At 63.4% G+C, this 56,587-nt stretch carries 52 protein-coding genes (2 of these 52 only partly in view); 32 read left to right on the top strand and 20 right to left on the bottom strand.

The window, feature by feature from the left end; genetic code table 11:
* The 5 genes from ACIROW_RS16940 to ACIROW_RS16920 all read left to right on the top strand — a co-directional run.
* Window positions 1-1,306: the 3' portion of a PDZ domain-containing protein gene (locus tag ACIROW_RS16940; RefSeq protein WP_402277588.1), read on the top strand. Its footprint begins 173 nt before the window's first position; only the last 1,306 of its 1,479 coding nucleotides appear in the window; the start codon falls outside the window, past its left edge; the stop codon is at window positions 1,304-1,306.
* Window positions 1,307-1,349: 43 nt separating this feature from the next.
* Window positions 1,350-2,363: a S1C family serine protease gene (locus ACIROW_RS16935; protein WP_402277586.1), complete on the top strand. Its 1,014-nt coding sequence runs from the start codon at window positions 1,350-1,352 to the stop codon at window positions 2,361-2,363.
* Between the two features lie 273 nt (window positions 2,364-2,636).
* Window positions 2,637-3,101 (top strand): (2Fe-2S)-binding protein, encoded by a 465-nt coding sequence (locus ACIROW_RS16930; protein ID WP_053200521.1) that lies wholly within the window; start codon window positions 2,637-2,639, stop codon window positions 3,099-3,101.
* Between the two features lie 10 nt (window positions 3,102-3,111).
* Window positions 3,112-5,232: a molybdopterin cofactor-binding domain-containing protein gene (locus tag ACIROW_RS16925; RefSeq protein ID WP_402277584.1), complete on the top strand. Its 2,121-nt coding sequence runs from the start codon at window positions 3,112-3,114 to the stop codon at window positions 5,230-5,232.
* A gap of 142 nt (window positions 5,233-5,374) precedes the next feature.
* Window positions 5,375-5,977 (top strand): hypothetical protein, encoded by a 603-nt coding sequence (locus tag ACIROW_RS16920; protein ID WP_402277583.1) that lies wholly within the window; start codon window positions 5,375-5,377, stop codon window positions 5,975-5,977.
* A gap of 52 nt (window positions 5,978-6,029) precedes the next feature.
* Here the strand turns inward: ACIROW_RS16920 and ACIROW_RS16915 are convergent, their stop codons facing one another.
* Together ACIROW_RS16915 and ACIROW_RS16910 are read right to left on the bottom strand one after the other, a co-directional pair.
* Window positions 6,030-6,761 (bottom strand): 2OG-Fe(II) oxygenase, encoded by a 732-nt coding sequence (locus ACIROW_RS16915; protein WP_402277581.1) that lies wholly within the window; start codon window positions 6,759-6,761, stop codon window positions 6,030-6,032.
* 89 nt (window positions 6,762-6,850) lie between these two features.
* Window positions 6,851-7,693 carry an aldo/keto reductase gene (locus ACIROW_RS16910; RefSeq protein WP_402277579.1) on the bottom strand — a complete coding sequence of 281 codons (843 nt, stop codon included), beginning with the start codon at window positions 7,691-7,693 and terminating at the stop codon, window positions 6,851-6,853.
* A gap of 160 nt (window positions 7,694-7,853) precedes the next feature.
* Between ACIROW_RS16910 and ACIROW_RS16905 the strand changes: the two genes are divergently transcribed.
* A complete protein-coding gene (locus tag ACIROW_RS16905; RefSeq protein WP_402277577.1) occupies window positions 7,854-8,603 on the top strand; it encodes a CDP-diacylglycerol diphosphatase in 750 nt (249 codons plus the stop codon).
* A 10-nt stretch (window positions 8,604-8,613) separates the two neighbouring features.
* Here ACIROW_RS16905 and ACIROW_RS16900 read toward each other — a convergent pair whose 3' ends face one another.
* Window positions 8,614-9,678, bottom strand: coding sequence for an AraC family transcriptional regulator (locus tag ACIROW_RS16900; RefSeq protein ID WP_402277575.1), 1,065 nt, complete (start codon window positions 9,676-9,678; stop codon window positions 8,614-8,616).
* 343 nt (window positions 9,679-10,021) lie between these two features.
* On the opposite strand from ACIROW_RS16900, the gene ACIROW_RS16895 reads away from it, so the two are divergent.
* A complete protein-coding gene (locus tag ACIROW_RS16895) occupies window positions 10,022-11,467 on the top strand; it encodes a PLP-dependent aminotransferase family protein (protein WP_402277573.1) in 1,446 nt (481 codons plus the stop codon).
* Window positions 11,468-11,646: 179 nt separating this feature from the next.
* On the opposite strand, the gene ACIROW_RS16890 is transcribed toward ACIROW_RS16895, so the two are convergent.
* From ACIROW_RS16890 to ACIROW_RS16880, 3 genes are all read right to left on the bottom strand, one after another.
* Complete coding sequence (locus tag ACIROW_RS16890; RefSeq protein WP_402277571.1) at window positions 11,647-12,144, bottom strand: spore coat U domain-containing protein; 498 nt, start codon at window positions 12,142-12,144, stop codon at window positions 11,647-11,649.
* A 224-nt stretch (window positions 12,145-12,368) separates the two neighbouring features.
* A complete protein-coding gene (locus ACIROW_RS16885; protein ID WP_402277570.1) occupies window positions 12,369-14,078 on the bottom strand; it encodes a thiamine pyrophosphate-binding protein in 1,710 nt (569 codons plus the stop codon).
* Window positions 14,079-14,256: 178 nt separating this feature from the next.
* A complete protein-coding gene (locus tag ACIROW_RS16880; protein WP_116434580.1) occupies window positions 14,257-15,150 on the bottom strand; it encodes a helix-turn-helix domain-containing protein in 894 nt (297 codons plus the stop codon).
* Window positions 15,151-15,622: 472 nt separating this feature from the next.
* Between ACIROW_RS16880 and ACIROW_RS16875 the strand changes: the two genes are divergently transcribed.
* From ACIROW_RS16875 to ACIROW_RS16865, 3 genes are all read left to right on the top strand, one after another.
* The gene (locus ACIROW_RS16875; RefSeq protein ID WP_402277568.1) at window positions 15,623-15,961 is read left to right on the top strand and encodes an NIPSNAP family protein; all 339 of its coding nucleotides are present in this window, start codon (window positions 15,623-15,625) and stop codon (window positions 15,959-15,961) included.
* A gap of 107 nt (window positions 15,962-16,068) precedes the next feature.
* Window positions 16,069-17,694 (top strand): L-lactate permease, encoded by a 1,626-nt coding sequence (locus ACIROW_RS16870; protein ID WP_402277566.1) that lies wholly within the window; start codon window positions 16,069-16,071, stop codon window positions 17,692-17,694.
* A gap of 86 nt (window positions 17,695-17,780) precedes the next feature.
* Window positions 17,781-18,596 carry an SDR family NAD(P)-dependent oxidoreductase gene (locus ACIROW_RS16865; RefSeq protein ID WP_402277564.1) on the top strand — a complete coding sequence of 272 codons (816 nt, stop codon included), beginning with the start codon at window positions 17,781-17,783 and terminating at the stop codon, window positions 18,594-18,596.
* 62 nt (window positions 18,597-18,658) lie between these two features.
* On the opposite strand, the gene ACIROW_RS16860 is transcribed toward ACIROW_RS16865, so the two are convergent.
* On the bottom strand, window positions 18,659-19,558 hold the full coding sequence (locus ACIROW_RS16860; RefSeq protein WP_402277563.1) for a serine hydrolase domain-containing protein: 900 nt from the start codon (window positions 19,556-19,558) through the stop codon (window positions 18,659-18,661).
* A 9-nt stretch (window positions 19,559-19,567) separates the two neighbouring features.
* Window positions 19,568-20,293, bottom strand: a complete 726-nt coding sequence (locus ACIROW_RS16855) for a GntR family transcriptional regulator (protein ID WP_402277561.1) — start codon at window positions 20,291-20,293, stop codon at window positions 19,568-19,570.
* A 250-nt stretch (window positions 20,294-20,543) separates the two neighbouring features.
* On the opposite strand from ACIROW_RS16855, the gene ACIROW_RS16850 reads away from it, so the two are divergent.
* The 6 genes from ACIROW_RS16850 (at window position 20,544) to ACIROW_RS16825 (ending at window position 26,530) form a co-directional block, all read left to right on the top strand.
* Entirely contained in the window at window positions 20,544-21,842 is a 1,299-nt protein-coding gene (locus ACIROW_RS16850) for an ABC transporter substrate-binding protein (RefSeq protein ID WP_402277559.1), read from the top strand.
* A gap of 78 nt (window positions 21,843-21,920) precedes the next feature.
* Window positions 21,921-22,772, top strand: a complete 852-nt coding sequence (locus ACIROW_RS16845) for a carbohydrate ABC transporter permease (protein ID WP_402277557.1) — start codon at window positions 21,921-21,923, stop codon at window positions 22,770-22,772.
* Between the two features lie 2 nt (window positions 22,773-22,774).
* Window positions 22,775-23,614 (top strand): carbohydrate ABC transporter permease, encoded by an 840-nt coding sequence (locus ACIROW_RS16840; RefSeq protein WP_402277555.1) that lies wholly within the window; start codon window positions 22,775-22,777, stop codon window positions 23,612-23,614.
* A 3-nt stretch (window positions 23,615-23,617) separates the two neighbouring features.
* Window positions 23,618-24,598, top strand: coding sequence for a hypothetical protein (locus ACIROW_RS16835; RefSeq protein WP_402277553.1), 981 nt, complete (start codon window positions 23,618-23,620; stop codon window positions 24,596-24,598).
* A 17-nt stretch (window positions 24,599-24,615) separates the two neighbouring features.
* Window positions 24,616-25,371, top strand: a complete 756-nt coding sequence (locus ACIROW_RS16830) for a ribonuclease activity regulator RraA (RefSeq protein WP_402277551.1) — start codon at window positions 24,616-24,618, stop codon at window positions 25,369-25,371.
* A gap of 58 nt (window positions 25,372-25,429) precedes the next feature.
* A complete protein-coding gene (locus tag ACIROW_RS16825) occupies window positions 25,430-26,530 on the top strand; it encodes an ABC transporter ATP-binding protein (RefSeq protein WP_402277550.1) in 1,101 nt (366 codons plus the stop codon).
* Window positions 26,531-26,552: 22 nt separating this feature from the next.
* On the opposite strand, the gene ACIROW_RS16820 is transcribed toward ACIROW_RS16825, so the two are convergent.
* Window positions 26,553-27,470 carry a LysR family transcriptional regulator gene (locus ACIROW_RS16820; protein ID WP_402277548.1) on the bottom strand — a complete coding sequence of 306 codons (918 nt, stop codon included), beginning with the start codon at window positions 27,468-27,470 and terminating at the stop codon, window positions 26,553-26,555.
* Window positions 27,471-27,727: 257 nt separating this feature from the next.
* Here ACIROW_RS16820 and ACIROW_RS16815 point away from each other — a divergent pair, with 257 nt between their 5' ends.
* From ACIROW_RS16815 to ACIROW_RS16785, 7 genes are all read left to right on the top strand, one after another.
* On the top strand, window positions 27,728-28,831 hold the full coding sequence (locus tag ACIROW_RS16815) for a porin (protein ID WP_402277708.1): 1,104 nt from the start codon (window positions 27,728-27,730) through the stop codon (window positions 28,829-28,831).
* Between the two features lie 91 nt (window positions 28,832-28,922).
* Complete coding sequence (locus tag ACIROW_RS16810; RefSeq protein ID WP_402277706.1) at window positions 28,923-29,960, top strand: ABC transporter substrate-binding protein; 1,038 nt, start codon at window positions 28,923-28,925, stop codon at window positions 29,958-29,960.
* A gap of 191 nt (window positions 29,961-30,151) precedes the next feature.
* Entirely contained in the window at window positions 30,152-30,961 is an 810-nt protein-coding gene (locus ACIROW_RS16805; RefSeq protein WP_402277546.1) for an ABC transporter permease, read from the top strand.
* The gene (locus ACIROW_RS16800; RefSeq protein WP_116434571.1) at window positions 30,958-31,737 is read left to right on the top strand and encodes an ABC transporter permease; all 780 of its coding nucleotides are present in this window, start codon (window positions 30,958-30,960) and stop codon (window positions 31,735-31,737) included. Before ACIROW_RS16805 ends, ACIROW_RS16800 begins: the two co-directional genes overlap by 4 nt.
* Before the next feature lie 6 nt (window positions 31,738-31,743).
* Window positions 31,744-32,760 (top strand): ABC transporter ATP-binding protein, encoded by a 1,017-nt coding sequence (locus ACIROW_RS16795; RefSeq protein WP_402277544.1) that lies wholly within the window; start codon window positions 31,744-31,746, stop codon window positions 32,758-32,760.
* A gap of 38 nt (window positions 32,761-32,798) precedes the next feature.
* Window positions 32,799-33,764, top strand: a complete 966-nt coding sequence (locus tag ACIROW_RS16790; protein ID WP_402277542.1) for a nucleoside hydrolase — start codon at window positions 32,799-32,801, stop codon at window positions 33,762-33,764.
* Window positions 33,765-33,904: 140 nt separating this feature from the next.
* The gene (locus tag ACIROW_RS16785; protein ID WP_402277540.1) at window positions 33,905-34,978 is read left to right on the top strand and encodes an adenosine deaminase; all 1,074 of its coding nucleotides are present in this window, start codon (window positions 33,905-33,907) and stop codon (window positions 34,976-34,978) included.
* A 142-nt stretch (window positions 34,979-35,120) separates the two neighbouring features.
* Here the strand turns inward: ACIROW_RS16785 and ACIROW_RS16780 are convergent, their stop codons facing one another.
* Window positions 35,121-36,155, bottom strand: coding sequence for a hypothetical protein (locus tag ACIROW_RS16780; protein ID WP_402277538.1), 1,035 nt, complete (start codon window positions 36,153-36,155; stop codon window positions 35,121-35,123).
* 203 nt (window positions 36,156-36,358) lie between these two features.
* On the opposite strand from ACIROW_RS16780, the gene ACIROW_RS16775 reads away from it, so the two are divergent.
* From ACIROW_RS16775 to pdeM, 4 genes are read left to right on the top strand one after another with little or no spacing between them, the layout of a single operon-like run.
* The gene (locus tag ACIROW_RS16775; protein ID WP_402277536.1) at window positions 36,359-37,411 is read left to right on the top strand and encodes a ligase-associated DNA damage response exonuclease; all 1,053 of its coding nucleotides are present in this window, start codon (window positions 36,359-36,361) and stop codon (window positions 37,409-37,411) included.
* Window positions 37,404-39,074: an ATP-dependent DNA ligase gene (locus ACIROW_RS16770; RefSeq protein ID WP_402277534.1), complete on the top strand. Its 1,671-nt coding sequence runs from the start codon at window positions 37,404-37,406 to the stop codon at window positions 39,072-39,074. The genes ACIROW_RS16775 and ACIROW_RS16770 overlap by 8 nt, the downstream gene beginning before the upstream one ends.
* The gene (locus ACIROW_RS16765; protein WP_402277532.1) at window positions 39,055-41,625 is read left to right on the top strand and encodes a ligase-associated DNA damage response DEXH box helicase; all 2,571 of its coding nucleotides are present in this window, start codon (window positions 39,055-39,057) and stop codon (window positions 41,623-41,625) included. The genes ACIROW_RS16770 and ACIROW_RS16765 overlap by 20 nt, the downstream gene beginning before the upstream one ends.
* Entirely contained in the window at window positions 41,622-42,305 is a 684-nt protein-coding gene (gene pdeM / locus ACIROW_RS16760; protein WP_402277530.1) for a ligase-associated DNA damage response endonuclease PdeM, read from the top strand. The genes ACIROW_RS16765 and pdeM overlap by 4 nt, the downstream gene beginning before the upstream one ends.
* Before the next feature lie 3 nt (window positions 42,306-42,308).
* On the opposite strand, the gene ACIROW_RS16755 is transcribed toward pdeM, so the two are convergent.
* Window positions 42,309-43,679 (bottom strand): iron-containing redox enzyme family protein, encoded by a 1,371-nt coding sequence (locus ACIROW_RS16755; protein ID WP_402277528.1) that lies wholly within the window; start codon window positions 43,677-43,679, stop codon window positions 42,309-42,311.
* A gap of 488 nt (window positions 43,680-44,167) precedes the next feature.
* Window positions 44,168-44,563: a hypothetical protein gene (locus tag ACIROW_RS16750; RefSeq protein ID WP_402277527.1), complete on the bottom strand. Its 396-nt coding sequence runs from the start codon at window positions 44,561-44,563 to the stop codon at window positions 44,168-44,170.
* A gap of 323 nt (window positions 44,564-44,886) precedes the next feature.
* Here ACIROW_RS16750 and ACIROW_RS16745 point away from each other — a divergent pair, with 323 nt between their 5' ends.
* A complete protein-coding gene (locus ACIROW_RS16745; RefSeq protein WP_402277526.1) occupies window positions 44,887-45,450 on the top strand; it encodes a hypothetical protein in 564 nt (187 codons plus the stop codon).
* Between the two features lie 10 nt (window positions 45,451-45,460).
* Here ACIROW_RS16745 and ACIROW_RS16740 read toward each other — a convergent pair whose 3' ends face one another.
* From ACIROW_RS16740 to ACIROW_RS16725, 4 genes are all read right to left on the bottom strand, one after another.
* Window positions 45,461-47,386, bottom strand: a complete 1,926-nt coding sequence (locus tag ACIROW_RS16740; protein WP_402277525.1) for a PAS domain S-box protein — start codon at window positions 47,384-47,386, stop codon at window positions 45,461-45,463.
* 180 nt (window positions 47,387-47,566) lie between these two features.
* Window positions 47,567-47,887: a DMT family transporter gene (locus ACIROW_RS16735; RefSeq protein WP_402277523.1), complete on the bottom strand. Its 321-nt coding sequence runs from the start codon at window positions 47,885-47,887 to the stop codon at window positions 47,567-47,569.
* A gap of 59 nt (window positions 47,888-47,946) precedes the next feature.
* A complete protein-coding gene (locus ACIROW_RS16730) occupies window positions 47,947-48,402 on the bottom strand; it encodes a carboxymuconolactone decarboxylase family protein (protein ID WP_402277521.1) in 456 nt (151 codons plus the stop codon).
* A 124-nt stretch (window positions 48,403-48,526) separates the two neighbouring features.
* On the bottom strand, window positions 48,527-49,960 hold the full coding sequence (locus ACIROW_RS16725; protein ID WP_402277519.1) for a PLP-dependent aminotransferase family protein: 1,434 nt from the start codon (window positions 49,958-49,960) through the stop codon (window positions 48,527-48,529).
* Between the two features lie 218 nt (window positions 49,961-50,178).
* Here ACIROW_RS16725 and ACIROW_RS16720 point away from each other — a divergent pair, with 218 nt between their 5' ends.
* Entirely contained in the window at window positions 50,179-50,787 is a 609-nt protein-coding gene (locus tag ACIROW_RS16720) for an FMN-dependent NADH-azoreductase (protein ID WP_402277517.1), read from the top strand.
* 155 nt (window positions 50,788-50,942) lie between these two features.
* Entirely contained in the window at window positions 50,943-52,214 is a 1,272-nt protein-coding gene (locus ACIROW_RS16715; protein ID WP_402277515.1) for an HD-GYP domain-containing protein, read from the top strand.
* Between the two features lie 16 nt (window positions 52,215-52,230).
* On the opposite strand, the gene ACIROW_RS16710 is transcribed toward ACIROW_RS16715, so the two are convergent.
* The 3 genes from ACIROW_RS16710 to ACIROW_RS16700 form a co-directional block, all read right to left on the bottom strand.
* Window positions 52,231-52,494 (bottom strand): DUF2024 family protein, encoded by a 264-nt coding sequence (locus ACIROW_RS16710; RefSeq protein WP_402277513.1) that lies wholly within the window; start codon window positions 52,492-52,494, stop codon window positions 52,231-52,233.
* Between the two features lie 92 nt (window positions 52,495-52,586).
* Window positions 52,587-53,132 (bottom strand): carboxymuconolactone decarboxylase family protein, encoded by a 546-nt coding sequence (locus tag ACIROW_RS16705; RefSeq protein ID WP_402277511.1) that lies wholly within the window; start codon window positions 53,130-53,132, stop codon window positions 52,587-52,589.
* A gap of 75 nt (window positions 53,133-53,207) precedes the next feature.
* Complete coding sequence (locus ACIROW_RS16700) at window positions 53,208-53,960, bottom strand: hypothetical protein (RefSeq protein WP_402277509.1); 753 nt, start codon at window positions 53,958-53,960, stop codon at window positions 53,208-53,210.
* A gap of 138 nt (window positions 53,961-54,098) precedes the next feature.
* On the opposite strand from ACIROW_RS16700, the gene ACIROW_RS16695 reads away from it, so the two are divergent.
* Window positions 54,099-54,974 (top strand): AraC family transcriptional regulator, encoded by an 876-nt coding sequence (locus ACIROW_RS16695; protein WP_402277507.1) that lies wholly within the window; start codon window positions 54,099-54,101, stop codon window positions 54,972-54,974.
* Window positions 54,975-54,991: 17 nt separating this feature from the next.
* On the opposite strand, the gene ACIROW_RS16690 is transcribed toward ACIROW_RS16695, so the two are convergent.
* Window positions 54,992-55,894, bottom strand: coding sequence for a LysR family transcriptional regulator (locus ACIROW_RS16690; RefSeq protein ID WP_402277505.1), 903 nt, complete (start codon window positions 55,892-55,894; stop codon window positions 54,992-54,994).
* Window positions 55,895-56,016: 122 nt separating this feature from the next.
* On the opposite strand from ACIROW_RS16690, the gene ACIROW_RS16685 reads away from it, so the two are divergent.
* On the top strand, window positions 56,017-56,587 hold the 5' portion of the coding sequence (locus tag ACIROW_RS16685) for a type 1 glutamine amidotransferase domain-containing protein (RefSeq protein WP_402277503.1). 110 nt of this gene lie beyond the right edge of the window; 571 of the gene's 681 nt are visible here — the first part of the coding sequence; the start codon lies at window positions 56,017-56,019; the stop codon falls past the right edge of the window.

Here is a 56,587-nt window from a genome sequence, read left to right as displayed (position 1 = left end):
GACGTCCTTGCGCACCGCCGACTGTTCAGTGCTGGAAGGCATGATCCCGATCTACCAGGAAGACCTGCGCAAGGGCCAGGCCAAGGCGGATCGCGTCGACATCGCCGTCGCCGAAATGAACCTCTCCGTCGTCAGGCAGATCCAGGGCGAAAAATCCTGCCCTGCCGCCAAGCCGCCGACGGTGGCGAAGAATCCGGCATCCACATCGACCGGCCCCGCCGCGGCAGCCGCTTCCACTGCGGCGGCCAACACCAATCAGGGCACGCTGAACATCAGCGTCGACAACGTCTCGCCGGCCATCGCTAAATCGCAGGGCATGGCCGATCAGAAGGGCGCGCTCGTGATCGAGACAAAGAAGGGCAGCGCCGCCGACAAGGCCGGCATCAAGCCGCTCGACGTGATTGTCGAAGTCAACGGCCAGCCGGTGTCGACGCCGGCCGAGTTCGACCAGATCGTCAGCCGCATGCGCCCCGGTTACAAAGCACCGCTGCGCATTGCACGCGCCGGCAAGACGCGCAACGTCACCGTGGTGGTGAGCAAGGACGAGCACGCTGCATCGCCTGCTTCTGCATCAGTTGCATCTGCCGCACCAGTTACATCAATCGCGATCACCGATCCCGATACCGCGCCGTCCATGAGTACGCCGTTGCTGGCCGGGCATGGATGGATGGGCATGCAGTACGGCATGAGCGCTGTCGGCGTGCTGGAAAACATGCCGCCTGCCATTGCAGCTGCGCTCGGCCTGCCGCGACCGCAGGGCGTCCTGATCGGCGGCGCGCTGCCGGGAGCCGCAGCGGACCGGGCCGGTCTCAGAACGCTGGATGTCGTCGTCTCGCTCAATGGCCGGCAAATCGAAAACAAGGAGCAACTCTCCCAACTGTTGGGACGCCTGCCCGCGGCCTCCACCATCAAGCTGGGCATCTGGCGCAACCGCAAACTGGAATATGCGCAGGTCACGCTCGATCCGCAAGTCTCGCAACTGTTGTTGCCGAGCGCCGCACCGGGCTATTGCTTCGCCTGGATCAATGCCAATGCCGCCGCCAAAACCGGCGCCGTCAGTTATGAATTCGTGGTGTCGGCAGTCGACGCTGCGGAGGACATCAATCCGGTCATCGGCGCGCAGTTCCGTGCCTATCTGACCGAGCGCGGCATTGGCGCCGAGTTCGGCAACGCACCCGGTTATGCGGTGTGCCGCAAGTCGCGCGAGGCCATCATCAATGCACGCAATGAAGCGACGGCCGCGACCAAGCAGACGCTGGCGACGACCGGCAAGGACACGCTGGCGGTTTATTGGATACCGCGCTGAGATGCACTGAGCCGCTGCCGATCATCTATTTGAGGGACATCTCATGAATACCTTCCCGAGGGCGCTCGCCTGGTCCACCACCGCCTGCGTCGCGATCGCGCTGTCGGGCTGCATGGCCGTACATTCGGTGGTCTCGCCGATGATGCAGTCGGCGATGCAAAGCACCGTCGAAAACAATGCCACGCCCGAAAGCATGGGCATCGGCACCTCCGCTTATCGCGGCCATGACTGCGCCTACCTGGCGAGCATGGCGCAGACCTTCACCAAATCGCAAAACGATCCCGCCACGGAAGCCTTCACCCGGAAGACCTTCGGCTGGCACGTCGACGCCATCAATCAGGTGCGCGCCGAACAGGGTTGCGTCGCCGGCATCCCTGCCAGGGTGCCCGCTTCAGGTGAAGTGCCGATGTACGGTTTTTGCTGGTACGCGGAGCCGGGCGGCGTCGGCGCCATTTACTTTTCGACCGTGTTCGCCTATGTGGACTGGTATGCCGATCAGGGGCAGCATGAGCAAAAGGAATTCGACGCCTATCTGAAAGGCCGTTACGCGCCCAAGCCGGCGAGCGCGCTGTGCCAGGGCGAAGACTCGCGCGCCAAGGCCGACGCCGCCCGTGAAAAACTGTGGGGCCAGATGTTCGGCAACCTCAGTTCCAGCCGTGTCTCGGTGCAGTGGACGCCGGCCTCCAAACCGCCGCCGCGCCGCACTGTTGCAAAGGCTGCCGCTGTCAGCGCACCAGCAGGCGCATCAGCCCCGGCTGCCGGTGCAGGCAAAACGATCGGCCTGCAATTGAGCGACCTTGACGACGCAACCGCGAAAAAACTCGCACTCAATCCCGCGCAAGGTGCGCTGGTCGGCGAGGTCGCCAGGAGCGGCACTGCAGCGAAGGCAGGCTTGCGCGCGCAAGATGTGATCGTCGAAATCGGCGGCCAGGAAGTGCGCTCACGTGCAGAAGCGCAGACCACCCTCGATGCCATGCGTATCGGCTTCAATGTGCCGCTGCGCGTCTGGCGTGCGCGCAAGATGCATGAGCTGACGCTGGAGGTGGCGCCGCGCTGAGCTGTCGATCATGGCGCCGGCCGCAATCCCGCTGCCAGCGCAGTATACAAGCGGGAATAGCGAAAAATTCCTCCTGCAAGTTTCTGCGGATAAGCCTATGATCTGCAAACGCAATCGAGACGGAATCGTCCGCCGCGCTATCCGGCGGGCCTGCTCCGACATTGTCTCCGCTCCATTCTCCCCGGCATTCCCGGTTGCGCCAGGCACGGACATCCGGATGGAGTGACGTCTTCCCCGATGTTCTACCCAACAGGACGTCGGAGGAGTTAAAAGATGACAACCAGCTTCAACCTCAACGGTAAGCAAGTCACAGTCAAAGCGGAACCGGATACCCCGCTGTTGTGGGTGATCCGCGATGAAATCGGCCTGACCGGCACCAAGTTCGGCTGCGGCATGGCGCTCTGCGGCGCCTGTACCGTGCAGCTCGACGGCGCGCCCATCCGTTCTTGCCAGACCCCGGTCTCGGCAGCGGCCGGCAAGAAGGTCGCCACAATCGAATCCCTGTCCAAAGACAATTCCCACCCGCTGCAAAAAGCCTGGATCGCGCACGACGTGCCGCAGTGCGGCTATTGCCAGTCGGGCCAGCTCATGAGCGCCGCAGCGCTGCTGCGCACCAACAAGAATCCCAGCGACGCCGACATCGAAAACGCCATGAGCGGCAACATCTGCCGCTGCGGCACCTATAACCGCATCCGCGCCGCCATCAAGAGCGCCGCGGCTGAAATGCGCAAGGCCTGAGGAGATCGCCATGACAACCACACGACGCGATTTCCTCAAGGTAACGGCGCTGGTCGGCGGCGGCCTCACGCTCGGCGTCAGCCTGCCGGGCGCGGTCAGCGTAGCGCAGGCGGCCGGCACGCTGCACACGCCCAACGCCTGGGTCCACATTGCCGACGACAACACCATCACGCTGATTTCCGCGCGCTCCGAAATGGGCCAGGGCGTCTACACCTCGATGCCGATGCTGATCGCCGAAGAACTCGGCGTCGACATCCGCAAGATCAAGGTCGAGATCGCCCCGGTCGGCGAGGTCTACACCAACGCCTTGCTCGGCGGCCAGCTCACCGGCGGCTCGACCTCGGTGCGCGACGGCTGGGAAAAGCTGCGCGTGGCCGGCGCCCAGGTGCGCACCATGCTGGTCACGGCGGCGGCGCAGAAATGGAACGTCGACGCCGCCACGCTCAAGGCCGCTGACGGCAAGGTCACCGGCCCGGGCGGGCGCAAGGCGACCTACGGCGAACTGGCCGACGCCGCATCCAAGCTGCCTGTGCCCAAGGACGTGGTGCTGAAGGATCCGAAAGATTTCAAGATCATCGGCAAGCCGACCAAGCGCCTCGATACGCCGCGCAAGGTCAACGGCACCGCCGTGTTCGGCATCGACGTCAAGCTTCCGGGCATGGTCTACGCCTCGCTGGAGCAGTGCCCGGTGATCGGCGGCAAGGTCGTCAGTTTTGACGCGAGCAAAGCCAAGGCCATGCCGGGCGTGATCGACGTAGTGCAGATCCGCGACGGCGTGGCGGTGGTGGCCGACAGCTACTGGCGCGCCAAGAAGGCGCGCGAAGCCCTGACCGTCACCTGGGACGAAGGCGCGGGCGCCGCCATCGACAATGCTTCGATGATGGACGGCATCCGCAACGCCAAGGATGCGCCGACGCCGATCAAGAAAACCGGCGACGCCGACGCCGCCATGAAGAGCGCCGCCAAGACCATGCAGGCCGAATATTGGTCGCCGCTGCTGGCGCATGCAACGATGGAACCGCAGAATTTCACCGCTGACTACAAGGACGGAAAATGCCTGGTGATCGGCCCGGCGCAATTCCAGCAAGGTACGCAGGGCAACGTCGCGGCGGCGGTCGGTCTCAAGCCGGAAGACGTCACGGTGCAGACCACCTTCCTCGGCGGCGGTTTCGGCCGGCGTCTGGAATACGACTTCGCGGTGCAGGCGGCGCAGATTTCCAAGGCGGTCGGCAAGCCGGTCAAGCTGCTGTGGAGCCGCGAGGACGACACCACCCATGACTTCTATCGCCCGATGGCTTTCCATCGCATGGCGGCCGGACTCGACGCCGCCGGCAAGCCGGTGGCGTTGACCTTCCAGCTGACCTCGCAGTCAGTGACGCAGCGCGCCTTCGGCCTGCCCAAGGGCACGCTCGATCCGTTCATGGCGGAAGCGGCGGTGGTCGGCTACGACATCCCCAACATGACGCAGGAACTGATCGAACACGACAGCGGCCTGCGCGTCGGCTACTGGCGCTCGGTCAGCCACGCGCTCAACGCCTTCGCCAACGAAAGCTTCATCGACGAGCTGGCCGCAGCCGCCGGCAAGGATCCCTATCAATACCGGCTGGCGCTGCTGGACAAGCAGCCGCGCTTCGCCAACGTGCTGAAGATCGCCGCGAGCAAGGCCGGCTGGGGCAAGCCGCTGGCGAAAGGACGCAGCCGCGGCATCGCCCTGATGGAAGGCTATGACACCTACATGGCGCAGGTGGCGGAGATTTCGGTGAAGGACAACGAGATCACCGTGCACAAGATGTGGGTGGCCGCCGACCTCGGCCGCATGGTCAACCCCGACACGGTGGAAGCGCAGATCGAATCGAGCATCGCCTTTGGCCTGTCGTCGGTGCTGGGTTCGGAAATCACGCTCGACAAGGGCCGTGTGCAGCAGACCAACTTCCACGACTATCCGGTGATCCGCATGTCGCAGATGCCGCGCATCGACGTCACGCTGGTCAAGAGCACCGAGAAGCCGGGCGGCATCGGCGAACCGGCCACGGCGCTGGTTGGACCGGCGGTGGCGAACGCGTTGTTTGCAGCCACCGGAAAACGCGTGCGCAAGCTCCCGCTGTCGCCTGACAATATCAAATCGGCTTGACCCAGGATCGATGTGACGGCGCACCTGCTTCGGCAGGTGCGCCGTTGTTTTTAGCGCGCTTGTATGAAGTAAAATTATTGCCGGTCATGAAAATCCGTTCAGGCGCGAAGTCTGAATACAATTCCAAAAATAAAAAGAAACAATGAAAAAAGTAAAATTGGCTGCTGTACTGTTTCCGATGATCTTCTTTCTGGCAAGTTGCGCATCGCTCGGACAGCTTGACGCTAACGTCGGTGCTCCGACGGAAAAAGAATCGGTCTTTGTAATGGGGGTCGCTCCGGAAAATTATCGTATCTCGATATTTCCCGGCAGCGTGGAAGATGGCCGGTTTTATCAGAATCCATTAAGACCAGCTGCTATCTATGCAGCCGCCAACAATGGATATATCGTGGGAAAAGCGGCGGCAGGCGAGGTTCTGGGTCTGTCGAACGTGAGAATTGTCAAAAGCAGCGAGTCCCTGTTGGGGTTGGACTACAAAGCATGTGGGGAGAACCGGACCATCACTTTTACCGTCCCCAAAGGTAAAGTTATCTACCTTGGCAGCATCTATTATCTCTATAAAAAGGAAACGCTGGATGTGAGCTATCTCGACGAGTTCGAGGATGCGAAGACATATATCGACAAAAATTTTCCGGCCCTCAGAGCAAAACTGGAACCGTTTCCAGTCGAATGGGCAACGCAGTTGAAAACTTGCGGTCAAGGCGGGGGAAAGATCATCATTTACATGCGCACCAAGACGCGATGAAACGGAGACCGATTTTCCGGCAGGCGTCCCGCTGTTTGTCCTGAAGACGCATTCAAACCGCATCATGAAAAATCACACCCATCGTGTAGCGATTTCCTGAGCGCAGGCGGCTCACGCCGTGGCGCATCTTGACGCGGTAGTAACCGCGCGTGCCTGATACCGGCCGCTCGTTGACAGCGAACAGCAGCGCGTCGCCCTGACGCAGCGGCACCACCTCGGCGCGCGACTGCATGCGCGGGCGCTGTTCGGTGATGACGAATTCGCCGCCGCTGAAATCGCGCCCCGGCGCCGACAGCAGGATCGCCATTTGGATAGGGAACACGTGTTCGCCGTACAAATCCTGGTGCAGGCAGTTGTAGTCGCCGGTTTCATACTTGAGGATCAGCGGCGTCGGCCGCAGCTGTCCGGCGGCGTGGCAGCGCGCGATGAAGTTCTCGTGCGCGGCGGGATAACGCACGTCGATGCCCATCGCTTCGTTCCAGCGGTTGGCCTGGGGCGCCAGGCGGGCATAGAAGGCGGCGCGCAATGCGCCGATGGTATCGGGCAGCGGGTAACTGTAGTACTTGTATTCGCCGCGCCCGAAACCATGGCGCGCCATCACCACGCGGCTGCGATAGAGTTCATCGCGCGCATAGCCGGCGATCAGCGCTTCGCACTCGTCCGCCTGCAGCAGGCCAGGCAGCAGGGCGCAGCCATGTTCATTGAGTTCGGTGGCGATGTCCTGCCAATCCAGCGCATCGGCGCGCCGGACGATGGAGTTGCTGTGGTCGGCCGCGGTATGCATTGTTTCATCCTCTCGTCTGCAAATCGTTATGGACTCAGTGTAAGAGGGCGAGGCGGCGCCGGCACTCCGGCGCTTGCTTTCGAATTCGGCTACAGCATTTCCAGGGGGCGGCGTTTCTTCGGCGGCGCGAAGGCACGGTCGAGTTCGGCAAGATCGGTCGCATCGAGGATCAGGTCCAGGCAGGCGCGATTGTCCTGCACGTGCTGCACCGTCGACGCCTTGGGAATCGAGATCACGCCGGGGCGGCGCAGGGTCCAGGCCAGCGCCACCTGCGCCGGCGTGGCGCCATGGCGTTTGGCGACGGCTGCGAGCGCAGGTTCCTTGAGGATGCGGCCCTGTTCGATCGGCGAATAGGCCATGAGGACGATGTTCTGCTCGGCGCCGAAGGGCAGCAGGTCGAACTCGACACCGCGCCGCGACAGGTTGTACAAGACCTGGTTGACCTGCACATGATGGCCGTTGTCCTGCTCGAGCAGCTCCTGCATGTCGTCGAGGTCGAGGTTGCTGACGCCCCAGGCGCCGATCTTGCCCTGGTCGATCAGCGTTTCCATGGCGTCGATGGTGGCGGCAAACGGATGCGTGCCGCGCCAGTGCAGCAGGTAGAGGTCGATGCGCTCGACCTGCAGGCGTTTGAGGCTGGCTTCGCAAGCCTTGACCGTACCTGTGCGCGAGGCGTTGAAGGGCAGCACCTTGCTGACCAGGTAGACGGCGTCGCGGCGGCCGGCGATGGCCTTGCCGACCACCTTCTCGGCACCGCCGTCGCCATACATTTCGGCGGTGTCGATCAGCGTCATGCCGAGGTCGATGCCGTGTTGCAGCGCCCGCACTTCATCGGCGGCGCGCGCGGCCGACTCGCCCATGTTCCAGGTGCCCTGGCCGAGCGCGGGAACGCGGTCGCCGTTCTTGAGGGTGATGGTCGGGATGGGTTTCATGGCGGCTCCGTGGTGCGAGTGGCGAAGGCTCCAATGTAGCGCAGCCGGCGGGGTCTTGCAGCAGCGGTTAAGATCTTGCATCGTCGGACATCGCCTTGCTGTAACGGCATCGACATATTCACCACTTAAGCTTAGCCGTCCGGACCAACTAACATCGATCATGCGCATCCTCTCCCCGCTGCTTGTTCTGACACTTGCTCTGCTGTTCACCGCGGCGGCTCCGGCTCACGCCGCCAATCCCGACGCACTATGGCAGATCGCGAACGGAAAATGCCTGCCCAACAGCCTTGCGTCCGGCGATCCCGCGCCATGCTCCATGGTCGATCGCGAACGCGGCTTCGTGATCCTCAAGGACCTGGTCGGCGCGGGCCAGTATCTGCTGATCCCGACCGTGCGCCTGACCGGCATCGAAAGCCGTGAACTGCTGCAGCCGCAATGGCCCAATTACTGGCGCTATGCCTGGGAACAGCGCGGTCGCGTCGGCGCGGCGCTGGGACGGCCGCTGGAACCGGCCCAGCTCGGCCTGGAAATCAACTCTGCCGCGGCGCGCAGCCAGCTACAGTTGCACATCCATATCGATTGCATGCGCCGCGACGTGCCGGGTTTGCTGCGCGCGCACCGGCACGATCCCTTGGGGAAATGGATGCCTTTCATGCTCGAGGGACATCGCTATTGGGTCATGCGGCTGGCCGCGGATGCCTTGCAGACGCAGGATCCGTTCAAGCTGGCTGCTGCGCGCAGCGAGCATGCCGCCAATGCGATGGGCGCGCAGTCGCTGTTGCTGACGGGGGCGCGCTTCGATGACGGCGCCGAGGGTTTCTACCTGATCAACATGCCGGTCAATTTCGACCGTGAGGAATTCGGCAGCGCCGAAGTCCTGCTCGACCACGACTGCGCCATCGCGCGCTGAGTCATCCGCCTCAGGACTGGCGCAAGTCCAGCCCGAGCGCGCGGAAATCCTGCGGCGCCATGCCGTATGCGCGGCGGAACGCGCGCGTGAAGTCGGAGGCGCTGCTGAAGCCCAGGCCGTAGGCGATTTCCATGACCGCCGTGCGGCGCAGGCTGACCAGTTCTTCGGCGGCTTCGCGCAGGCGGCAATTGCGGATGTAGGTGCCGAGGCCGCCCTCGCTTTCAAACATGCGATACAGAGTAGGCCGCGACAGGTCGAAGGCGCGCAGCACGCTCTCCGGCGTCAGATCCTTGTGATACAGGTGACTCTGGACGTGGCGCTGGATCTGGCCGCGCAGTACCGACTGGGCGGCGGAGCGGGCGCTGCCGGTGAGGCGCTGCTGTTTGCCGAATGCAGCCAGCAGCAGGTCGACGCAGACGCGGATGGCTTCTTCCGCCGCCGCGGGCGGCATGCTGCGCAGATCCTGGCTGAGCGCCACCAGATGCGCCAGCAGCAGGCGCGTCAGCGGTGACGTGTAGGCCAGCACCTGGCCGTGCAACGCATCGGCGTCGGCGATTTCCGCTTCGACCGTGGCGCGCGGCAGGAAGAAGGCCAGCACATGCGCATAGGTCGGACGCAGCATGCGCATCGGCTGGCCCATGTCCAGCGCCAGAATGCCGGGCACGAATTGGGTCGACTTGCGTTCGCGGCGGGTGTCGGTGAGGGTTTCCATGATGCCCTCCACGGCGACGTGGAAGACGAAGTCGCGCACGTTGTCGCACGAGATTTTAGCCAGCGTGCGCGCCTGCGCCAGCGGGTCGGTGCGGCAGTCGAGATAGATCATGTCCTTGAAGACATACGAATCCATCTCGCCGGTGAAACTTTGCTGGCGCTGCGTGCGTGACATGGGTGTGTCGAGCAGGCCGCTGACGCGTTCGCTCCAGGCCTGCGCCTGCAGCGCGATAGGTTGCTGCGCGACGCTGAAATGATGATGGGTGAAGCGCGATTCGCCGGCAGTTTCAGCCTGCTGGTGCAATGGCCTCTTGCCGCGCGCCGCAATGACGCGGCTCGCCAGGCCCTGATGTTCGCGCGTCATGGACGTCGTCCGTCGCCGGCGCATGCGGGCGCCGTGGAAGAGAGTAGGCCGCTGCAAGCGGCTGCTGGGGATGCAGGAATCATTGCCGGGCGATAAAAAGAGGTGTTCTGAGATGTAGCGGGACGGCGATTTTTGTGCAATGCAGTTACTCTAAACAATCCTGTTCTTGCTGCAAAGAAAAATGATTGCCACATCGTATTTTGTTGAGTGAAGCCAACATCCCGGCATTGGATTCTCGTCGGGAAATATTTCGCCAGAGCGCCATGCCCATGGCCTCCCGGCTCGCAGTGTGCGACTATCTTGTCATCCCGCATCTCTTCAAAAACGTACCAACGACTGGTCCATGAAAACCGCCCCCGCTTCCCTGGAACTCAGCGTCGACCGCACGCTGCAGCTGCCGATCTACCTGCAGATTTGCAGACGCTTCAAGACCGCCATCGCTCAAGGCCATCTGCGCGCCGGTCAGCGCGTGCCCGCAGTGCGTGCGCTGGCGACGGAGCTCAACCTGGCGCGCGGCACCATCGAGACCGCGTACCGCATCCTGACTGACGAAGGTTACCTGCAGATGCGCGGCGCCGCCGGCACGGTGGTGTCGCCGGCCTTGCCGGCCCCGGCGGTCGTCACCGACCTGCCGGGCCGTTTTGCAGTGGCCGCCGCCGGCGCGCTGGCGCCCACGCCGGGCGAGCATCACGGGCGCGAGCCGGAGCCGCTCAAGCTCGGCCTGCCCGCGCTCGACGCCTTCCCGCGCAAGGTCTGGAACCGCATCGCCGGCCATCGCCTGCGCACCGGCGAGCCGCTCACCATGGCCTATCCCGATCCGGCCGGCTACGGCCCCCTGCGCGAACGCATCGCCACCTATCTCGGGTTGTCGCGCGGCGTGACCTGCCTGCCGGAACAGGTGTTCGTCACCGCCGGCTATCGCGCCACGCTGGAGCTGGTGCTGCGCAGCCTGGCCACGCCCGACGACGTGTTCTGGTTCGAGGATCCCGGCTATCTGCAGGCGCAACTGTTCCTGCGCAATGCCGGTGCGAAACTGGCGCCGGTGCCGGTGGACGGACACGGCCTGATGGTGGAGGAGGGCGTGCGGCGCGCGCCCGATGCGCGCTTTGCGCTGGTGACGCCGTCGCACCAGAGCCCGCTCGGCGTGACGCTGTCGCTGGAACGGCGCATGGCCTTGCTGGAATGGGCCGGCAAGGCCGGCAGCTGGATCATCGAAGACGACTACGACAGCGAATTCCGCTACCAGGGGCGGCCGCTACCGGCGCTCAAGAGCCTCGACCGCGCCGACCGCGTGATTTATTGCGGCACCTTCAGCAAGGTGATGTTCCCGGGTTTGCGGCTCTCTTATGTGGTGGTTCCGGTCGGTGCGGTGCAACGCTTCCAGACCGTGTGCGCCAGCCTCAACGCGGGATGTCCGTATCTGTTCCAGGCCGGCGTCGCCGACTTCATCGCCCAGGGACATTTCTCGCGCCACCTCAAGCGCATGCGCCTGCTGTACGCCGAGCGTCGCGCGCTCTTCGTGCGCGCGCTGGAGCAGGCCTTCGGCAGCCGCCTGCAGATCGAATTGCAGCCGGGCGGATTGCATATCGTCGCCAGGCTGGACACGCAGGAAGACGACGTGCTGCTGGTCGGGCGCGCCCATGCCGCCGGTTTCGGCATCAAGTCATTGTCCAGCTGGTATCTCGACGCCGAGCCGCAGCGCGGCCTGCTGCTCGGCTTTGCCAACGTGGTCGACGCCGCCATGGCGAAGCGGCTGGCGCAGCGCCTGAAGAAGGCGCTCGACGGCTGAGGCAAGGCCGGTTCAGGCCGGACGCGCAGGCGATTCAGGAAATCTGTTTGGGGTGCAGCAGATACGTGCCTGGCAGTCGACGCCCTGGCATGTCGCTGATCGCGCAGTGAGCGCGTGCCGGGCCGTCGAAGAAATGAAGCGAGTTGAGGAGCTGCGGTATTTCGGTATTGCCTGATTGCTTAGTAAGTCAGGGTAACCGTGACGGTGTCGGTATAGACGCCGGCCAATGGTGTCTGGGCGGAAGCGATGCGGCCGTAGACGGTCAGGTTTTGCAGCAGGCCTGTGCCGGTGCCGGCTTGGGTGTCGGTGCCGATGGTCGAGCCCCAGTTGTTGGTGCGGCCGGAATCGCGATACAGCGCGTAGTTCAGTGTGCCGCCCAGCGAGCCGGTCATCTTGCGTGCGCTGGTGGTGGCGCCGGTGCCGGCGCCTGCATCCAGGCCGATGGTGTAGGAAGTGCCGTTGGTGCACAGCACGGCGATGTTGCCGGTCTGGTCCACTTGTGTGCTGGTGTAGTTGCCGAAGGCGACGGTCGAACCGACCACGGTGCAGGACGCCAGCACGGTGGCGGTCACGACCAGCGAGCCGGTTGCCGTGGCGGCATACACCGGAGCGCCGGAAATCATGAGGGAAGCAGCGAGAGCAGCGGCGATGATGCGGTTTTTCTTGATGTTCAACATGGCATTTTCTCCTGATCCGGCTGTTTCATCCTCGTCCCATTACGAGGATTTCGAATTCGCCGGGCACAGGTGAACTTTATGTTTTCACCATCTTTGTCGGTATCGGGAGTTCCCTGAAAGTTGTCGCCATTGCTTCGGGAAATTCCTGAGTCGACGCAAACACTCCATTTCCATCGCGCGACCCTCGCTTGTTTCTGCGGGGAAATTAGTTCCGCAATCCCTTGTCAGGACTGGCTTTCCTTGCTGTCGGTGCGTTCCGCCAACGCAGTCTTGCGCAATCCCGACAGGGTCGCGCGCGGTGTCAGCATTTCCTTGTCCAGGCGGATTTCGATCAGGTAAGGCATCGAGGTCGAACTGGCGATGCCAAGGGCTTTCTCCAGCGCCGGCGCAAACTCCGCCGTCTTGTCGATGGCGCAGGCGTCGAGGCCGAACGACTTCGCATACGCCACGAAATCCGGATTGTTGAGATCGGTCGCCATCACGCGGCCGGGATAGTTCTTTTCCTGGTGCATGCGGATGGTGGCGTACATGCCGTTGTTGAACACCAGGAAGACGATGCCGAGGCGGTGCGCCACGGCCGTTGCCAGTTCCTGCGAGCTCATCAGGAAGCAACCGTCGCCGGCCAGGCAAATCACCTGGCGTGCGGGGAAGCACAGTTTGGCCGCGATCGCCGCCGGCACGCCGTAGCCCATCGCGCCGCTGGTCGGCGCCAGCTGGCATTTGGGTTGCGAGAACTGGTAGTAGCGATGCGCCCAGGCGGTGTAGTTGCCGGCGCCGTTGGTCAGGATGGCGTCCTGGTTCAGGATGTCCTGCATCTGGCGGAACGCCAGCGCCGGGTCGAAGTCGGTGACCCGCGGCGGCGGTTCGATATACGCCAGGTAAGCGTCGCGCGCCTGCTTTTGCCAGCCGCGCCATGCTTGCGCGTCGACCGCCGGCAATTGCGCCGCCATACGAGCAAAGGCGTTCAGCGTCGCCAGGATCTTGACGTCGGTCTGGTAGACGCGGCCGAGTTCCTCCGCCGCCGGCATCACATGCACCAGCTTTTGTTTGGGGCGCGGCACATCGAGCAGCGTGTAGCCGCTGGTCACCATTTCACCGAGGCGCGAGCCGACTGCGATGAGCAGGTCCGCTTCGCTGACCATTTTGGCCAGCGCCGGATTGACGCCGATGCCGACCTCGCCGATGTAGTTCGGATGGCGGTTGTCGAACAGGTCCTGGCGGCGGAACGACGCCGCCACCGGCAGATTGTGCTGGGCCGCGAAGCGCTCGATGTTGCGAACGCCGTCCTGGTCCCAGTTGGAGCCGCCGAGAATCAGCATCGGTCGCTTGGCCTGTTGCAGCAACTTTTGCATTTCCTGCAGCGCGTCGGGATCGGGATAGGCTTGCACCGGTTCGACCTTGCCGATGTCGCGCGGGAAGGTCGACTCGGTCAGCATGTCTTCCGGCAGCGCGATCACCACCGGACCGGGCCGTCCCGACATCGCCACGGCAAACGCGCGCGCCACGTATTCACCGACGCGCGAGACGTCGTCGAGCTGGGTCACCCATTTGGTGAAAGGGCCGAACATGCGGCGGTAGTCAATTTCCTGGAAGGCTTCGCGCTCGCACATGTCGAGTCCGACCTGGCCGACGAACAGGATCATCGGTGTCGAATCCTGGAACGCCGTGTGCACGCCGATGCTGGCGTTGGTGGCACCGGGTCCGCGCGTGACGAAGCAGATGCCGGGCTTGCCGGTCAGCTTGCCGTAGGCTTCGGCCATGAAGGCGGCCGGGCCTTCGTGGCGGCACGAGATCACGCGGATTTCCTGCTGGTGGTCGTACAGCGCATTGAGGACGTCCAGGTAGCTCTCGCCCGGAACGCAGAACGTGGTATCGACACCTTGCGCCAGCAGCGCATCGACCAGTAGCTGGCCGCCGGTTTTCAGTTTTGACATGCTCGTCTCTTGTATGCCGGCGCACCGGCTGTTGTTGGTTGACAGGGGAAGCAGACGGTCGCAAGGGACCGCCAATCACTGAGACGAGAATACAAGCTGGCGATTTGCCGGTGATAGGACTAATCCGCAGATTTGCTGTACTTCTCGGAGAAAGTGCCGGGCGCGAAGGGAGACGAAATCAGGACAGCGGCGCCGAAAATTTTTTCTTGAACTCGCCCGGCGTCATCTGCACGTTCTTCTTGAAGAAGCGGCAGAAGTAGGCGAAGTCGTCGAAGTTGAGGCGATACGAAATCTCGGCAATGCTGAGTTCGGATTGCGCCAGCAGTCGCTTGGCTTCCATCAGGATGCGATCGTGGATCAGCTGCGTGGCGGTACGGCCGGTGGTGGTCTTGACCGCCTCGTTGAGCTTGCGATCAGTGACGAACAGGCGCGCCGCGTAATCCTGCACCGAGCCGAATTCAAGGTAATGCTGTTCGATCAGCAGCTTGAAACGCTTGGTCAGACTGTAGCTGCGCGGTAGCACCGACTCGGCGTCATGCGGCTGGTGCAGGCGGCGCAATCTGGTGAGCAGGATCTGCAGGAACGAGCGCACGATGTCGTAACGCCAGCGCTGGTCTCCGGCGTTTTCCTTTTCGATTTCCTTGAGCAGCGGGAACAGCTCGTCATGCTGCTGCGGTGTCAGGTACAGCACCGGATCGGCATTGGCGATGTGGAAGAACGGGAACTCCGCCAGCTCTTCGATACGGGGGAAAACCTGCAGGAAAAATTCGGGGCTGAAATTGATCGCATAGCCGCTGGCGTCGATCTCCGAGGTCCAGCCGTGGATCTGTCCCGGTGAGATGAAAAACACCGAGTGCGGCACGATGCCGTAGTTGTCGAAGTCGAGCACGTGGTTGCCCTGCGCGTTGCTCATCCACAGGATGTGATAGTAGCTGTGGCGATGCAGGAAGGGGCGCGGGATCTCGTTGCGGCCCTCCAGCTTGACCAGGTCGAACACGAATTCCGCATGGCCGCCGCTGAAATCGGAGACCTCGAAATTGGGCGTGTCGTCGGGAAAGCGGATGTCTTTCATGGGGTCGCTTCAGTGTTCGTCCTGCGATGTCTCCGCCGTGTTGTTGTGATTGATTTCGGTCGGCTGCCTATGCATCGCTTGGTCGCGATTTCCTCTCGGGAAATTGTTTTCGCCGTCATCGATGCACCGGCACAGGATATACAAGCGCGCGTAAAAAGAAAAGCGGCGCAGCTGCCTGTGCATCGCGCGCAAGCCCGCATGTTGCGGCGCATTCCGGCTTTCGGTGGAAAAATCCAATAGAAAAGAAATTAAGTCCTACCGTGCGTCCAGAGGGCTTGGTTAGCATCTGAACCACGCTGATCAATGCCGATCAATCCGCGCATCGGAACTGTTTTTCCGGATGCGCTTCATTGACTCCGCCGGCGGTTCCATCTCCATACGAAGCTTTCCGACGCGACCTGAAAAACGGTCGCGGGGGTGCGTTCGTCCCTGAAATCTTTGCATCTTGTCCGCATCACTCGAAAGGAATTTTATGTTGCTCGACGTTCGCACCTACACCGCGCGTCCCGGGGCCCTGAAAAAGCATCTGGCGCTGTACGAAGAACACGGCTTCGACATCCAGCGCAAGCACCTGGGCGAACCGCTGGCCTATCTGGTCGCTGAATCCGGTCGTCTCAATTGCTACACGCACATCTGGGTATACCAGGACGCCGCCGACCGCAACGCGCGTCGCGACAGGCTGCAAGCAGACCCGGCCTGGACCGCGTATCTGCAGAAGAGCGCCGACGCAGCTTACCTGGTGTCGCAGGAAAACCAACTGATGACGCCGGCCAAATTCGCGCCGCTGCAATGGCCGCTTACACAGAAATAAATTCAGGCACCCATCCATTTTTCAATCAGGCGAGGACCAGCACAGCCAGCAATCCGCCAGCGCTCCGACGCTCATAAAAAAATAACCATCCATATTGGAGGAGAACCATGTTTCAACAAATTTACGATCCCGTAAGCGGGTCGCTGTTCGCGTCCGCCTTGTGCGCGATGCTGCCGTTGCTCTCGATGTTCGTGATGCTCGGCTGGCTGAAGATTTCGCCGCACGTATCGGCGGCGATTTCGCTGCTGATCTGCGCCGTGGTGGCGGGCTTCGTCTATGGCATGCCTTGGGCGACGGTCGCCAACGTCGGCGTCTACGGCGCGGTGTTCAGCGTGCTGACGGTGTTGTGGATCATCGTCAACGCGATCTGGCTGTACAACCTGACGGTGCGCTCGGGCCACTTCGCCGTGCTGCGCGACAGTTTCGCGCTGATCAGCGATGACCCGCGCATCCAGGCGATCCTGATCGCGTTCAGTTTCGGCGCATTGATCGAAGCGCTGGCCGGTGCCGGCACCCCGGTGGCGATCGCCGGCGCGATGCTGGTGGCGATCGGTCTGCATCCGCTGAAGGCGGCGGTGATCGCGCTGGTGGCCGATACTGCGCCGGTGGCCTTCGGCGCGCTGGCGGTGCCGATCACGACGCTGGCGCAAGTGACCGGCCTGTCGTTTGAAGAACTGGGTTATCACGTCGGACGCCAGACTCCGGTGGTTGCCGCCTTCGTGCCGCTGGCGCTGGTGTGGATCATGGACGGCAAGCGCGGCCTGCGCCAGACCTGGCCGGCTGCGGTGGTGGCAGGTTTTGCCTTCGGCGCGGCGCAATGGATCAGCGCCAGCCATTTTTCGGTGGTGCTGGCCGACGTGGTGGGCGCGTTGGCATCGGCCGCTGCCGTGGTGGTGCTGCTGAAATTCTGGAAGCCGGCCAAGTTGCCGGCCGACGCCTTCCAGAACGAGGTCACCAAACAGGCCGAACGCATCCACAGCGACGTCGCCGTCGGCCACAGCCGCAAGCAACTGATGCTGGCTTATGCGCCGTACCTGCTGATCATTGCAATCTTCACCGTGGTGCAGTTCGGCCTCGTGCAGAAGTGGCTCGGCGCGGGCACTTTCAAGTTCGCCTGGCCGGGCCTGGCGATCAGCACGCAGGAAGGCAAGTCCATCGGCACCATGTTTACGCTCAACAGCTTGTCGGCAGCCGGTTCGCTGTTGCTGCTGGCCGGCGCGATCAGTGCGATGATGCTGAAGATATCGGCGCGCGCCGCGCTGGAAACCTACGGCAAGACGCTGGTGCAGATGCGCTGGGCGGTGCCGACGGTGCTGTGCGTGATGGCGCTGGCCTTCATCATGAATTACTCGGGCCAGACGGCGACCCTGGGCCGCTGGCTGGCGGGCACCGGATCGGCATTCGCCTTCCTGTCGCCGGTGATAGGCTGGATCGGCGTGGCCGTGACCGGCTCGGACAATTCGGCCAACGCGCTGTTCGGCGCCCTGCAGGTGGCGGCGGCGCATGAGACCGGCTTGTCGCCGGTGCTGCTGGCGGCGGCCAATGCTTCGGGCGGTGTGCTGGGCAAGATGATCTCGCCGCAAAGCCTGGCGGTCGGCGCCGCAGCGGTCGGCATCATCGGGCAAGAAGGCCTGATCTTCCGTAAGGTGGTCGGCTGGAGCCTGTTCTTCCTGCTGATGATGGCGACGCTGGTGTACCTGCAATCGACGCCGGTGTTGTCGTGGATGCTGTAAGCGCCGGGGATGTTTTTCGGCGGCAATGACGATTTTTAAAACGAAGGCGGCGCGAGTGTGCGCCGCCTTCCTCGAAGGAGCAAGCAATGCAGGACTATAAGAAACTGTTCGACCTGAGCGGCAAGACCGCCGTGGTGATCGGCGCCGCCTCGGGCATCGGCAAGGCCTCTGCCGAAGCCATCACCAGCCTTGGCGCACAAGTCATCTGCGCTGACGCAGACCTGGCCGGCGCACAAGCCACAGCGCAGGAAATCTCGGCGCTCGGTCTCGCGCCGGCGACCGCGATGAAGATCGACGCCGCCGACGGCAAGGACATCGACGCACTGGCGCAGCACGCGCTGCAATTGCTTGGCAAGATCGACATCGCTGTCAGCACGCCGGCGCTCAACATCCGCAAGCTGATTCTCGACTACACCGAGGAAGAATACGACCGCGTCATGAACCTGAACATGAAGGGCGCATTCAACTTCTTTCGCAGCTTCGGCCGGCCGATGATGAAGCAGGGCTTCGGCAGCATCATTGCCTGCTCGTCAATGCGCGCGGTGACCATCGAACCGGGACTCGGCGTGTATGCCGCCTCGAAAGCCGGCATTGCGCAGCTGGTGAAAGCCTTCGCCGCCGAGATGGGCCCCTATGGCGTGCGCGTCAACGCCATCACGCCGAGCATCATCGAGACCAAGCTGACCGCGCCGCTCAAGGAACGCGCCGATATCTTCAAGACCTACGCCGGCCACACCGTGCTGAACCGCTGGGGCCAGCCGTCGGAAGTCGGTTCCGCCGCGGCCTTCCTGGCGTCGGATGCGGCCAGTTACATTTCCGGCAGTTCGCTGCTGGTGGATGGCGGCTGGACCGCAATCGACGGCCCGCCGACCGGACTGACGTCGACGCGGCCTTCGGAATAAAGCGCGACCTCACTTCGCTTAAGCCGGAATGAAAAACGCCACGATCATCGTGGCGTTTTTCGTCAGGAAGCTACAGCGTTGCAGGCTGCCCATTCAACCAATGCCTGATCCGCCGCAGGCGCAAAAGCGGCCACGGTGCAGCCCGTACTCGCGTAGCGATACACCGCCGCCACGCTGCCCGGTCCGGCGCCGGTATGGCCGACGGCGCCGTCCGCAATCATCAGTCCTGCGCCATAGCCGAAGTTGCGCGCCGGGCGTCCGGGCAGGCTCTCGCCCAGCGGCGTCTTGCGCAGCATTTCCGCCAGCAAGGCCGGCGGCAGGAAATCCGTCGTCAGCAAGCGATCCAGCAGCAAGGCGGCAGCAGCGGGGGACCCCAACAGCAAGCCGTGATAGACCCAGTCCGGATGGTAGCCGTCGGCATTGCCCCAGGCTGTTGCGACAAGATCGTCCGGCGTTGCGGCGATCATTACATCCTGAACGCCGAGCGGCGTCAGCACCAGTTGCTCAAGCGCGTGTTGCAATGACAAGCCGGTGGTTTCTTCGATGAGACGACGCACCAGAAAATAACCGGTGTTCGAGTAACGCCATCCCGCATCGGGCGCGAACAACAGCGTGTCGGCGTCGACCCTCGCCAGCATCTCTTCGGCCGGCCACGGCGCATCGCCGCGCGCCACCGCCTGCGCATAGCTCTCCAGATCGGAATAGTTGGGCACGCCCGCGCTGTGGCGCAGCAGTTGCCGCAGCGTGTAGGGCTTGGCAGGCAGCGGCGCATCAAGCGTGAGCTTGCCGTCGCGCACCAATGACAGGGCAGCGGCTGCCAACACGGTCTTGGTGAAACTCCACCACGGCACCGGCGGCGCATGCAGGTCGCCGCGCACCAGTCTGCCGTCGCGTACAACAGCGATGGCAATCTCGCCGGATGACACAGGAGGGGAAGCCGAGGGAGAAGGAGAAGCGCTCATGCGCGCATCTTATTCGAAGTAGTCCGGATAGCGGCCGGCGATGTCTTCCACGAAGCCTTCGATGAGGCGGATATGCGCGCGCAGCTCTTCGGCCAGCACATCCGGGTCGCCCGCGATCAGGGCCGCGACGATGCGCTCGTGCTGCTCCAACGCCTTGGTGTTGCCCTGCAATTCGGGCACGGCCATGCGGCGTACGCGTTCCATGTGGGCGCGCGCCTGGCGCACCGGTTCCCACGCGGCGCTGTGGCCGGACAAGTCAATCAATGCGCGATGCAGGTCGCCGTCGCGCTGCAGGCCGCCTTCGACGTCGCCGCGCAAGACCGCCTCGCGCTGGCGCTGCAGCAGGTCGCGCACGTGTTCGCGCGCCGCCAGCGGCGCTTTCGCGGCCAGCCGGGCGGCAGCGCATTCAATCGATTCGCGGATGAACAAGGCATCGGCCAGCGTGGCGCGGCTCATTTTCTTCACCACCGTACCGACTTGCGGCGACACCGCCAGCAAGCCTTCGGCGGCGAGGCGGCGAAAGGCTTCGCGCACCGGGGTACGGCTGACGTGGAGGTTTTCGGCGATGTCGGCTTCGGACATCGCCATGCCGGGAGTGAGCGCGGTGCTCAGGATGGCCGTGCGCAGCATGTCGTAGACCTGTTCGCTGGCGGTGCCGCGCCCGGAAGGGCTGAGCGGGACCAGTCGCTGGCTGATATCTACGTCGTCGCGGGTGCTGTTGCGCTGCCTGGGCATGGGGGCTTTCTGGTGAACGGAAACAAGTAAATCTGCAGAGGGCACTCAGTCTACGAGGCGACCCGACCGGCGGTCAACCTCGATGCGAAGCACCTTTCAGCCGACTTCAAAAAAATGTTTGACGCCGTTTTTTTATATAAGTATTCTAGTATACCAATAAAAACAAAGACAGAAAATAAGGCCGTGGACAGGCAACGATGAGCCGCAGCCGTTTTCCGATCCCCATAAACAGGAAAAAACAGGAGACAACATGAACAAGGCTTTCAAGCGCCGTGCAGGCGTAGCCGTGGCTGGCGCTATCACGCTGCTTTCCGCATTCGCGGTGCAGGCGCAGCAAGTGGTGCTGAGCTATTCCGACTGGCAGCTGGCGCAGGGCGTGTGGGGCAAATCGCTCAACGATGTCATCGACCAGTTCGAAAAGAAATATCCCAACATCAAGGTCAACCGCGAGCCGGTGCCGCTGGCGCAGCGCGACGTCAAGTTCTCCACCGCGATCCGCGCCGGCGCCGGTCCCGACGTGTTTGCGCTGGACGCCAATCCGGTGCGCCAGTACATCGCCGAAGGCTGGGTGCGCGAGCTCGATCCCTATATCAAGAAGGAAGCCGCCGGTTATATCGACGATTTCTATCCGGTCAGCATGATCCCGCTCACCGTCGACAAAAAGACCTACGGCATCCCGATGAATACCGTGGCCATGACCCTGGTCTACAACAAGAAGCTGTTCGCCGAAGCCGGCATCAAGGCGCCGCCCAAGACCTGGGATGAATTCCGTGCCGACGCCAAGAAGCTCACGCGTTCCTCCACCGGCGGCGCCAACATCGACCGCTGGGGCTTCACCTTCGTGATGGCGCCGGCCGGCTTCGACCTGCGCGCCTCGTCGATCATCCGCGGCTTCGGCGCCGACTTCCTGACGCCCGACAACAAGCACACCGCCTTCAACACGCCGGAAGCGGCGGCCGCCTTCAACTACATCCTCGACCTGATCATGGTCGACAAGTCGGTGCCGCCGGGCGTGACGCAAGTCGACGCCAACGGCGCGCGCCGCCTGCTGGCCAACCGCACCGCCGCGATCAAGATCGGCACCACGTGGAGCCTGCCGGAAGTCAGCGCCATGAACCCCGACCTCGACGGCTGGAACACGCTCGGCATGGCGCCGATGCCGCAGCAGGCCGGCAACGACAAGAAGGTGCGCACCACGCTGTTCCAGAAATCCATTTTCATCAACAAGAACTCCAAGCATCCTGAAGAGGCATGGCTGCTGGTCAAGCATCTGACCGACGCCGCCGCAATGAAGCGCTGGTACGACGACAACAACATGCTGTCGTCGCGCAAGAGCGTCAATGAAGGCTACGACAAGATCCTCGGCAGCGAATCGGCGCGCATCGTGTCGGCGGAAATCCCGCGCGGCTCCTTCCTGCCGCAAACGCCGAAGTGGCCGCAGGTGCTGGAAATCTTCCGCCAGAATTTGCAGGCGGCGGTATCCGGCAGCAAAACCCGCGCTCAGGCGCTGGCTGACATCAATAGTCAGATCGAACTGGCCCTGAAGTAAGCAAGTCAAGCCGGCAACAATCTCGGCGGACGTCGTCCCGGCGTCCGTCCGACCTCTTCAAGTTCCTCTGGAAAGCGCATGTTCAATCATCGTTCTTTGGGCTACGCCTTTGTCGCGCCGGGCATCGTCCTGCTGATCGTCATCCTCGGGTTTCCGGCGCTGGCGTCGCTGCTGCAAAGCTTCAACCTGTGGGGCGGCAGCGGCACGCCCGGCATAGGCGCGTATCAGAAGCTGCTGCTTGATCCGGAATTCCGCCAGACCCTGCTCAACACCGCGCTGTTCGTCGTCGCAGTAGTGGCCGCGCACGTGGTGTTGGGACTGAGCGTGGCGCTGCTCCTCAACCTCGATGTGCCGGGACGCTGGCTGTTCCGGGTCGTTGCGATCCTGCCGTGGACCATGCCCGACATCATCGGCGGGCTGATCTTCCGCTTCATCTTCGACACGCTGGCGGGCGGCGTCAACGCCGTGCTGGCGCTGGCCGGTTATGCACCCGTCGACTGGTTCGGGGCGCCCGGGCTGGCCTTCGGCACGGTGATCTTCGCCGAGGTGTGGCGAGGTTATCCCTACGTCATGCTGATCCTGCTGGCGGGTTTGCAAGCCATCCCGCGCGACCAGTACGAAGCCGCCGAGATCGACGGCGTCGGCAAGTGGAAGACCTTCCTGCACATCACGCTGCCGAACCTGAAGCCGATGCTGGCCATCGCCATCATCCTCGACGCCATCTGGGAATGCCGCCTGTTCGGCATGATCTACGGCATGACCGGCGGCGGTCCCGGTTACGCCACGCAGAACCTGTCGCTGCTGGTCTACAAGAACTACTTCCAGTTCTTCGACACCGCCTACGCGTCGTCGATTGCGGTGGTGCTGGCGGCGCTGTTGCTGGTGCTGGCGATCCCGTATGTGCGCATGACCCTGAAAGAAGAGAGCTGAGCATGCAACAACGCCAACAAGGAATAACGTATTGGATCGGCATCGCCGCCGCGCTGCTGGCGATGGCGGCCTATAACCTGCTGCCGTTCTTCTGGATGATCTCGTCCTCGCTGAAGACCGATATCGAAGTCACGTCCTTCCCGGCCACCATCCTGCCCAAGGCGCTGACTACCGCCGCCTATTCGCGCATCTGGAACCAGGAAGGCTTCGTGCTGTACTTCCTCAACAGCGTCAAGGTGTCCGGTTCGACCGCGCTGCTGTCGGCGCTGGTGGGTGTGTTCTGCGCGTACGGCTTCTCGCGCTTCCGCTTCGGCGGGCGCAAGTTGCTGATGACGCTGCTGCTGGCCAGCCAGGTGATTCCGGGCGTGCTGCTGGTCGGTCCCTATTTCAAGATGATGACGCTGGCGGGACTGTACGACACCCACTTCGCGCTGATCCTGGCGCAGACCACGCTGACGCTGCCGTTCTCGGTGTGGATGCTGAAGGGCTACATCGATACCGTGCCGATCGAGATCGACCAGGCTGCCGAGATCGACGGCGCCTCGCCGCTGCAATGCCTGATTTACTGCATCCTGCCCAACATCCTGCCGGGTCTGGTGGCGACCATGATCTTCGCCTTTCTGCTGGCCTGGGGCGACCTGCTGTGGGCGCTGTGCCTGATCAACAGTCCCGACAAGCTGACCATGACGCTGGGCGTGACCAACCTGGTCGGCCAGTTCCGCGTGCTGTGGTCGGACATCATGGCGGCCACCGTGATCGGCTGTGCGATTCCGGCGGGGGCCTACATCTTCCTGCAAAAGTACCTGGTCAAGAGCGCCGCATCGTCGGCGGTGAAGGGTTGAACCATGAACAGCATCACGCATACGCCATTGGGACAAAGCGGCATCGCGCTCTCGCGCATTATCCTCGGCGGCCATGAATACCTGCCCGATGGCCGCTCGCGCGCCTTCAACGAAGACCTCGCCAAGGCGGTCACGCCCGGCCACGTGTTTGCCGGCTTCGGCGGCGCGCAGCGCCAGGCCTTGCTGGCGCATGCGCTCAGTCTCGGCATCGACGCCTTCGACGTCACCATCGATTCGGAGAAGGAGGCGCTGGGACGCAACCTGACCGCGCTGGGCACCCCCGCCGCGATCATGCAGACGCGTCCCGAAGGCATGCTCTACAGCTACGACCCGGGCAATCGCAAGCTGGTCTCGCCGGGTTTGCTGGAAGCCGAAGTGCGGCGCATCCTTGCGCTGACCGGACGCACGCAGATCGACATCCTCAACGTCGGCATCCTCGCCACGGCCTTGCAGCAGGACGCCGATTACATCGCGCGGTTGGGCGAGCAGATCGCGCTTCTCAAGCAAAAGCAGCTGATCCGCTGCGCCGCCGCCGACAGTTTCTCGGGCGCGGCGACATATCTGGCGATGATTGCCGGTGGCGCTTTCGATTCCCTCAACATCAACTTCAACCTGGCTGATGACGCCGCCGCCGATGAAGTACTGCCGGCGGCGAGGGCGGCCGGCATGACGGTGGTGGCGCGCGAGATCTTCATCAAGGGCGCGCTGTTCAACATCGGCCGCGAACTTGGTCTCGCGGCGCCTGCCATCGCGCGCGCCGGCCTGCTGTGGGCCGCGCAACGGCGCGACGTTGACGCGCTGATCGTTGGTGCGCAGGACGTCGGCCAGTTCGATTCCTCGGTGCGGCAGATCCGCCAGGTGCAGCAAGCCGGCGTCGGAACGGAAGAAGACATGCAGACATTGCAGCAACTGCGCGACAGCGACGCCTTGCGCACGCTGCGTCATCGCAATCGCGACGCCTTCCACGGTGTCGCCAACCAATAACCTTAACGGAAGCCACCATGACCACCTCCTCCGCCTCCACCTTGCAAGCAAGCAGCCCGCGCACCCTCGATCCGGCTTTGCGTGACATTTTCCTGCAAGTCAGCGTCGCCACGCTGTCGACCGCGCTGTTCAAACGCGGCTTCCGCAATACGCTGATCCAGGGCGCGCTGCCGCTCAATCCAAACGCGCCGCGCATGGTCGGCCTGGCCACCACGCTGCGCTACATTCCTTCGCGTGAAGACATCGACCACGTCGGCACTTTCGCCGATCGCGAGAACCCGCAGCGCAAGGTGGTCGAGACCATGCCGGCCGGCCATGTGCTGGTGATCGACAGCCGCGGCGACGCCAGCGCCGCCTCGGCCGGCGGCATCCTGATTACGCGCCTGATCCGGCGCGGCGTGGCCGGCGTGGTCAGCGACGGCGGCTTTCGCGATGCACCCGACATTCGCCAGATGGACTTCCCGGTGTATTGCAAGAGCCCGTCGCCGCCGACCAACCTGACGCGCCACCACGCCGCTGACATCGACATGCCGATCGGCTGCGGCGGCGTGCCGGTTTATCCCGGCGACGTCATCGTCGGCGACCTCGAAGGCGTGATCGTGATCCCCGCCGCGATTGCCGCCGAGGTCGCACAGGAAGCCGCGCAGATGACCGTGTTCGAAGACTTCGTCATGGAGCAGGTCGGCAACGGCGCCTCGACCTATGGCCTGTACCCGCCCGAAGAACCGGCGCTGCGCGCCTTCGAGCAATGGAAGCAGGCGCACGGGCGATAAGCGCCGGCATGCACACATCACACGCATCACCAGAATCAACCGAAGGGATATCGCAACCATGGCATCAGTAAGCATCCGTCAACTCGGCAAGCGCTACGGCGACACGCAGATCATCAAGGGCATCGACGTCGACATCCGCGACGGCGAATTCCTGGTGCTGGTGGGACCGTCGGGCTGCGGCAAATCCACCTTGCTGCGCATGATCGCCGGCCTGGAAAATATCAGCAGCGGCGAGCTCGCCATCGGCGGCAAGCGGGTCAACGACGTTCCGGCCAAGGCGCGCAACATCGCCATGGTGTTTCAGAACTACGCGCTGTATCCGCACATGACGGTGGCCGGCAACATCGGCTTTTCGATGCGCATGGCCGGCGTCGGCAAGCACGAGATCGCCACCCGCGTACAGTCGGCGGCGGCCATGCTGGGACTGGAAACCTACCTCGACCGTTATCCGCGCCAGCTGTCCGGCGGCCAGCGCCAGCGCGTCGCGATGGGGCGCGCGCTGGTGCGAGATCCGCAGGTGTTCCTGTTCGACGAGCCGCTGTCCAACCTCGACGCCAAACTGCGCGTACAGATGCGCGCCGAGATCAGGCAACTGCACCGGCGCGTCAAGACCACCATGGTCTACGTCACGCACGATCAGGTCGAGGCGATGACCATGGCCGACCGCATCGTGGTCTTGCGCGACGGCGTGGTGGAGCAGATCGGCGCGCCGCTGGAGCTGTACGACCATCCGCGCAACCGTTTCGTGGCCGGCTTCATCGGCTCGCCGACGATGAATTTCATCGACGGCAGTATTGTTCGCAATGAAGGCGGCATGGCGTTCGCGGCCGGCGACGGCATCCTGTTCCCGCTCAACGCCGACACACAGCAATGGGAAGGGCGCGAATGCGTCTACGGCATCCGTCCGGAGCATCTGCAACTGGTGGGTGAAGCAGGCGGCGGAAGCGTACGGGCGGTGCTGGAGTCAGTCGAACCGACAGGATCGGAAACGCATCTGAGCCTGTCGCTGGGCGGGCATGCCGGAAACAAGCCGCGCACGCTGGTGTGCTTGAGTCACGAGCGGGTTGCGGCGGGCGAGGGCGATGCGCTGTGGCTGCGTCCGGTGGACGGCCGCTATCACCTGTTCGACAGCGCCAGCGGCAACGCGCTGGCAATATAAGAAGGCGCCGTCAGTCGGAATATCAGAACCAGTGGTTGGCCTGTTTCAGGTCATTGCGCAATTCGCGGAAGCAGTGATCGGTCCATTCGCTGCGGCTGACTTCATTGCGTCGCATCAGCACGATCTTGCGCTTGAGGGTGGGGAAGCGCAGCGGGGCCACATGCAAGGTGTCGTCGCGCAGATAGCTGGTGTACAGGCTCGGCATGATGCCGATGGCGATGCCCGAGCGCACCACGCCGTACAGCGATTCGCTATGCACCATCTGATAGCGCCGCGATGCCGCCAGGCCGTGCTGCAGCAAAGCGGCTGAAGCGAATTCCCACACGCTGCCCTGGGCGAACATCACGATTTCTTCGCCGGCCATCTGGCGCCAGTGAACTTCCTTCGCGTCGGACAGCGGATGCTGTTTCGACACGATCAACACCAGTTCATCCTCGAACAACGTCACCGTATCGAGCGACATCGAATCGGGCGGCTTGATGCCGACGCAAAAATCCAGTTTGCCCGTATGCAACGATGACAACAGCGCATCGTTGGGCATATCCGACAACAGAATCTCGACATGCTCGTCGTGCGCCTCGTTGTAGCGGGCGATGACCGCCGCCGTCAGCGTCACCGCCGACGGAATCGCGCCGATGCGCACGCGATGGCGGCCGGTGCCGATGGCGTGGCGGATATCGTCAAAGGTATTGGTGGCGGTGTTGAGCAGGTGCTTGGCGTATTCCAGCACCACCGCGCCCTGCGCCGTCAGCGCGATCTGGTGCGTGGTGCGGTCGAACAGCTTGGTGCCGAGCTGGTTTTCCAGCTGTTTGATGGACGCGCTCAGCGCCGGCTGGGTCACTGACAACTGCTCCGCCGCCTTGCTGAAACTGTTGGTCCCGGCCAGCGTGGCGAAGGCCTGCAGGTGGCGCAGCGTGACCTTGTTGGTAAGCTTGATCATGGCGAGGGGGAGCGGCGGCAGCGTAGTCGTGTTGTGATTGGCATATCGTTTACAGATTACTTCCCTGTCGATTCTTTATGGTTATAAGTTTAATTTATGAAATTATAAATATAAACAAATTATATTATTGTTTGACTTGACCTATTCTCCACTTCGGCAAAACGGAATTGATATCGGGCGTTCACCGGCATCGATGTCCGACCTTACTTATTCTGGCCTGAAGGCCTTTTTCCCGGGGGATGGTGATGAAGCAATGGATGATCGGCGCAGTCGCAGTGCCAGCAATGCTGGCGGGCGCTCAGGCGCATGCACAAAGCAAAATGGAAATTTACGGCCTGATTTCCGGCGGCGTCGGCTACCTCACCAACCAGGGCGGTCCGCATAACCTGGAAGCCCTGAGCGGCACCAACCAGAATCCGCGCATCGGCTTCCGCGGCCAGGAAGACCTGGGCGGCGGCTCCAAGGCCATCTTCAACCTCGAGAACGGCTTCAACGTGATGACCGGCGCCGCCGCGCAAAGCGGCCGCCTGTTCGGCCGCCTGTCGTATGTCGGCCTGAGCAACACCGACCTCGGCACACTGACGCTGGGCCGCCAGTACGAAGCGGTCAAGGACTACCTCGGCCCGGTCGTCATCGCCAGTAACGGCGTCCACATCGGCGACAACGACAACGGCTACAACAACCTGCGCGCGCAGAATTCGGTCAAGTACATCAGCCCGACCTTCAGCAACTTCAACGTCACCGCACTGTACGGTTTCGGCGAAGCGGCCGGCGACGCCAGCATCAACCGCGTCATGAGCATCGGTTCCGGTTACAAGAGCGAGCGCTTCAAGTGGGCCGTCGCCTACACCCAGATGGATACGCCCAACAGCGCCAAGAGTCCGGACGGCGCGATGAGCAACGACTACGCCAGCTCGCTGCTGATCTTCAACAAGAGCGCCGTCAACAGCAGCCAGGGCGTGCGCAAGCAGCGCATCGCCGGCACCGGCGGCTTCTACACGGTCGGCAACACCGATTTCGGCCTGATGTACAGCAACGTCAAGTACGACTACCTGGACAACACCAAGCTGACGCTGCAAAACCTGGACCTGAACCTGGTGAATCACTTCACGCAGGCCTTGAACCTGGGCGCATCCTACTTCTACACCGTCGGCAAGTACGACACCATCAACACCAATCCGAAGTGGCATCAGTTCAACTTCCAGGCCGACTACTTCCTGTCAAAGCGCACCGACGTCGCCATCACCTACAGCTACCAGATCGCTGCGGGCGATGCCAAGAATGCCACGATCTTCGGCTTCCCGTCGTCGAGCGACAAGCATCAAGGCGTACTCATGATCGGCATGCGCCACGTCTTTTAAAATCGCAGAAAGCGCTTCGGCCTAAAATGGGCATCGCATCCATGTTTAAAGGAATCTCATTTTGAAAAAAGCATTATTGGCGGGCCAGAATCTGACCCTGAGTCTGACCCTGAGTCTGACCTTCAGCGCAGGCCTGTTCGGCCTGACCGCCACGCCTGCCCATGCCGAAAAGCGCACCCTGGTGCTGTCGGCCTATCCGATCGCCCAGCCGCTGTTTGCCAAATACGTCTATACGCCGTTCAAGGAAAAATGCGGCTGTGAGATCGTGGTTGAAACCGGCAACAACGCCGACCGCATCGCCAAGCTCGATGCGCGTCGCGACAATCCGGTGGTCGACCTGGTGCTGCTGTCGGACTTCGGCATGCTGGAAGCCGCGCGCAAGGGCCTGATCCAGCCGCTCGACTATGCCAAGCTGAAGAACTACGGCCAGGTCTACAATTTCGCCAAGAACCCGATCGGCGGCAACTTCGCGGTCGGCTACACGATCTACTCGGTCGGCCTGGTGTATCGCACCGACAAGATCAAATCGCTCGCCTCGTGGAAAGACCTCTGGCGTGCTGACATGAAAGGCCATCTCTCCCTGCCTGATGTCAGCACGACCCAGGGGCCCCTGACGCTGCAGATGGCGGACATCGCCTGGAACGGCAAGGGCGACGACTTCGCCACCGGCATGCAAAAGATCCTCGAGATCAAGAACAACGTCGTGACCTTCTCCAAGAACAGCGCGCAGTTGTCGTCGCTGTTCGCCCAGGATGAGATCTGGGCGGCGCCGGTGGCGCGCTTCACCTGGGCGCAATTGGCCAAGACCGGCTTGCCGCTCAAGTGGACCATCCCGACCGAAGGCCAGGCCGCCGGCATGAACGTGATGGGCATCGTCAACAAATCGAAGAACGCCGACCTGGCCTACCAGCTGATCGACTTCTGGCTGTCGAAGGAAGTGCAGACCGCGCTGGCGATGGACCTGGTGGATTCGCCGGTCAATACGCAAGTGGTCCTGCCGAAGGACAAGGCCGAGTTCAACACCTACGGCGCCGACCACATCGCCTCGCTCAAATTCGTCAAGCCGGAAACGCTGCTCAAGCACCGCTCGTCGTGGATGGAGCAGTGGAACAAGGGCATCAGCAAGTAAGTTGGCAAGTAAGTTGGCAAGTAAGGTAGAAAGAAGCAAAAAGGATCCTGCCGATGCAGGAAACGCCCGGCGCTCATGCAGCGCCGGGCTTGTGCATTTGAAGCAATAGAAACAACAGAAACAACAGAAGCAGCAGAAGGAAGAGGGAGTCCAGGCCGATGTCGGTGCATCAAAAAAAATGGAACGGCGTCATGCTCGTCATGCCGGCGTTGATCTTCACGGTGGTGTGCTTCCTGCTGCCGGTGCTGGCCTTGCTGCTGGACGCCTTCCGCGTCGACGCACCGGCGGCGCATTGGGGGCTGGGGCGCTTTGTCGATTTCTTCGCCGAACCGCTCAATCGCCAGGTGTTCCTGCGCACGCTGCGCATCGCCGCGCTGGTGACGCTGGTGTCGGCGCTGCTGTCCTATCCCGCCGCCCAGGCCATCGTGCGCGTGGCGCCGCGCTATCGCGGCATGGTGCTGGGCATGATGATCCTGCCGCTGATGGTCTCGCCGATTGCGCGCACCTACGCCTGGATCGTGCTGTTCGGCCGCAACGGCGCAATCAATTCCATCCTGCTCTCGCTGGGCCTGGCCGATGAGCCGCAACGCCTGCTGTTCAGCGAAATGGCGGTGTTCGTCGGCCTGCTGCAATTGCTGCTGCCGCTGATGCTGATGTCGCTGGTGAGCTCGATGGAAAACCTCTCGCGCGACATCACGCTGGCCGCCTCCACACTCGGCGCCAACGCCTGGCAGGTGTTCACGCGCGTGACCTTGCCGCTGACGCAGGAGGGCCTGATCGTCGGCGGCACGCTGGTGTTTACCGGCTGCGTCACCGCCTACGTGACGCCGGCCTTGCTGGGCGGCCCCAAGGTGCTGATGCTGGAAACGCTGCTGTACCAGAAGGTCAGCGTGGAAAGCGATTTCGGCACCGCCAATGTCATCGCGGTGATCCTGGTGCTCATGACGCTGGCCGTCAACGCCGGATTGAAACGCATCTCTTCGAGCCGGAGCACAGTATGAAAGAAGGATTGTTTTCGCGCGCCATGCTGTGGCTGGTGTTCCTGTTCCTGCTGGGGCCGTTCGTCATCGTGTTCCTGGCCGGCTTCAGCGCCGGCGACACGCTGGCGTTTCCGCCGGAATCATATTCGCTGCGCTGGATCGGCGAAGTGCTGGTCGCCGACGAGTTCCAGCGCGCCTTCCGCACCAGCCTGGAAATCGGCCTGCTCGCCACCGTGATCGCGCTGCTGCTGGGCGTGCCGGTGGCCTACGCCATGTCGCGCATGCCGCCGCCGGGCATGGGTGCGATCAAGCAGATCCTGACCTCGCCGCTGATCATCCCGGCCATGCTGGTGGGCCTGGGTTTGCTGCGCCATTTTGTGCTGCTGGTGGATGCGCCGGTGTTCCTCGGCCTGCTGATCGGGCACATCGGCTTGCTGACGCCGTACGCCGTACGCGTGGTGTACGCCAGCCTGGTCAACCTGCGCGTCGACATCGAAGAAGCCGCCATCACGCTGGGCGCGTCGCGCCTGCAGACCTTCTTCCTGATCGTGCTGCCGAACATTCGCAGCGCCGTGATCGCCGCCTTCTTCCTGGCGTTCGTGACCTCGTTCAACCAGGTGCCGGTGTCGCTGTTCCTGACCGGTCCGGGCATCAGCACCTTGCCGATCGAAATGCTGGGCCATATGGAAAACAGCTTCGATCCTTCTATCGCGGCCTTGTCGACGCTGCTGGTGCTGTTCACCATGGCCTTCGTGCTGGTGACAGAAAAGGTGCTGGGCATTTCAAAATACATGTGAGACACGATGAGCTATCTCGAACTACATCAACTGGCGCTCGGCTACGGCAAGAACAAGACCGCCGTCGAGCAACTGGACCTGGCGGTTGAGCAGGGCGAACTGATTTCGCTGCTCGGCCCCAGCGGCTGCGGCAAGACCACCACCATGCGCGCCATCGCCGGCCTGATCGACCTGCGCGCCGGCAGCATCATGCTGGACGGCCGCGACATCGGCCGCCTGCCGCCCAACAAGCGCAACATCGGCATGGTGTTCCAGTCCTACGCACTGTTCCCGCATCTGAACGTATTCGACAACGTCGCCTTCGGCCTGCGCCTGCGCAAGGTCGATGCGGTCACGCTGCGCAGCAAGGTCGAGCGCGTCATCGCCGCGGTCGGCCTGAGCGGCTTCGAGACGCGGCTGCCGGCGCAGATGTCGGGCGGCCAGCAACAGCGCGTGGCGCTGGCGCGCGCCATCGTGATCGAGCCGAAACTGCTGCTGCTGGACGAGCCGCTCTCCAACCTCGACGCCAAGCTGCGCGTGCAGATGCGCGCCGAGCTGCGCCGCATCCAGCGCGAGCTGGGCATCACCATGCTGTACGTGACGCACGACCAGGAAGAAGCGCTGGCGCTGTCGGACCGCATCGTGGTCATGAACGGCGGCAAGATCGAGCAACTGGACGTCCCGGAAAACCTCTTCAACGTGCCGCGCACGCGCTTCGTCGCCAACTTCATGGGCTTCGAAAACCTGTTCGATTATCGCGACGGCTTCCTCCACGGTGATGGCGGCAAGTTGCCGTTCGCGGTGGCGCCGCCGGACGGCACCGTGTGCGCCGGCTGGCGTCCGGAACGCGTCACCGTCGGCTCCGGTCCCTACAACGGCACGGTGCTGTCGCGCGGTTTCCTCGGCGATGCGGTGGAATACCTGCTGCAGACGCCGGTCGGTCCGGTCAAGGGCATTGCCGCGGCAACTGCAGCGCGCTGGCGTGAAGGCGACAGCGTCGACTTCGCCTTGCCGGCTGGTGAGGCCTTGCTGCTGCAAGCCTGATTTCACTTCACAAAAACAACCAGCAAGCTGAACACATCATGCAAAAAATATGGCTCGATACCGATCCCGGATTTGACGACTGGCTCGCCATGCTGCTGCTGTCGGCCAACCTCGACGTCGCATGGCTGGGCGTCTCGGTGGTGGCCGGCAACGCGCCGCTGTCGGTGACCTACGACAACGCGCTGCGCATCCGCAAGCACTACCATCTGGAAGTACCTGTGTACGCCGGCTGCGAAGCGCCGCTCAGCGGCGCCGTCGAAACTGCACAATGCATCCTCGGCGACGACGGCATGGCCACCACCGGCGAGCCGCTGCCGACAGTCGATATCGGCCAGGTCGAACGCGAACAGGAGCAGCAACAAAAACGCAGCCCGCTGCCGCACGCCGTCGATGCGCTGATCGAAGCAGTGCGCACGCATCCGGGTCAGCTCACGCTGATGTGCATCGCGCCGCTGACCAACATCGCCACCGCCTTGCAGCGCGCGCCCGACATCGCCGCGCAGATCAAGGAGATTATCCTGATGGGCGGCTCGGCCGATCAGGGCAATCACACCGCAGCAGCGGAGTTCAACATCTACGCCGATCCGGAAGCCGCCGATATCGTCTTCAACGCCGGCGTGCCGCTGCGCATGTTCGGCCTCAACCTGTGCCGCCAGTTGCTGGTGACGGCGACCGAAGTGCAGCAGGTGCGCGCCCTCGGCACCCTGCGCGCGAAGTGGCTGGCCGGCTATTTCGAAGCCTACCTGCGCATCCGCAGTCCCGACGGTTCGGTGCCGATGCCGATGTACGACCCGGCGGTGGCGATTTACCTGCGCCGTCCCGAACTGTTCAGCTTCAAGCCGGCACGCGTGGACATCGAACTGCACGGCAAGCTCACGCGCGGCATGACGGTCTGCGAATTCCGCGTGCCGCGCCGCGCCGCCGCCAACGTCGAAGTCGCCATGACGGTCGACGGCGAGCGCGCCATGGTCTGCATGATGCAGGAGTTGCTGGGCACGCTGTAATCACCGATCTCTTTTGCTGCATTGCCGCCGCGGGGATGGCGGCAGTCGCTTTTTGCTTATGAATATGGACGTACGCTTTATGAGAACACTGGATGCTGCCGCCGTCGTTGCTGCCACCGCTATCGCCACGGAGCACGGTCATGCTTGATGCCGACATCGACGCAGCCGGCCCCCTGAATCTGGAACAGTTCGTGCGCGCGCTGCCCAAGATGGAGTTGCATTGCCATCTGTTCGGCGCGGTGCGTCGCCAGACCTTCATCGACCTGTCGGTGAAGGCCGGCAATCGCGTCTCGCATGACGAGATCGAGGCCTTCTATACGCGCGGCGAAAAGCCGGTCGGCGTGCTGCGCGTATTGCGCGCGCTCGACGCCCATCTGATCCAGGGGCCATCGGACCTGCATCGCATCACCTACGAATATCTGGAAGACGTGCATCGCCACGGCGTGCGCTACACCGAGTTCTTCTGGAACCCCACCGGCACCGTGCGCGTCTCCGGCATCAGCTACGCCTCGGCGCAGGCCGCGATCGTGCTGGCGATCCGCGACGCCTTGCGTGATTTCGGCGTGATCGGCCGGCTGATCCCCAGCATCGACCGCGAAGCCAGTCCCGATGAAGCGGTGGCGATGGTCGAGTGGATGTGCGCGCACCGCCAGCCGGAAGTGATCGGCATCGGCATGGATTACCGCGAGAACGACCGGCCGCCGGAGTTGTTCTGGAAAGCCTATCGCGACGCCCGTGCCGCCGGCTTCCGCACCACTGCCCACGCCGGCGAATTCGGCATGCCGTGGATGAACGTGGAAAGCGCCATCGACCTGCTCAAGGTCGACCGCGTCGATCACGGCTACACCGTGGTCGACAATCCGGCCTTCCTGCAGAAGTGCAAGGAGCGCGACATGATCTTCACCGTGGTGCCGACCAATTCCTACTACCTGCGCACGCTGGAGCCGGCACGCTGGGCGCTGGACCACCCGATTCGCGCGATGGTGCGCGCCGGTCTGCGCGTGCATCCGAATACCGACGATCCGACGCTGCACCTGGTCACGCCCACGCGCGCCTGGCTGATGATGATGGAGTTCGGCTTCGGCATCGATGACATGCACGGTTTCATGCTCAACGGCCTTGATGCGGCCTGGATAGACGACGACCTGCGCCGGCAATGGCGGCTGGAATGGAGCGCCGCGTTCGAATCTCTGCGCGGCCGGCTGGTGATGTAAAAAAAACCGCGCCCTGTGACGGGCGCGGTTCGTTTTCAAGCCTCGGTGGGCGGCTGAATCAATGCATCAGCAGCACGATGAGGATGATGATGGGAATCGGGATTCCCAACAACCAAAGCAGTATGGCTCCCATGCTGATCTCCTAGGTCAAAGTAACAGTTTCGTTGGTGCTGCCGACGGTGGGTTCCACCGCCGTGTACACCACACGGTCCTTGCGGTCGCGCAGGCGACCGCCGAAGGTGGCAGCCAGGCTGGCGATGAACGCACCGCACAGCAGCGCCACGAACATCCACAGCGAACCATAAGCCGCCGCCTTGCGAGCAGTGTCGGCAGCTTCCTTGGCCTTGGTGGTGGCGTCGTCGATGGCCTTCTTGTACGCGGCATACGTGTCGTCGACGCGTTTTTCCGCATCGGCCTGGCTGATGCCGCTACGCTTGGCGATCACTTGCGCAACGTAGGTCTTGTCAGCGGCCGGCAGGGCGCCGGTGCGCAGCGCATTGGCGAAAATGCGCGTCACTTCATTGCGTTGTGCAGGCGCCAAAGGTGGGCTGTCAGGAGCACCGTTGGCAAGCGGCGCAACCGGAGCTGCATCGGCTGATGCCGGTGCACCGGTTTGCGAGCCTGCAGCAGGAGCGCGGAACAACGTGTCGATGAAGTAGCCAGACGCAGCATCGGCAGTATTGCCATCCGCTGCTGCAACACCACCGGCAGCAGCTGTAGCGCCGGTAGCCACTACTGCCGCCCCGGCCGAACCGGCCACTTTGGCGCCGCTCGATATCACGCTGCCGATGGCGGTGCTGAGCAACGCCGCCGTCGCCAGCGATGCCACTGCCCAGGCCAGGAAGCCGTGCGCGGTGTCGCGGAAATACACTTCATCGGTATGCACGCTGGCCCATTTCACGCGCAGGCGTCCGGCCATGTAACCACCGATGGCTGATGCAGCGATTTGCGTGAAAGTAATCCACGCTACCGTCGACCAGCCGATGGTCTGTGCGCTGAGACCGTTGCCGGACCAGGGCGAGACCGAAGAAAATCCCAGGCCGAAGCCGAGGATCACCAGGATGAAGGACAACGCCGCCGCAGCGAACGCACCCGCAAGGATGGCTCCCCACGAGACGCCGGACGCGATGCTGTCGTCCCCACCAACTGCATGTGCATGCAGGCTACTATTAATCATGTTTTTCTCCTCGAGAGTGTTCTTGTCACGAGAGCAAATGTACCGGCGGCGCTCGCCGCCAACCATAGGACGATCTCGTCACCTTTCGTAGGATTTGCGGCAGACCAGAGGGTGACCGACGCCACAAGCGGAGGTCCGCTGACAGCGCCCGTGTTGCGTCCTGATTACAGTAATGACTTTCCATCATCCTTTTGCGGAGCGGCATGAGCGACATGGTCGTAGTGCGCAAGGAAGGCCTGTACTGCGTTCCAGGTGACTTTTACATCGACCCGTGGCGTCCGGTGGACCGCGCGGTGATCACGCACGCCCATGCCGACCATGCCCGCACCGGCCACGGCCATTATCTGGCGACGGCCGACGGCGCAGGCATCCTGCGCGCGCGGCTCGGCGAGATCCGTCTCGACGCCTTGCGCTACGGCGAATCGATTACCCATAACGGTGTGGCGCTGTCGCTGCACCCGGCCGGCCACGTACTCGGCTCGGCCCAGCTGCGCATGGAATACCGCGGCGAAGTCTGGGTCGCCTCGGGCGACTACAAGCTGGAGCAGGACGGCACCTGCGCGCCGTTCGAGAGCGTGCGCTGCGACACCTTCATCACCGAATCGACCTTCGGCATGCCGATCTATCGCTGGCAGCCGCAGGCGGAAATCTTCGACGACATCAATGCCTGGTGGCGCCGCAATGCAGGGGAAGGGCGCACCAGCGTGCTGTTCTGCTACGCCTTCGGCAAGGCCCAGCGCATCCTGCATGGCCTTGATCCGAGCATCGGCAGCATCGTCTGCCACGGCGCGGTAACGCCGCTCAACGCGCTCTATCGCGATGCGGGCGTGGCCTTGCCGCCGACGTTGGCAGTCGGCGACGTTGACGACAAATCCATCTTGCAACAGGCACTGGTGCTGGCGCCGCCGTCGGCCGCCGGCTCGCCGTGGATGCGCCGCTTCGGCGACTACAGCGATGCCTTTGCCAGCGGCTGGATGCGCCTGCGCGGATCGCGCCGGCGACGCGGCGTCGATCGCGGTTTCATTCTGTCCGATCACGCCGACTGGCCCGGGCTGCTCAGCGCCATTACCGCCACCGGAGCGCCGCGCATCATCGTCACGCATGGGCAGATTCCCATCATGGTGCGCTGGCTGCAACAGAACGGCCTCGATGCCGGCGCCTTCGATACCGAATATGGCGGCGAGGAAGAGATCGAGACTGATAAAGATGTGCCGGCATCTGCAGAATCTGCAGAAGGACAATCCGATCATGCGTGATTTCGCCCACCTCTACGCCGAGCTCGACGCCACCACCGCGACCAACCGCAAGCTGGACGCGCTGCAGGCCTATTTCCGCCGCGCCGAAGCCGCCGATGCGGCCTGGGCGGTGTATTTCCTGGCAGGCGGCAAGCCGCGCCAGGCGGTGCCGACCAAGTTGCTGCGCCACTGCGCGATGCAATACGCGCAGCTCGACGAGTGGTTGTTCGACGAGTGCTACCAGGCCGTCGGCGACCTCGCCGAAACCATCGCCCATATCCTGCCGCCGGCCACGCGCGAGGACGATCTGGGTCTGAACCGGTGGATGACGGAACGCATCGCGCCCTTGCGCGGCGCCGACGCCGAGACCATTCGCGCGGCGCTGTTTTCGTATTGGGACGTGCTCGACTGGCAGGGCCGCTTCCTGCTCAGCAAGCTGATCGGCGGCGGCTTCCGTGTCGGCGTGTCGAAGTTGCTGGTCACGCGTGCGCTGGCCGTGGTCGCCGACGTCGACGCCAAGACCGTCGCGCAGCGGCTGGTCGGCTGGACCGACCGCAGCAAGCGCCCGACAGCTGAAGGCTTCGCAGAACTGATTGCACCGCCGTCCGAGGCCGATCGCCAGCGCCGCGGCGGCCAGCCCTATCCGTTCTTCCTGGCGCATCCCTTGCTGGCCGATCCGGCCACCCTGGGCGACCTGGACGACTGGCAGGTCGAATGGAAATACGACGGCATCCGCGCCCAGCTGGTGCATCGCGAAGGACGCAGCTGGCTATGGTCGCGCGGCGAAGAGCTGATCACGGAACGGTTTCCGGAACTGGCGCAGTTGCCGCTGCCTGAAGGCGCGGTCATCGACGGCGAAATCGTGATCCGGCGCGGTGAGGGGAACAATGGTGTGATTGCCCCGTTCGCCGACCTGCAAAAGCGCATCGGCCGCAAGACCTTATCCGCCAAACTGCTGGCCGAATTGCCGGCGGCGTTGATCGCCTACGATCTGCTCGAACTGGATGGCGAAGACTTGCGCGGCAAGCCGCAGCACGAGCGGCGCGCGCTGCTGGAACAACTCGCTGGAAATATCCCGGCGCTGACTCTGGCGCCCGTGATCGATCTCAACCAAGCCGCCGACTGGAGCGCGCTGGCCGCGCTGCGCGAAAGCTCGCGCGCACGCGGTGTCGAGGGCATGATGCTCAAGGCGAAATCGGCGCACTACGGCATCGGCCGCACCAAGAACGTCGGCACCTGGTGGAAGTGGAAGATCGATCCCTACTCGGTCGATGCCGTGCTGATCTACGCGCAGGCCGGCCACGGCCGGCGCGCGTCGCTGTATACCGATTACACCTTCGCTGTGTGGGATGCCGAAGACGCGGCCGGAGAACGACGGCTGGTGCCGTTCGCCAAGGCCTATTCGGGATTGACCGACGCCGAGATCGCGCGCGTCGATCGCCTCATCCGCAGCAGCACCGTCGAGAAGTTCGGCCCGGTGCGCAGCGTCAAGCCCAGCATGGTGTTTGAAATCGGCTTCGAGGGCATCGCCGCCTCGCCGCGCCACAAAGCCGGCATTGCGGTGCGCTTCCCGCGCATCCTGCGTATCCGCGAGGACAAGCCGATTACGGAGGCGGACAGCCTGTCGACCTTGCAAGTCTTGCTCAACGAAGCGGAAGGACAGCATGCGGCGCGCACAGACTGACAACCCCGGCGCCGATGCCGACCTTCCGCTGGCCGTGGGAAGCGCGCGCAGCACGCCGGTGGAGCGTTGGTTCGCCGCACAGGGCTGGAAGATCTTCGCCTTCCAGCGCGACACCTGGCAAGCCGCCCTGGGCGGCGAGTCGGGCCTGCTGCATGCCAGCACCGGCTCCGGCAAGACCTACGCGGTCTGGTTCGCCGCCTTGCAACGTGCCGTGCCGGCGTTGGGCAGAGCCGGTCCTGTGCTTGCCGCTCCCATCCCCGTCCCCGCTGCCAAGCGCGCCAAAGCGGTCAACCAGACCGGCCTGCGCATCCTCTGGATCACGCCGATGCGCGCGCTCGCGGCGGACACCGCGCGCGCACTGGAAGCGCCGCTGAGCGCCTTGTTGCCGACATGGACCATCGGCAGCCGCACCGGCGACACCTCCGGCAGCGAACGCGCGCGCCAGCTGCGCAGCTTGCCGAGCACGCTGATCACCACGCCCGAGAGCCTGTCGTTGTTGCTGAGCCAGGACGATGCGGCGGCGCGCTTCGGCAAGCTCGACGCCATCATCGTCGATGAATGGCATGAGCTCATGGGCAGCAAGCGCGGCGTGCAGACGCAACTGGCGCTGGCGCGCTTGCGCCGCTGGCGGCCGGACCTGATGGTGTGGGGGCTGTCGGCCACGCTGGGCAACCTGCAGCAGTCCAAGGACGCCTTGCTCGGCGTCGACCGCGGCGTGCTGGTGCAGGGCAAGACCCGCAAGAAGATCGTGGTCGACACCCTGATTCCGGAGCATCCCTCGCGCTTCGCCTGGGCCGGCCATCTCGGCCTGCAGATGCTGCCGGCGGTTGTCGCCGAGATCGATCGTCACGCCAGCACGCTGGTGTTCACCAATACCCGTTCGCAGGCCGAGCTGTGGTACCAGAACCTGCTTGCGGCGCGGCCCGACTGGGCCGGCCTGATCGCGCTGCATCACGGCTCGCTGGATCGCGAAGTGCGCGAATGGGTTGAGCTGGCGATCAAGAACGGGCAACTCAAGGCGGTGGTCTGCACGTCCAGCCTCGACCTCGGCGTCGACTTCGCGCCGGTCGAGCGGGTGCTTCAGATCGGCAGCGCGCGCGGCGTGGCGCGCCTGTTGCAACGCGCGGGCCGCAGCGGCCATTCGCCCGGCCGTGTATCGCGCGTGACGCTGGTGCCGACCAATACGCTGGAATTGCTGGAAGCCGCCGGTGCGCGCCATGCGGTTGCCGCCGGCCAGGTGGAACAGCGACCGGTGCCGGAAACGCCGCTCGACGTGCTCGTCCAGCACCTGGTGACGATCGGGCTGGGCGGCGGCTTCCGTTCGCAGGAATTATTCGACGAGGTGCGGACTGCGTACTCCTATCGCGCGCTGCGTCCCGACCAGTGGCAATGGGCGCTCGATTTCGTCGTGCGCGGCGGCCAGAGTCTGACCGCTTATCCCGAGTATCAGCGCGTGGTGCCCGACGCCGATGGCGTGTATCGCGTGCCGGATGCGGCGATTGCGCGCCGCCATCGCATGAGCATCGGCACCATCGTGTCCGACGCCAGCATGCAGGTGCAATACCTGCGCGGTGCACGTATTGGCACCATCGAGGAAGGCTTCATCGCACGCCTGCGCGCGGGTGACCGCTTCCTGTTCGGCGGCCGCATGCTCGAGTTCGTGCGCGTGCATGAGATGACCGCCTATGTGCGGCGCGCCACCAGTGGTTCGGGGGCGGTGCCGCGTTGGCAGGGCGGCCGCATGCCGCTGTCGTCGACGCTGGCGCATGCGGTGCTTGATTGCCTGGAAGAGGCCGCGCATGACGATTATTCCGGCCCCGAAATGCAGGCGGTGAAACCCTTGCTGGCCTTGCAGCAGCAATGGTCGGCGTTGCCCACCGCCCGCAAGCTGGTGGTTGAGCATTTGCACAGCCGCGAAGGTCATCATCTGTTCTTTTATCCCTTCGCCGGCCGGCTGGTGCATGTGGGTCTGGCGGCGTTGATCTCTTACCGGCTGGCGCAGCGGCGCGCCGCGACGTTTTCAATTGCGGTCAACGACTATGGCTTCGAGTTGCTGAGCGTGACGCCGGTCGACATCGCGGAAATATTTCCGGACTCGGACATGGGCGGCGCCTTGTTCTCGTCAGAAAATCTGCTGCAAGACGTCATCGCCAGCCTCAACGCGACTGAACTCACGCAGCGCCGCTTCCGTGAAATCGCGCGCATCTCCGGACTGGTGTTCCAGGGCTTCCCCGGCCAGCCGAAAAGCACGCGCCAGCTACAGGCCTCGGCCAGCCTTTTCTTTGAAGTGTTCCGCAAGCACGACGCCGGCAACCTGCTGCTGACGCAGGCGCAGACCGAAGTGCTGGAGCAGGAACTGGAATTGCAGAGACTGCGCGAGACGCTGGCAGAATTGCGCGGCCGCAGCCTGCAGGTATGCAGCATCACGCGGGCGACGCCGTTCGGATTCCCGCTGATGGTGGAGCGCTTCCGCGAGAAACTGTCGACCGAAAAGCTTAGTGACCGCGTGGCGCGCATGCTGCAGGAACTGGAAAAGGCGGCGTTGCGATGACAGCAAACCATTCGACTCCCGGCGGTGCTCTGGACATCGTCGTGCTCGGCGAGCAACTCAGCCTGTTGCCGCAGCGCGCCGTGCTATGGCGCACGCGCAAGATGCTGATCGTGGCGGACATTCATTTCGGCAAGGCGGCGGCATTTCGCGCCGGCGGCATCCCGGTGCCGCACGGCACCACCCGCGCCAACCTCGATGCGCTGGATGTGCTGATTGCGGCGCACGAGGTCCGGCACATCGTCTTCCTCGGCGACTTCTTGCACGCCAGAACTGCGCGCGCCCCTGCGACGCTGATGGCGTTGCAGCGCTGGCGCGAGCATCACCCTGATATGAAGTTGACGCTGGTGCGCGGCAATCACGATCTCCACGCCGGCGATCCGCCCGCGCAGCTCGCAGTGGATGTTGTCGACGAGCCATGGCAGGTGGGTCCGCTGGCCCTTTGTCATCACCCGCAAGAATTGACCGGAGCGTACGTGCTGGCGGGACACGTGCATCCCGTCGTGCGGCTGGCGGTGGGGCGTGATTCGCTGCGGTTGCCGTGTTTTGTCTTTGGCGAGAAACAGGCAACGCTGCCGGCATTCGGTGCGTTCACCGGCGGGTATGAAATACGCGGCGGGCAGGACGAACAATTGTTCGTCTGCACCGATGACCGCGTGTTTATCTATCCGCGGCAGGTCTGAAGATCAGCCGCGCAGTGCGACGCTGAACATGCGCGTCGCCTGCAGTCCTTGCGCCGAGTGATGCGCGCCGGGAGACAGCGCAGTGATCAGCGTTGTCGGATCGTTGCTGGTTGCATGGTCTGTGCCGACAAGACGCATGCCGGTGCGACCGTTCACAGCCTCGCGCGTCGCCCGCACCCGTGCAGCTGCACGGTGAGTCATGCCGTGGCTGTTGCCATCGGCGCGCGTGATCCAGTCGCGCAACAGTTGCTCTTCGCGTGGACTGAAGACGCCGAACATCTCCGCCCCCGCGCCGTTGATGAGTCGCCAGAAGCGGCTCTCCTCAGGATCGCTGCCGCGCTTGATCCAGCCGGCGCGTTCCAGTTCGTACAGGAAGCGGCCGGCGTCTTCCGGATTATCCAGCCATTCATTGACCGTCTTGCCGGCGAAGCGGCAATAGTCCGAATGCATGTTGCGACCGACCGTGGCCTTGTCCTGCAATACGGCGACCAGCGCACGCTCGGGATCGAAGCCGGCAATCACCGCATTGGTGCTCATGCCCAGATCGTTGAGACGATAGCCGTCGCGCACGCGCCGGTAAAACGCGGCGGGGTCGTCCTGCCGCGCGGCGATGTCCGCCACCGCCTGCGCTGCCTTGTGGGCGTGGCCGGTGGATGCATTGTCGATGGTCACATGCAGCGTGAAGTAATACGGGTCGATGCCAAGCTCGTTGAGTTCATAGGCGCTGATCAGCAAATGCAGGGGCAGTTGCTCGTAGCCAAGGTTGTAGCCGATTACCTCGGGCAGGAATCGTTCGGTCTGATAACCGAGCGCCAGCTGGATCGCGCCTTGCACGAAATGCTCGTCGGACAGATCCTGCCAGTCATCGCAGTCGTGCGCGGCCAGCAGCTTCTTGTAGAGCGTGACGTGATTCATGGCCGGATCGCCGTCTCCGAGTTCTTCCAGATAGGTCAGGATTAGCGGACGGAAGTCCGGGTCTTCCCAGTACGCCAGCGTGCCGTACAGCCAGGAGCCGTCCACCAGCTTGGTAGGCGCCACTGCACGGATGAAATTGAGTGCATGCGAGCGCGTCGGGAAGTAACGGCGCGGCGCGCCGTCCTTGCGTGCCGACAGATAAGCCGCGTATTGCTCGCCGACGTGCGCAACACGTTCGCTTACCCATGCCTGCAAATCGTCGGGCGAATCCGGCATGTCGCAGGGCAAGTCGCGCGCCAGTTCCAGTTGCGCCTGCAGATAGCGGGCGCCGTCTTCGCGCGCCATTCGAGATGGTTTGGGGATGGACAAGGCACGGTAGAGAACCGAGCTGGATGCGTGCGTCGCTTCGTTTTGCGCAGGTGCGGTACGGGCGAGAAAATTTGTTGCGGTGGAAGCCATGGTGCCTCTGGATACAAAAAGGGGACAGGTTTCATCTTCGCGCAGTGCGCCGTTCAAGGTAATAGGCCGATCACGCAGTTTGAAGTCGGACGAGACCTGATAGCAGCGTCATCCGAGCATCCTCCCGACGCCATGGTCTTACTGCAATAACAGCGGTGCGCCGACTGACGCCGGAAGATACAGCGTCTATCGTGAACACATGGACGTCGCCTCATGCGAGGCAAGGCATCCTCGGCGTCCCCCAATCACCATACAACATCAAACATCAGGAGAGCATCATGGATATCCGACATCACTCGAAGGCACCGGTGACGATTGCCGCCACGCTGGTCGCACTGATCGGCATCGGCGCGGTGTGGTTGCTGCGCGTGTATTGGTTCGGCATATAAAAGAAAAGCAAACCGTGTTCCGAGGTTTCCCTTTTTTGCCATAAAAAAGGCCGCCCCGAAGGCGGCCTGAACCCAAAAGACTATTCTTGACTCAAGGCATCAGCTTTGCTTGGAGCCGCCCTGATTGTTGCCTTGCTGCTTGTTCTGGTCGCTGGAACCGGCTTGCTGGCCCTGGCGCGAACCCTGCTGGTCTTGCTGCTTGTTCTGCGGCTGGTTGGCCTGTTCGTGCGAACGTCCGCCACCCTGCGTGATGCTGGAGTTGCCGGAATTGTCGGCGCTGCCTTGCTGACGACCGGAGCTGGCGTTGTTCTGGTCCTGCTGATTGCGCGAGCCCTTGTCGCTGCCGGCTTGTTGCTGTCCTGCATTCTGACCTTGGCCGGCTTGTTGGCCGCGTTGCTGGTTTTGCTGATCTTGCTGGGCCTGATCCTTTTGGGATTGATTTTGCTGAGCCTGGCCGGGTTGTTGCTGCTTGCTGTCGTTTTGTTGATTGGACATGTAATTCTCCTCGTGATCCGGTCGTTGGAAGACGCCGGCGGACTTGACCGTAGATCCGTTGGCGAGAAACCATCTTGCCTGCAAGCCGGGGTTGTTTCTATCGGCGCAATGCCCATCCCGTTGTGGGTCGACATACCCGCCGCTGTCAGCGGATTGCTCACCGGGAAGGCGGGAAATGCGATTGCTTGCCCGTCAACAATAAGAAATTCTCCTATAGGGCGCGCGCTCAAGGATCGCTACGATGTTGTCATCGGCGCCCCCATGATCAGGTCGGCACTAACGCGCCATCATCAGCGTTTGGAGAATCGGAATTGATTCATGAAGTGACAGTTTATTTCCCGTGGCTGGGAGCTTGTCTGGCGGGATTCGTCCTGATCGCGGCGGCGGCCATTTTCGTACTGCGTCTTTACCTGGTGGAAAACCGCGTCGAGAAGGAGTTGCGCGGCTGCGACGAATTCCTGTTCCTGTGCAAGCGCGCCTGCGATGAAGCCATTACCCCCGATGAGGCATGGTGGCGTGCCGAGCAGGGCGACCTGGGCGCCGGGGCGGCGCGTCTGCATCACCGCCGTAACACCCTGCGCAAAGCCATCAAGATCCTGACCGTCGCCGCACTGGCGGCGTGCGCCTTGCTGATCGCGGGGGCGTTGTCGGCAGCCACGGCGACCGGCAGCATGGCGGTGTCGGCGATAGTGCTGACGCGTTGCATCATTCGCTTTCCCGCGCGCGGTAGCGATGCTGATAGCAGTTGCAGTGAAGGCGTCGCGCCGGTCCGTTCGGTGCAGATCGTGCAATTGGATAAACCGGAGGCGGAGGTCGCCGTGACGCCCGAGTCGGCGCCGCCCGCACTGTCCACACCGCGGACGCAGGTCGTGACGCTGACTTACTGACGGGCAGTGGTCAATCCTTGCTGCGCAGGATTTTGGCCAGATCGGACAGCTGATAGGGTTTGTTGAGGAATGCGAATTCAGTGCCCAATTGCTGGTTGGAGGTCAGTGCCGGGAACGGATGGCCCGAGGCGAGGATGATCTTGGTCGATGGGTGGCGCTGGCGAGTCAGTTGCGCCAGCTCGATGCCGCTGATGCTGTTGGGCATGATCACATCAGTGAACAGGATGTCGATCTGCGGCATCCGCTCCAATACTTCCAAAGCCTCGGCGCCGTTGGTGGCGGTGAGAGCTTCATATCCCATGGTGCGGAACAGCTCGGCCGTGATGTCGAGCAGGTCGATCTGGTCGTCGACGATCAGCACGGTCTCCGCGTGCTGCTTGTGGTCGGTGCTCTGTACATTCGTGGCGTCGGCCTCGACATCGACAGGGACATAAATCGTGAAGCAGGAACCGCAGCCGACTTCGCTGGAGAGCGTCACCTCGCCGCCCGATTGCGAGATGAAACCGTAGACCTGGCTCAGGCCCAGGCCGGTGCCCTGGCCGGAAGCCTTGGTGGTGAAGAATGGCTCGAACACGCGCGCCTGCACCTCGGGCGTCATGCCGCTGCCGGTGTCGGCCACGCTGATCTTGGCATAGACACCGCCAGGCAGCGCGCCCACGGCTTTGTCCCGCAGCGTGACTTTCTCGGTGGCGATGGTGACCTTGCCGCCGTCCGGCATGGCCTGCGTCGCATTGACCACCAGATTCAGCAAGGCGGTCTCGAAGCGCGTGGCGTCCAACTTCACCATGACCGGCGCCGGGCTCTTGCGGATGTCGAACTGGATCGACGAATTGCCCGCACGGCGCAACACCGATTCGAAATCGGCGATGAGCGTGTTGACTTCATGTGTCTCCGGCTGCAGTGGTTGTTGCCGCGCGAACGACAGCAGCTGCTGGGTCAGGATCGCGCCGCGCGACAGCGCCCGGCGGATGCTTTCCATCGAGCGGGAACTGTCCAGCTCGGGAAACTGCACCGCCAGCAATTGCAGGCCGCTCGACGCCACCGCCAACAGATTATTGAAGTCATGCGCCACGCCGCCGGTGAGTTGGCCCAGCGCTTCCATCTTTTGCGACTGGAACAGCGCCGCATTGGCGCGCGCCAGGGCCTGGGCGGTTTCGCGCCGTTCCGTGACGTCGCGCGTGACCTTGGCGAAGCCGATCAGGTCGCCCAGTTCGCTGCGGATGGCGTCGACGATCACGTGCGCCCAGAAGGTTGAACCGTCCTTGCGTACGCGCAATCCTTCCTGCTCGTAGCGGCCGTGTTCGGCGGCCGTCATCAGGGCGCGCTCGGGCAGGCCGTCGTTGCGGTCGGTCTCGGTGTAGAAGTTGGAGAAATGCGTGCCGATGACTTCTTCCGCCGCATAGCCCTTGATGCGCTGGGCGCCGGCGTTCCAGTTGGTGACCTTGCCTTCCGGCGACAGCATGTAGATGGCGTAGTCGGTGACGCCCTGCACCAGCAGGCGGAATTGCTGCTCACTGGCTTGCAGCGTCTGCGCCGCCAGCTTGTGTTCGGTGATGTCGCGCATGATCTTGGCGAAGCCGAGCAGCTCGCCGTTGTCGGCGACGATCGGATCGATGATGCAACTGGCCCAGTACGTCGCGCCGTCCTTGCGCAGGCGCCAGCCCTCGTCTTCGAACTTGCCGTCGCGCAGGGCGGTGTCGAGCGCTTGTTGCGGCAGGCCGGCGGCGCGTTCTTCCAGGGTATAAAAAACCGAGAAATGCGAACCGAGGATATCTTCGCTGGAGTAGCCGGTGAATTGCTGCGCGCCTTTGTTCCAGCTGGTGACCTTGCCCTGCGGGTCGAGCATGCAGATGGCGTAGTCACGGATGGCCGAAATGATCAGCTGGAAGCGCTGCGCATCGGTGAGCGCCAGGTGGGCGGGTTGACTGCTGAGCATCGGTGTTCCTTGTCTGGCATCCTGAACCTCCGCCGCATGGCCGGTCGCAACGGCGCTGCATGCATGCTCGCCGACGTCGGCTGACAGAGGGTATGGTGCAGTATGCCGGGAGCGGCGCAGTCTTTCAACCTCCACGCCGTGTAGGACTCCCGGCAACAAGGACCGTGCCCGGGCGCCAGCTCAGCTGGCGCTCACCAGCTTGAGCCCGATCACGCCCGCCAGAATCAGCGCGATGCACAGCAGGCGCAACGGCGCCGTCGAGTCGCCCAGCAGCGCCATGCCGAGGATCGCCGTGCCGGCCGCGCCGATCCCGGTCCACACTGCATAACCGGTGCCGACCGGCAGCGTACGCAGGGACAGCGACAGCAGGACGACGCTGGACAGGCCGGTCGCCACCGTCAGCAGCGAAGGAATCAGGCGGGTGAAGCCGAGCGAGGCCTTCATGCCGAAGGCGAAACCGATTTCAAGTACGCCTGCAATGCTCAAGAATAGCCATGCCATGGGATATGTCCGTGGTGATGCGCCGGGCCGTGCGGCCGGGCGCGAGGGTGAAAAATGACTTAAGCGGAAACAGCCGCAGCAGGCGCTGGACGGAACGCAACACCGAAACGATTGAAGGCATTCATCAGGCCGATTGCGTAGGTGAGGTCGGCCAGTTCCTTGTCGTTGAATTCGGCCGCAGCGGCGGCATAGTGGGCGTCTGGCACGCCGGTGTCGGCCACGCGGGTCACGCTTTCGGCCCAGGCCAGCGCGGCGCGTTCGCGGGCGCTGAACAAGGCGCCGCCTTCATGCCAGACCGGCACCAGCACCAGCTTGTCGATGGCCAGGCCGGACTTGAGCAGGTCGCGGGTATGCATGTCGATGCAGAAGGCGCAGCCGTTGATCTGCGACACGCGCAGATAGACCAGGTCGATCAGCGCCTTGGGCAGGCTGCCTTTGAGCAGGGAGGAGTAGACGCCGCCGAAGGCCTTGTAGGTGTCAGGCGAGGCGTTGGCGTAGTCGATGCGCTTGTTCATGATGAGTCCTTGTGTTTGTCATTGAAGAGACTCCATGGTGCGCCGGCTTGGCCTAGTCCGGAAGATCCATAAATGGACTTGGTTTATGGACCATGATTTAGCGTGCGGGCGTGCGGATCACCTCTTACAGCAGCGCCAGGATGCGCCGTCCCAGCGCCTCGGCGGCGGCTTCGGAAGCGACGTTGGTGAAATTGACCAGCAGCGCCGGCACGCGCGCGCCGTCGGTGGTCCAGTCAGTCAGCGCTTCGGCGTACAGGCCGTCCTCACGCATGCGCGCCACCAGCTTGCGGTCCGACACGCGGCCGCGCAGGCGCAGGATCAGGTGCATGCCGCCGGGCGGTGATTCAATGCGGATGTGCTTGCCGAGCACGCGCTCAAGGCCGCTGCGGACGGCGTCGCGGCGTTCGGCGTAAAGCTTGCGCATGCGTTGGATGTGGCGGGCGAAATGCCCCTCGGCGATGAAGGCGGTGACGATCTCCTGCGTCAGCGCCGGAATCCCCGCAGCGAACACCTGGCTGACTCCGGCGAAGCGTTCGACCTGCGACTCCGGCACCACCAGATAGGCCAGTCGCATGCTCGGGAACAGGACCTTGCTGAAGGTTCCCGCATACAGCACACGGCCGTCGCGGTCGAGGCTCTTGAGCGCCGGCAGCGGACGGCTGACGTAGCGGTATTCGCCGTCGTAATCGTCCTCGACGATCCAGCTGTCGTTGCGCGCCGCCCATTCCAGCAGCGCCAGCCGCCGCGGCAGCGACAGTGCGACGCACAACGGACTCTGGTGCGCCGGCGTGACCACTGCAGCGCGCGCCCTGGGCGCGGCCGAGATGCCGTGTGCGACCTGCATGCCGTCTTCGTCGACCGGCACCGGCACGGCGCTCATGCCCATGTGCGTGAGCAGTTCGCGCGTCGGCGGGTAGCCGGGATCTTCGACCCAGATGCGGTCGCCGGTGTTGAACAAAGCGTGACCGATCAATTCCATCGTGTGGCGGTAGCCCGCCGTGACGAACACCTGCGCTGGCGAGCAATTGATGCCGCGCGACAGTTGCAGGTAAGAGGCGATCTCGGCACGCAGCGCCGGCAAGCCGTAGACCGACGGATGCGCCATGTCGGCGGCCTGCATGGCGCGCACGCAGCGCGCTCCCAGTCGCGCCCAGATCTTGCGCGGGAAGGCGTCCAGCGCCGGCAGTCCCATCTGGAACGGCAGGATGGAGTCAGGCCGGAAGCTGCTGACCAGCGCCTGCTTCGGCGCAGGCAGTTCAGCGCCGGCCAGGCGTGGTTTGAGATCGGGCGTGACGATGGTGCCGGCCTGGCCGCGCGCCTGGATATAGCCTTCCGCCGCCAGCAGCGAATAGGCCGCCTCGATGGTGCCGCGCGCCAGCCCCAACTCCTGGGTCAGCGCGCGCGCCGATGGAATGCGGTCGCCCGGCTTGAGCACGCCGGCGGCGATGGCGCTGCGGAAGCGGTCGTAGATCTGGCGGTAATACGGTGCGGCCGCCTGCGGATCCAGGGGCGCAAGAGGATTGACGGGGTGGGCGGGCTTGCTTTTGGCGGAGGACATGGTCTGGCAACAGTTATGCAGATGTTGAAAAATGATAATGCCATGATGCTACCGGTCGGGGGTACAGGCAAGGTGGATTCGAGTCATCATGGATCAATCAGAATGCAGATTCATGGATCTTGGAGATGGGGCATGGGTTTTTTAAAATGAACGCAGTTACTTCCAATTACTTCCGGCTTGGAAGCTCTCCAACCTCACAAACCTCGAATGGATCGACCATGAACATATTGCATCTCAGCTGCAGCCCGCGCGGGCAAGAATCCGAGAGCTACCGGCTCTCGCAGAAAATCATCGGCTTCCTGCAGGGCCGCACGCCGGCGCTGACGGTAGTCCACCGCAACGCCGCCGAGGGCGAGGTGGCGCATGTCGACGGCAACTATGCGGCCGTGCTCGGTGCGGCGCAGGAACCGTCGGGTTTTTCCGCGGAGGGTTCGATCTCCCGCTCGGAGCAACTGATCCGCGAGCTGGAGCAAGCCGACGTCGTGCTCATCAGCACGCCGATGCATAACCTGACGGTGCCGTCAGCATTGAAGGCATGGATCGACCATGTGGTGCGCATCCGCCGCACCTTTGACGTCACGCCGCAGGGCAAGATCGGCACGCTGCGCGACCGGCCGGTGTACATCGCCGTGGCGTCGGGCGGCGTGTACGCCGGCGAACGCGCGCGCCAGCCTGACTTTCTGACGACTTACCTGAAGACCATCCTGGCCTCGATCGGCCTGCACGACCTGCGCTTTTTCTCGGTGCAGGGGACGGCTTTCGGCCCGAATGCGCTGGCGCAGGCCAGGGCGGAAGCGGACTTGGCGCTGCGGACTCACTTCGCCTGATCCTGTGTTGATCTTGCTCCGATAACTATTTCATTTTTAACAAGAGGCAAAAAAAAGAGTCACGTTTTACATGTTTGCAATACTATTTGGGCCGGAGAGATAAACAACGCTAAACAGCACCGTCATTCGCCCTAGCCTGAGCAGATTGCAGAAACATGAGCCTTTTGAAAAAGATCAAAGTCGACGAACTCGAATTGGGAATGTATTTTTGCGGCTTCGAAGCCGCATGGCTGGACCATCCATTCTGGAAAAATCGCTTCCTGCTGAAAGATACTGCCCATTTGCAACAGGCGCGCGCCAGCGGCATTACGTATTGCTGGATCGACGTTGAACAGGGCAAGGACGTCACCGTGGCAGAGCCGGAAGCGGAAGAAGTCGAGGCGGAATCTGCACCGGAATCCGTAGCGGAATCCGCAGTTGTTGAAACCGCGCCGGGTTTGCGCGACGAACTGCCGGCCATGGTCGGCGCCGATCCTTTCTTCGAAGAGCTGGAGCAGGCGCAACGCTTGTGCGAGACCGCCAAGGACACCACCAAGGCCATGTTCGCCGACATCCGCATGGGCCGCGTCATCGACATGGACCGCTGCATGGACCTGGTCGACCAGGTGACGGCGTCCATTCTGCGCAACGCCGCCGCCATGACCAGCATCGTGCGGCTCAAGCTGGCCGACGATTACACCTACATGCATTCGGTGGCGGTCTGCACGCTGATGGTGGCGCTGGGCCGCACCATCGGCATGGATGAAGCCGCCTGCAAGGAAGCCGGCCTGGCGGGCTTGCTGCATGACGTCGGCAAGGCCTTCATCCCGGTGCCTATCCTGCACAAGCCGGGCGGCCTGACCCCGGCCGAAATCGACATCGTGCGGCGCCACCCGGTGCTCGGCTACAACCACCTGATCAAGAATTCCAACATCCCGCAATACGCCATCGAGGTGTGCCTGCACCACCACGAAAAAATCAACGGCACCGGCTATCCCGACGGCCTCAGCGGCGCCGGCATTTCGCTGCTCTCGCGCATGGCGGCGATTTGCGACGTCTACGATGCCGTGACTTCCGACCGTCCGTACAAGAAGGGCTGGGATCCGGCCGAGTCGCTGACGGCCATGTCGTCCTGGAGCGGCCATTTCGACAAGACCCTGCTGTCGGCCTTCGTCAAGACGCTGGGCATCTATCCGATCGGCTCGCTGCTGAAAATGGAATCCGGCCGCCTCGGGCTGGTGATTCGCCAGAGTGCGGCCGGACTGACCAAACCGGTGGTGAAGGCGTTCCGCTACGACAGCAACGGCGACATCGTCGACTCGGAAGTCATCGACCTGTCCGACCCGGCGGCGACCGACAGCATTCTCCAGCGTGGCGGCGAGGAATGGCTGAAGTACAACGGCCTCAACAAGCTGTGGATGCAACCGACCCCGCTGCAACCGCGATAAGCCAGCCGGGCCCGGGTCAGGCGCAGTTTTCCATTTCGAGGATCGCGAAGCCGCGCGCCGCAACCTCTTGCTCCACCAGCGCCGTGGCCGACTCCATGTGGCAATAGTTGCATTTCTCCACCGTCAGATGCGTCGGTTGCAATCCTTTCGCCGCCAGGTAGGTGCGGCCGTATTGCAGCACGGTTTCCTGATCCTTGACATCGGCCGGCACCAGGATATCGAAATGCATGCGCCGTCCGTCCGGGCGTTGCACGTAGGTGTCATAGACTGAAATCTGCATCGCTTTCCATCCTTTTCTTTTCCATTGAAGACTGCCGTTCCGACGCCGGGCCTTGAGCTTGCTCCTTGACGCCGGCTCGAAACGGCATGACATCAGGCCGCCGGGTTCAGCGCTACTTTCGGGAAGTCCACCGGCACGTCGAACGCCACGTTGACGTAGTTGGTGAAGATGTTCAGCGCCACGTGGGCGAGGATTTCGACGATGTGTTCATCGTCGAAACCGGCGGCGCGCAAGGCCGTCACATCACCGTCGGCCAACTGGCCGCGATTGCCGACGACCTTCAAGGCAAACGTCAGCGCCGCCGCGGTTTTCGGATCGTCGGATTGGCCGGCTTGCGCGGCCGACATCTGCGCCGCGCTGACGCCGGCGCCTTTGCCGAGCACCGTATGCGCAGCCAGGCAGTATTCGCAGCGATTGCGCTCGGCGATGGCGACGGCGATCTGCTCGCCCAGTCTGGCGCCGAGCACGCCCGAACCGAGCGCGCCGAACGCGCCCCACATGCTCTTGAGCGCAGCGGGAGAATTCGCCACCGCCTTGAACATGTTGGGTGTGGCGCCGAAGGCCTTGTTGATCTGCGTCAGCAGTGACTGGCGATTGGCGGTGGTGTCGGCGGGATTGATGAGTGGTACGCGGGACATGGTGTTTTCCTATGTTAAAAAATGAAGAGGCGGCGATGTGCTCGCCAGGGGTGATTGCGTTACTGCGCTACTGCATCACTGATCGACTTTGCCCGGCAGGGACAAATTGCCGGAGGCGACCTTGAAGACGTCGGCCACGCACAGCAAAGGGCTATGAACGCTGGCATTGACACGCAGGCCGGCGGCGACGCCGTCGAAGGCGGCGTTTTTCACCACGCCGATGTCGTCGAAGGGCACTTTGACTTCCAGCGTATTGCCCTTGAAGACCGGATTCCAGCCCGGGCTGTCGATCAGCAGGGGCAGGCCGGGCCAGGTCTTGGGCAGCTTGGGTTTGGCGCCTTCAGGAATATCCACGACCTTCAGCGCGCCCTTGCCGCAGGCGTCATCGGGTTGCAGCACCACCCAGTGCGAATGCCAGTCGCCGCCGCTGCCCGCGAACAAGGGGGTGTCGTTGAAATCGGGATGGCTGGTGACGGCGAAGGCGAGGATGCCGCTCTTGGCCTCGAAGCCGACCACGGACGGATCCATGGTGGTCGGCCAGACATAGGAAAACACTTTGCTGCCGGCCAGCTTGCCGGTCTTGCCCGGCTTGCTGGCGCCGGCTTTGCCGGATACCGCGATGTGGAACGTGGCGATGTTGCCTTCGGTGGTGATGCGCGTATGGACGATGTCGAATGGCGCTTTCACTTTGGTGGCGGCAGCGCTCTGGATGCCGCCGCTATGGTCACTGTGATCGCCGTGGCCGGTGCCGTGCGCCGCGGCCAGTTGGCACAGGCCGGTGCAAACCAGCGCTATCGTGATGTGCCGGAAGCTTGGATGCAATGTCATGGGAATGTCTCGGTAAATGGGTTGATCCGGATTGGGTGTTTGTTGGCTCACCGAAGTGAGCACAGGAAGAAGTTTGCAGCCGCCGGCGCTACAATTGGTATCAAATCGTCGTTACAACATATCTATTCGTCCAATATCATGGCTGACACAACACCGCCGCTGGATCGGCTTTCTTCGCTGCTGGAGCAGTTCCCGGTCTCCGCGCGGCTGTTCCATACCGGCGCGCTGTGCGGCGTCAGCACTTTTGATGCGCAACCGGGCCGGGGCTTTTTCCATGTGCTGCGGCAGGGTGAGATGGTGGTTACGCACAGCCAGGGCGCCGGGGTGGTGCGCCGGATTGAAGCGACCGAGCCGACCCTGTTTTTCTATCCGCAGCCGCTGACGCATCGCTTCCACAATGCGCCGCGCGACGGCGCTGATTTCACCTGCGCGTCGGTGCACTTCGAAGGCGGCGCCGGTCATCCGCTGGTGCGCGCCTTGCCGCCGCTGATCGTGTTGCCGCTGGTGAGCGTGCCGGCGTTGGCGGGGGTACTGGATTTGCTGTTCCAGGAAGCCGACCAGGTGCGCTGCGGGCATCGCCTGATCGCCGACCGGCTGTTCGAAGTGGTGTTGTTGCAGTTGTTGCGTTGGCTGCTCGATCACGGGCAGGAAGGCGGCGTGTCGATCGGACTGGTGTCCGGCCTGGCCGATCCGCGGCTGGCGCGCGCCTTGACCGCCATGCACGACAGTCCGCATTTGCCGTGGTCGCTGGAATCCCTGGCCGAGCAGGCGAGCATGTCGCGCAGCGCGTTCGCCAGTCGTTTCAAGCAGGTGGTGGGAGTGGCGCCGGCTGACTACCTGACCGACTGGCGCATGACGCTGGCGAGGAAGCAGTTGCGCAATGGATGCGCAGTGAAGTTGATCGCACCCGAACTCGGCTACGCCAACGCCTCGGCCTTATCGCGCGTGTTCACGCAACGTATGGGGATGTCGCCGCGCGAGTGGCTGGCGCAACGGCAGGCCGAAGAGAAATAGAGCAGGGTAGAGGGCGTTCACCAGGTATTATCGCGCGCCGTCTCCAGCAGGAAGTCGCGCAGCAAGCGCGCGCTCGGTCCGACCCGCTGCGAGTGGACCAGGAAGATTTCCAGCGGCGCGGTTTCGACTTCCGGCAGCACCTGCACCAGTTCCCCTGACGCCAGCAGCGCGCCGGCGTCGTACGCCGGCAGCCGCGCAATGCCTTCGCCGGCGAGCACGAAGGCCAGCCGCGAGGTGGCGCTGTCGGTCACCAGGTCGCCTTGCACGGCGACTTCGATGCTTTCGCCGCCGGCACGCACGGTCAGCGCCTTCTGCCCCGGCGGATAGATCACCCAGCGATGCTGCTCCAGTTCGGCTACCGACGCCGGCGCACGATGACGGCGCAGGTAGGCCGGCGCCGCGCACAGCATGGTCGGCTCGCGCACCAGGCGGCGCGCCACCAGCGACGAGTCGGCCAGCGGTCCGGCGCGCACCGCCAGTTCGATGCCCTGATTTGCCAGATCGACGTTGGCGTCGTTCATCGCCACCTGCAGGCGGATGGCCGGATAACGTCGGCGGAACGCCAGCAAGGCCGGCAGGATGCGTTTGTTGCCGAAGTGATGCGAGCAGGTGATGCGCACTTCGCCGCGCGGCTCGGCGCGCAGCAGCTCCATGCCGCGGATGCCGTCGTGGGCTTCGTCGAGCAGGCGCTCGCAATGCACGCGGAAGGCTTCCCCGGCCGGCGTCAGACTGAAACTGCGCGTACTGCGCAGGGCCAGCGGCACGCCGAGTTTGGCTTCCAGTGCGCGGATATGGTGGCTGACGACGGCGCGGGTCAAGCCCAGAGCACGCGCGCCGGCGGCGAAATTGCCGCTGCGCACGACGGTCGCAAAGATCGCCATGGCGCGCAGTTCATCGAGGATGGGGGAGGGGTTATCCATGCCTGATTGTATTATATTGTTTGACACTGCGTCATCATTGGCGGTGCTACCGGACGCCTGTTCTCCTTGATATCGTTCTTCTCAACCGAAATGTCTCGGTTTTTTGGAACAAGGAGATTGCCATGAGCGTTCAACATGTACTGTTTATTTTGACAAACACAGCCGAGATCGGTCCGAACAAGCGTGCTACCGGTTACTTTTTCCCGGAAGTCGCCCATCCGTACGAAGTCTTCAATCACGCCGGCATCGCCGTCGAATACGCCTCGCTGCTGGGCGGTACGCCGCCGGAAGACGGCTACGACGCCAACGATCCGGCCCAGCTGGCGTTCCGCAACAGCGCCGCCATCCGCCGCATGGCGCACAGCCGCAAGTTGTCCGAAGTCGACGTGCTGGACTACGACGCGATCTTCTTCCCCGGCGGCCTCGGCCCGATGGGCGACATCGCCACCGATCCGGAAGTCAAGCGCGTGATCGCCCGCGCCTGGAACGCCGGCAAGATCGTCGCCGCGGTCTGCCACGGTCCGGCCGCCTTCCTCGGCGTCACGCTGGAAGACGGCACGCCGCTGGTGCGCGGGCGCAAGCTGACTTCCTTCTCCAACCATGAAGAAGCCGGCTACGCCCAGGCCGACGTGCCGTTCCTGCTCGAGGATGCATTGCGCGCCGAAGGCGCAGAGTACGTGGCGGCCGACGACT

This window comes from Herbaspirillum sp. NPDC101397, assembly GCF_044767325.1.
Classification (GTDB): Bacteria; Pseudomonadota; Gammaproteobacteria; order Burkholderiales; family Burkholderiaceae_D; genus Herbaspirillum.
Note: the sequence above shows the minus strand (reverse complement) of the source record. Positions and strands in the feature narration are given on the sequence as shown.

Bases quoted from the DNA above. Each gene is read 5' to 3' on its own strand.
- ACIROW_RS16830 (WP_402277551.1), top strand. From the start codon at position 24,616: ATGACCACCTCCTCCGCCTCCACCTTGCAAGCAAGCAGCCCGCGCACC.
- ACIROW_RS16855 (WP_402277561.1), bottom strand. From the start codon at position 20,293: ATGCCCAGGCAGCGCAACAGCACCCGCGACGACGTAGATATCAGCCAG.
- ACIROW_RS16820 (WP_402277548.1), bottom strand. From the start codon at position 27,470: ATGATCAAGCTTACCAACAAGGTCACGCTGCGCCACCTGCAGGCCTTC.
- ACIROW_RS16840 (WP_402277555.1), top strand. From the start codon at position 22,775: ATGCAACAACGCCAACAAGGAATAACGTATTGGATCGGCATCGCCGCC.
- ACIROW_RS16890 (WP_402277571.1), bottom strand. From the start codon at position 12,144: ATGTTGAACATCAAGAAAAACCGCATCATCGCCGCTGCTCTCGCTGCT.
- ACIROW_RS16740 (WP_402277525.1), bottom strand. From the start codon at position 47,386: ATGCTCAGCAGTCAACCCGCCCACCTGGCGCTCACCGATGCGCAGCGC.
- ACIROW_RS16900 (WP_402277575.1), bottom strand. From the start codon at position 9,678: ATGACGCGCGAACATCAGGGCCTGGCGAGCCGCGTCATTGCGGCGCGC.
- ACIROW_RS16780 (WP_402277538.1), bottom strand. From the start codon at position 36,155: ATGATTAATAGTAGCCTGCATGCACATGCAGTTGGTGGGGACGACAGC.
- ACIROW_RS16835 (WP_402277553.1), top strand. From the start codon at position 23,618: ATGAACAGCATCACGCATACGCCATTGGGACAAAGCGGCATCGCGCTC.
- ACIROW_RS16825 (WP_402277550.1), top strand. From the start codon at position 25,430: ATGGCATCAGTAAGCATCCGTCAACTCGGCAAGCGCTACGGCGACACG.
- ACIROW_RS16725 (WP_402277519.1), bottom strand. From the start codon at position 49,960: ATGTCCTCCGCCAAAAGCAAGCCCGCCCACCCCGTCAATCCTCTTGCG.
- ACIROW_RS16880 (WP_116434580.1), bottom strand. From the start codon at position 15,150: ATGAAAGACATCCGCTTTCCCGACGACACGCCCAATTTCGAGGTCTCC.
- ACIROW_RS16930 (WP_053200521.1), top strand. From the start codon at position 2,637: ATGACAACCAGCTTCAACCTCAACGGTAAGCAAGTCACAGTCAAAGCG.
- ACIROW_RS16935 (WP_402277586.1), top strand. From the start codon at position 1,350: ATGAATACCTTCCCGAGGGCGCTCGCCTGGTCCACCACCGCCTGCGTC.
- ACIROW_RS16755 (WP_402277528.1), bottom strand. From the start codon at position 43,679: ATGGCTTCCACCGCAACAAATTTTCTCGCCCGTACCGCACCTGCGCAA.
- ACIROW_RS16815 (WP_402277708.1), top strand. From the start codon at position 27,728: ATGATCGGCGCAGTCGCAGTGCCAGCAATGCTGGCGGGCGCTCAGGCG.
- ACIROW_RS16710 (WP_402277513.1), bottom strand. From the start codon at position 52,494: ATGCAGATTTCAGTCTATGACACCTACGTGCAACGCCCGGACGGACGG.
- ACIROW_RS16865 (WP_402277564.1), top strand. From the start codon at position 17,781: ATGCAGGACTATAAGAAACTGTTCGACCTGAGCGGCAAGACCGCCGTG.
- ACIROW_RS16845 (WP_402277557.1), top strand. From the start codon at position 21,921: ATGTTCAATCATCGTTCTTTGGGCTACGCCTTTGTCGCGCCGGGCATC.
- ACIROW_RS16870 (WP_402277566.1), top strand. From the start codon at position 16,069: ATGTTTCAACAAATTTACGATCCCGTAAGCGGGTCGCTGTTCGCGTCC.
- ACIROW_RS16730 (WP_402277521.1), bottom strand. From the start codon at position 48,402: ATGAACAAGCGCATCGACTACGCCAACGCCTCGCCTGACACCTACAAG.
- ACIROW_RS16905 (WP_402277577.1), top strand. From the start codon at position 7,854: ATGCGCATCCTCTCCCCGCTGCTTGTTCTGACACTTGCTCTGCTGTTC.
- ACIROW_RS16790 (WP_402277542.1), top strand. From the start codon at position 32,799: ATGCAAAAAATATGGCTCGATACCGATCCCGGATTTGACGACTGGCTC.
- pdeM (WP_402277530.1), top strand. From the start codon at position 41,622: ATGACAGCAAACCATTCGACTCCCGGCGGTGCTCTGGACATCGTCGTG.
- ACIROW_RS16920 (WP_402277583.1), top strand. From the start codon at position 5,375: ATGAAAAAAGTAAAATTGGCTGCTGTACTGTTTCCGATGATCTTCTTT.
- ACIROW_RS16860 (WP_402277563.1), bottom strand. From the start codon at position 19,558: ATGAGCGCTTCTCCTTCTCCCTCGGCTTCCCCTCCTGTGTCATCCGGC.
- ACIROW_RS16720 (WP_402277517.1), top strand. From the start codon at position 50,179: ATGAACATATTGCATCTCAGCTGCAGCCCGCGCGGGCAAGAATCCGAG.
- ACIROW_RS16775 (WP_402277536.1), top strand. From the start codon at position 36,359: ATGAGCGACATGGTCGTAGTGCGCAAGGAAGGCCTGTACTGCGTTCCA.
- ACIROW_RS16800 (WP_116434571.1), top strand. From the start codon at position 30,958: ATGAAAGAAGGATTGTTTTCGCGCGCCATGCTGTGGCTGGTGTTCCTG.
- ACIROW_RS16925 (WP_402277584.1), top strand. From the start codon at position 3,112: ATGACAACCACACGACGCGATTTCCTCAAGGTAACGGCGCTGGTCGGC.
- ACIROW_RS16895 (WP_402277573.1), top strand. From the start codon at position 10,022: ATGAAAACCGCCCCCGCTTCCCTGGAACTCAGCGTCGACCGCACGCTG.
- ACIROW_RS16885 (WP_402277570.1), bottom strand. From the start codon at position 14,078: ATGTCAAAACTGAAAACCGGCGGCCAGCTACTGGTCGATGCGCTGCTG.
- ACIROW_RS16850 (WP_402277559.1), top strand. From the start codon at position 20,544: ATGAACAAGGCTTTCAAGCGCCGTGCAGGCGTAGCCGTGGCTGGCGCT.
- ACIROW_RS16795 (WP_402277544.1), top strand. From the start codon at position 31,744: ATGAGCTATCTCGAACTACATCAACTGGCGCTCGGCTACGGCAAGAAC.
- ACIROW_RS16715 (WP_402277515.1), top strand. From the start codon at position 50,943: ATGAGCCTTTTGAAAAAGATCAAAGTCGACGAACTCGAATTGGGAATG.
- ACIROW_RS16750 (WP_402277527.1), bottom strand. From the start codon at position 44,563: ATGTCCAATCAACAAAACGACAGCAAGCAGCAACAACCCGGCCAGGCT.
- ACIROW_RS16765 (WP_402277532.1), top strand. From the start codon at position 39,055: ATGCGGCGCGCACAGACTGACAACCCCGGCGCCGATGCCGACCTTCCG.
- ACIROW_RS16690 (WP_402277505.1), bottom strand. From the start codon at position 55,894: ATGGATAACCCCTCCCCCATCCTCGATGAACTGCGCGCCATGGCGATC.
- ACIROW_RS16695 (WP_402277507.1), top strand. From the start codon at position 54,099: ATGGCTGACACAACACCGCCGCTGGATCGGCTTTCTTCGCTGCTGGAG.
- ACIROW_RS16915 (WP_402277581.1), bottom strand. From the start codon at position 6,761: ATGCATACCGCGGCCGACCACAGCAACTCCATCGTCCGGCGCGCCGAT.
- ACIROW_RS16705 (WP_402277511.1), bottom strand. From the start codon at position 53,132: ATGTCCCGCGTACCACTCATCAATCCCGCCGACACCACCGCCAATCGC.
- ACIROW_RS16805 (WP_402277546.1), top strand. From the start codon at position 30,152: ATGCTCGTCATGCCGGCGTTGATCTTCACGGTGGTGTGCTTCCTGCTG.
- ACIROW_RS16875 (WP_402277568.1), top strand. From the start codon at position 15,623: ATGTTGCTCGACGTTCGCACCTACACCGCGCGTCCCGGGGCCCTGAAA.
- ACIROW_RS16770 (WP_402277534.1), top strand. From the start codon at position 37,404: ATGCGTGATTTCGCCCACCTCTACGCCGAGCTCGACGCCACCACCGCG.
- ACIROW_RS16785 (WP_402277540.1), top strand. From the start codon at position 33,905: ATGCTTGATGCCGACATCGACGCAGCCGGCCCCCTGAATCTGGAACAG.
- ACIROW_RS16910 (WP_402277579.1), bottom strand. From the start codon at position 7,693: ATGAAACCCATCCCGACCATCACCCTCAAGAACGGCGACCGCGTTCCC.
- ACIROW_RS16700 (WP_402277509.1), bottom strand. From the start codon at position 53,960: ATGACATTGCATCCAAGCTTCCGGCACATCACGATAGCGCTGGTTTGC.
- ACIROW_RS16735 (WP_402277523.1), bottom strand. From the start codon at position 47,887: ATGGCATGGCTATTCTTGAGCATTGCAGGCGTACTTGAAATCGGTTTC.